General features: G+C 62.5%; 37 protein-coding genes and 2 pseudogenes. 4 read left to right on the top strand and 35 right to left on the bottom strand.

The window, feature by feature from the left end; all coding sequences use genetic code 11:
• Window positions 1-259: 259 nt before the first annotated feature.
• The 3 genes and pseudogenes from XI05_RS23185 to XI05_RS23175 all read right to left on the bottom strand — a co-directional run.
• On the bottom strand, window positions 260-3,913 hold the full coding sequence (locus tag XI05_RS23185) for a beta strand repeat-containing protein (RefSeq protein ID WP_271506006.1): 3,654 nt from the start codon (window positions 3,911-3,913) through the stop codon (window positions 260-262).
• A 311-nt stretch (window positions 3,914-4,224) separates the two neighbouring features.
• Window positions 4,225-4,752, bottom strand: a pseudogene (locus tag XI05_RS23180) (VCBS domain-containing protein); the annotation flags it as partial.
• A gap of 13 nt (window positions 4,753-4,765) precedes the next feature.
• Window positions 4,766-9,166, bottom strand: a pseudogene (locus XI05_RS23175) (beta strand repeat-containing protein); the annotation flags it as partial.
• A gap of 226 nt (window positions 9,167-9,392) precedes the next feature.
• Between XI05_RS23175 and XI05_RS23170 the strand changes: the two are divergent.
• Complete coding sequence (locus tag XI05_RS23170) at window positions 9,393-9,773, top strand: hypothetical protein (protein ID WP_271506004.1); 381 nt, start codon at window positions 9,393-9,395, stop codon at window positions 9,771-9,773.
• Window positions 9,774-13,314: 3,541 nt separating this feature from the next.
• Window positions 13,315-18,819, top strand: coding sequence for an ATP-binding sensor histidine kinase (locus XI05_RS23160; RefSeq protein ID WP_271505998.1), 5,505 nt, complete (start codon window positions 13,315-13,317; stop codon window positions 18,817-18,819).
• Window positions 18,820-18,891: 72 nt separating this feature from the next.
• On the opposite strand, the gene arfA is transcribed toward XI05_RS23160, so the two are convergent.
• The 12 genes from arfA to XI05_RS23100 all read right to left on the bottom strand — a co-directional run bounded on the left by arfA (window position 18,892) and on the right by XI05_RS23100 (window position 32,321).
• Window positions 18,892-20,439, bottom strand: a complete 1,548-nt coding sequence (gene arfA / locus XI05_RS23155) for an arabinosylfuranosidase ArfA (protein WP_271505995.1) — start codon at window positions 20,437-20,439, stop codon at window positions 18,892-18,894.
• Window positions 20,440-20,484: 45 nt separating this feature from the next.
• Window positions 20,485-21,297 carry an ABC transporter ATP-binding protein gene (locus tag XI05_RS23150; RefSeq protein ID WP_271505993.1) on the bottom strand — a complete coding sequence of 271 codons (813 nt, stop codon included), beginning with the start codon at window positions 21,295-21,297 and terminating at the stop codon, window positions 20,485-20,487.
• A complete protein-coding gene (locus XI05_RS23145) occupies window positions 21,294-22,310 on the bottom strand; it encodes an ABC transporter ATP-binding protein (protein ID WP_271506406.1) in 1,017 nt (338 codons plus the stop codon). Before XI05_RS23145 ends, XI05_RS23150 begins: the two co-directional genes overlap by 4 nt.
• 14 nt (window positions 22,311-22,324) lie before the next feature.
• Window positions 22,325-23,188 carry an ABC transporter permease gene (locus XI05_RS23140; protein ID WP_271505991.1) on the bottom strand — a complete coding sequence of 288 codons (864 nt, stop codon included), beginning with the start codon at window positions 23,186-23,188 and terminating at the stop codon, window positions 22,325-22,327.
• Complete coding sequence (locus tag XI05_RS23135; RefSeq protein WP_212255185.1) at window positions 23,188-24,192, bottom strand: ABC transporter permease; 1,005 nt, start codon at window positions 24,190-24,192, stop codon at window positions 23,188-23,190. The genes XI05_RS23140 and XI05_RS23135 overlap by 1 nt, the downstream gene beginning before the upstream one ends.
• A gap of 75 nt (window positions 24,193-24,267) precedes the next feature.
• Window positions 24,268-26,169 carry an ABC transporter substrate-binding protein gene (locus XI05_RS23130; protein ID WP_271505988.1) on the bottom strand — a complete coding sequence of 634 codons (1,902 nt, stop codon included), beginning with the start codon at window positions 26,167-26,169 and terminating at the stop codon, window positions 24,268-24,270.
• A gap of 589 nt (window positions 26,170-26,758) precedes the next feature.
• Window positions 26,759-27,511: a Crp/Fnr family transcriptional regulator gene (locus XI05_RS23125; RefSeq protein WP_271505985.1), complete on the bottom strand. Its 753-nt coding sequence runs from the start codon at window positions 27,509-27,511 to the stop codon at window positions 26,759-26,761.
• A 1,632-nt stretch (window positions 27,512-29,143) separates the two neighbouring features.
• Window positions 29,144-29,536, bottom strand: a complete 393-nt coding sequence (locus XI05_RS23120) for a putative quinol monooxygenase (protein ID WP_271505983.1) — start codon at window positions 29,534-29,536, stop codon at window positions 29,144-29,146.
• 112 nt (window positions 29,537-29,648) lie between these two features.
• The gene (locus XI05_RS23115) at window positions 29,649-29,795 is read right to left on the bottom strand and encodes an SDR family oxidoreductase (RefSeq protein WP_271505980.1); all 147 of its coding nucleotides are present in this window, start codon (window positions 29,793-29,795) and stop codon (window positions 29,649-29,651) included.
• Between the two features lie 30 nt (window positions 29,796-29,825).
• The gene (locus XI05_RS23110; RefSeq protein WP_271506403.1) at window positions 29,826-30,221 is read right to left on the bottom strand and encodes a (R)-mandelonitrile lyase; all 396 of its coding nucleotides are present in this window, start codon (window positions 30,219-30,221) and stop codon (window positions 29,826-29,828) included.
• A gap of 115 nt (window positions 30,222-30,336) precedes the next feature.
• Window positions 30,337-31,116, bottom strand: coding sequence for a carboxymuconolactone decarboxylase family protein (locus XI05_RS23105; RefSeq protein ID WP_271505977.1), 780 nt, complete (start codon window positions 31,114-31,116; stop codon window positions 30,337-30,339).
• On the bottom strand, window positions 31,113-32,321 hold the full coding sequence (locus XI05_RS23100) for an arabinose transporter (protein ID WP_271505976.1): 1,209 nt from the start codon (window positions 32,319-32,321) through the stop codon (window positions 31,113-31,115). Before XI05_RS23100 ends, XI05_RS23105 begins: the two co-directional genes overlap by 4 nt.
• Window positions 32,322-32,542: 221 nt before the next feature.
• On the opposite strand from XI05_RS23100, the gene XI05_RS23095 reads away from it, so the two are divergent.
• Window positions 32,543-33,442 carry a LysR family transcriptional regulator gene (locus XI05_RS23095; RefSeq protein ID WP_271505974.1) on the top strand — a complete coding sequence of 300 codons (900 nt, stop codon included), beginning with the start codon at window positions 32,543-32,545 and terminating at the stop codon, window positions 33,440-33,442.
• Between the two features lie 1,053 nt (window positions 33,443-34,495).
• Here the strand turns inward: XI05_RS23095 and XI05_RS23090 are convergent.
• The 15 genes from XI05_RS23090 to XI05_RS23020 form a co-directional block, all read right to left on the bottom strand.
• Window positions 34,496-35,440, bottom strand: coding sequence for a 2-hydroxyacid dehydrogenase (locus XI05_RS23090; protein WP_271506401.1), 945 nt, complete (start codon window positions 35,438-35,440; stop codon window positions 34,496-34,498).
• Window positions 35,441-35,505: 65 nt separating this feature from the next.
• Window positions 35,506-36,273: an SDR family oxidoreductase gene (locus XI05_RS23085; RefSeq protein ID WP_271505972.1), complete on the bottom strand. Its 768-nt coding sequence runs from the start codon at window positions 36,271-36,273 to the stop codon at window positions 35,506-35,508.
• 15 nt (window positions 36,274-36,288) lie between these two features.
• Complete coding sequence (locus tag XI05_RS23080; protein ID WP_271505970.1) at window positions 36,289-36,990, bottom strand: HpcH/HpaI aldolase family protein; 702 nt, start codon at window positions 36,988-36,990, stop codon at window positions 36,289-36,291.
• A 15-nt stretch (window positions 36,991-37,005) separates the two neighbouring features.
• Window positions 37,006-37,809, bottom strand: a complete 804-nt coding sequence (locus XI05_RS23075) for an SDR family NAD(P)-dependent oxidoreductase (RefSeq protein WP_271505967.1) — start codon at window positions 37,807-37,809, stop codon at window positions 37,006-37,008.
• Between the two features lie 7 nt (window positions 37,810-37,816).
• The gene (locus tag XI05_RS23070) at window positions 37,817-39,499 is read right to left on the bottom strand and encodes a hydantoinase B/oxoprolinase family protein (RefSeq protein WP_271505965.1); all 1,683 of its coding nucleotides are present in this window, start codon (window positions 39,497-39,499) and stop codon (window positions 37,817-37,819) included.
• Between the two features lie 13 nt (window positions 39,500-39,512).
• On the bottom strand, window positions 39,513-41,579 hold the full coding sequence (locus XI05_RS23065; RefSeq protein ID WP_271505962.1) for a hydantoinase/oxoprolinase family protein: 2,067 nt from the start codon (window positions 41,577-41,579) through the stop codon (window positions 39,513-39,515).
• A 163-nt stretch (window positions 41,580-41,742) separates the two neighbouring features.
• Window positions 41,743-42,684, bottom strand: coding sequence for a nitrogen assimilation transcriptional regulator NAC (gene nac / locus XI05_RS23060; protein ID WP_271505959.1), 942 nt, complete (start codon window positions 42,682-42,684; stop codon window positions 41,743-41,745).
• Between the two features lie 122 nt (window positions 42,685-42,806).
• Complete coding sequence (locus XI05_RS23055; protein ID WP_271505952.1) at window positions 42,807-44,015, bottom strand: aspartate transaminase; 1,209 nt, start codon at window positions 44,013-44,015, stop codon at window positions 42,807-42,809.
• Window positions 44,016-44,072: 57 nt separating this feature from the next.
• Window positions 44,073-44,813: a branched-chain amino acid ABC transporter ATP-binding protein gene (locus XI05_RS23050; RefSeq protein WP_271505949.1), complete on the bottom strand. Its 741-nt coding sequence runs from the start codon at window positions 44,811-44,813 to the stop codon at window positions 44,073-44,075.
• Window positions 44,806-45,576 (bottom strand): ABC transporter ATP-binding protein, encoded by a 771-nt coding sequence (locus XI05_RS23045; RefSeq protein WP_271505946.1) that lies wholly within the window; start codon window positions 45,574-45,576, stop codon window positions 44,806-44,808. Before XI05_RS23045 ends, XI05_RS23050 begins: the two co-directional genes overlap by 8 nt.
• A complete protein-coding gene (locus tag XI05_RS23040; RefSeq protein WP_271506397.1) occupies window positions 45,573-46,577 on the bottom strand; it encodes a branched-chain amino acid ABC transporter permease in 1,005 nt (334 codons plus the stop codon). Before XI05_RS23040 ends, XI05_RS23045 begins: the two co-directional genes overlap by 4 nt.
• 27 nt (window positions 46,578-46,604) lie before the next feature.
• Complete coding sequence (locus XI05_RS23035; RefSeq protein WP_212457035.1) at window positions 46,605-47,477, bottom strand: branched-chain amino acid ABC transporter permease; 873 nt, start codon at window positions 47,475-47,477, stop codon at window positions 46,605-46,607.
• A 10-nt stretch (window positions 47,478-47,487) separates the two neighbouring features.
• Window positions 47,488-48,675 carry an ABC transporter substrate-binding protein gene (locus tag XI05_RS23030; protein WP_271505944.1) on the bottom strand — a complete coding sequence of 396 codons (1,188 nt, stop codon included), beginning with the start codon at window positions 48,673-48,675 and terminating at the stop codon, window positions 47,488-47,490.
• Window positions 48,676-48,998: 323 nt separating this feature from the next.
• Window positions 48,999-49,676: a lactonase family protein gene (locus tag XI05_RS23025; RefSeq protein WP_271505942.1), complete on the bottom strand. Its 678-nt coding sequence runs from the start codon at window positions 49,674-49,676 to the stop codon at window positions 48,999-49,001.
• Between the two features lie 123 nt (window positions 49,677-49,799).
• Window positions 49,800-50,273 carry a phosphate-starvation-inducible PsiE family protein gene (locus tag XI05_RS23020; protein WP_271505940.1) on the bottom strand — a complete coding sequence of 158 codons (474 nt, stop codon included), beginning with the start codon at window positions 50,271-50,273 and terminating at the stop codon, window positions 49,800-49,802.
• Window positions 50,274-51,058: 785 nt separating this feature from the next.
• Here XI05_RS23020 and XI05_RS23015 point away from each other — a divergent pair.
• Complete coding sequence (locus XI05_RS23015) at window positions 51,059-51,625, top strand: HdeD family acid-resistance protein (RefSeq protein WP_271505937.1); 567 nt, start codon at window positions 51,059-51,061, stop codon at window positions 51,623-51,625.
• Between the two features lie 365 nt (window positions 51,626-51,990).
• Here the strand turns inward: XI05_RS23015 and XI05_RS23010 are convergent, their stop codons facing one another.
• The 5 genes from XI05_RS23010 to XI05_RS22990 form a co-directional block, all read right to left on the bottom strand.
• On the bottom strand, window positions 51,991-53,268 hold the full coding sequence (locus tag XI05_RS23010) for an HlyD family type I secretion periplasmic adaptor subunit (protein WP_442869312.1): 1,278 nt from the start codon (window positions 53,266-53,268) through the stop codon (window positions 51,991-51,993).
• Window positions 53,269-53,303: 35 nt separating this feature from the next.
• Window positions 53,304-53,507 (bottom strand): hypothetical protein, encoded by a 204-nt coding sequence (locus tag XI05_RS23005; RefSeq protein WP_271506430.1) that lies wholly within the window; start codon window positions 53,505-53,507, stop codon window positions 53,304-53,306.
• Window positions 53,504-55,324 carry a type I secretion system permease/ATPase gene (locus XI05_RS23000; RefSeq protein WP_271505936.1) on the bottom strand — a complete coding sequence of 607 codons (1,821 nt, stop codon included), beginning with the start codon at window positions 55,322-55,324 and terminating at the stop codon, window positions 53,504-53,506. Before XI05_RS23000 ends, XI05_RS23005 begins: the two co-directional genes overlap by 4 nt.
• Before the next feature lie 12 nt (window positions 55,325-55,336).
• Window positions 55,337-55,945 (bottom strand): hypothetical protein, encoded by a 609-nt coding sequence (locus XI05_RS22995; RefSeq protein WP_271505934.1) that lies wholly within the window; start codon window positions 55,943-55,945, stop codon window positions 55,337-55,339.
• Between the two features lie 358 nt (window positions 55,946-56,303).
• The coding region (locus XI05_RS22990) for a hypothetical protein (protein ID WP_271505932.1) at window positions 56,304-57,671 on the bottom strand (1,368 nt) is incomplete at its 5' end.

The raw sequence follows: 57,671 nt of genomic DNA, 5'->3' as shown, positions 1-57,671 counted from the left end.
GAGAAGAATCACCGGAATATTACGGGTGAGCATCGCTATAATAAAATTAATCGATGCTGCGCCCGGCCGGCACGCATGAAGCAAATTTTCGCGACGCGCGAAAAATCGCAACTGGAGCGGGATTCGCTCAAGCCCAACGAAATGCCGGCTACTCAGAACCGGCGGGATGCATCAGGGCAGTCAGCAAGGCGTTAGGATATCCAGGCGAACCAGGTACCGACTTTGCAGTCGGCACCCTTAGCCATTTCCCCGCAACGCGTCAGACCAGATCCGCGTGGTAGCTGATAAGCGTTCCCATGTTCTTATCTGCCTCAGCCTGGAAGCTCGCGGGATCGTACTGGCCCAGCAAGCTGATATTGGCGGTATGAACTCCGTCAGTCACCGAAAGGATTCCTCCAGTGCCGGCCTGATTTGCGACATAACTTGTGGTCGTGCCGTCCCCGAATGCGACGTCGAGCAGATCCAGGTGGTCATCTTCGTCGAACCCGGATACGACTCCGCTGAAGTCGAAGGAGTCATGGAGCACGATTGTCCCAGTGGCTGCGGCATCAAGCGCAACATGCGCAGATGAAGCCGCTCCGAATTCGATCGTAGCCACGCCATCCATCGGTGCGGTGCCGCTGCCGCTTACGATACCATTGAGAGTGATGTTGGCGCCATGCGCCCACAGCAGTCCCGAATTGTCCACGTTGCTGTCGATGACCAGACCGCCGCTGCCGCTGGCCGCAATCGTTCCGGAATTGACGATGATGTTGCTACCGGTGTCAATCTCGAGCGCGTTCGTGCCGGTCGCGTTGATTGTACCTTGGTTGACAAGGCGCAATGTCCCCTCCCCAAGCTGTCCGGCTCCCGAAATGGTGTTATCGATGTTGGTCAGCGTGACGTCGGAAACAGCTCCACTGATAGTATTCTCGCTATTGTCGGACAACAGCACCTGACCGCCACCTTCAAGCAGAATGCCGTGCCCGACAAGTTGGAGGTCGGTCTCCGCGCCGGTCGCGTTCAACGAGATCGTGCCGGTATTGTGGATGTTACCGGACAACGGCAACATTGCGCCGTTGCCGATCATCATTGTGGCGGCATTGTCGACTGTGGGCTCAAAGTCGAACACGAAGTCGTCCGCTGCGAGCGAGGCGGCATCGATGCCATTCAAGGTGATCGTTTGACCATCGGCCAGCGTAATGACGGCATCACCGTCATCGTCGCTAGACAGTTGCGTCTGGACGTCGGCGAACGTCTTGAAGCCGGCGTAGCCGATCAGGTCGATCTGATCATGCGCAATGTCGAAATTATAGATGACGTCGTGGCCGATCGGCCGTGAGAATACAAGCAGATCGCTGCCACCTGACGCCGTGAGATAGTCATTGCCGGAAATGGCGATGATGGGGGAGCCCGTTGCAAAAGCTTCAACATTGTCGGCGAATGTCTCGATGTCAGCCGAGCCGTCCGGCTGCATCCAAGTCACGGTCACGTCGAGGTGCAAAGCTCCGGCGAAACTGACTGGTGATGTCACCATTAGCGAGCTGACGTCGGTCGTCTCGATCGCCCACTGGCCATCGCCGAGCAGCGTCCCACCATTCAGCGTCCAGCCGGCGGGCATGCTGGCGACAGTGACCGTGGCGAGTTGCCCCTCGTTGGCCGGCGAGTTGGTCAGACCCAGATTGATGGGCTGCCCCGATACGCCCGCAGGAGCAAGCGCCGTTCCAAACGCAAAGTCCGCCGCGCTGAAGGTACCGGTTATGCTGGCCAGAGTGGTCAGATTGTCCAAATCCGCAACGAGTATCGCGCCGCCCGCCACGCTTGGATTGGGATCGTAGTAGACCTGCGCGTGGCCCACTGTCGAATTGTGGAATACGAACAGGGCCCCTGTCGTGATATTCGAGTAACCGTTGATCGTTGATTGAACTGTCGCTGTCGTCACGGATGCGTCTGTTTTGATGCCGACTTCCGTGTTGGCGAGATTTATCGCAGCGTTGTTGCCAGTTCTGACGTTTTCAACACTTGTATCGACATCACCAATGACGAAACGCCCGGCGGTTACCGTGAATTCCAGCTTGTCCCCTGAGGTGCTGAAGTCGGTGATGTGGTCACCGGCGTCGGTGACACGGAGATAGGCGAATGTATCGTTCCCACCACCACCCGTCAGCGCATCTGCGCCACCACCACCCACGATCCTGTCGTCGCCAGTACTTGCGCCACCGTTGATCGTGTCGTTACCTGAACCGCCCTTGAGGGTATCATCACCGCCGCTTCCCGAGCTGCCCATGATGACAAACGATCCAGACGTGACTGCGCTGGCATCTACGACCAGGTCGCCGTTACCTGCGATGCCAGATCCGTCGATCGTGAGCGTTCCTCCGTTTTGGAATGTCGAAAGGAATGTCAAGGTGTCAGTGTGATTTCCGTTGTTGCTGTCACTCAGACTTATTGTTTCGAAATTTTTCAGGCCAATGCTTCCTGCACCATCTCCGAAGGTGAATGGCCCCAAACCACCACCACTGACGACGAGAGTGTCCGTACCGCTTCCCCCGGTCAGCACGTCGCCGTTGTTTAGCGTTAGGGGAGATTGCGTGCCGGTCACGGTATTGGTGCCCGATGCAAAGAAGACCGTATCGGTGCCGGTCGTGAGAGCGAAGGGGCTGGGGCTCGTGACCGAAATTGTCACCGTATCGACATCGGTCAATGCACCACCCGCTCCGGTGTGGCCATTGTCGCTTGTTGTCATGGTCAGAGTGCTCGTTCCGGCAAAGTTCGGTGTTGGAACGTAGTTGACCGTCGAGGCCAGCGTAGAATTGATGGCGTTGACTGTTCCGGTCAGCGTCACCGTCGACGTTCCGCTGCCGCTGATCCCTGCGGTACCTCCTGAAACGGTCAAGGTGCCGTTGGTTACGGACAACGTGATCGTTTCGGTGGCGCCGTCCGAGTCGGCATCGAAGATGCTAAGTCCAGTGATCGCCTTTGTCGTGTTGACGTTTGTCGTCTGTGCTCCCGGAACCGTATTGACAGGCGCGTCGTTGACCGGGATGACGGTGACTGTCGAGGTCACGATATTGCTGGCGTGGCTGACCGTCTGGCCGTCGTCAACCTGGTAGCTGATGGTGCGGATCGCGCCCGACGGATTGTCACCCGAGTTCGAATACGTCACGGAGCGCAGAGCCGCCTGGTAGTTCGCCACACTCGACGAGCCCGTCAGGGTCAGCACCCCAGTGCTGGCATTATAGCTGCCGGTGATGCCGTTCTGATCGGTAAAACCGAGCACATCCTGGCCGGAGGCGAAGTTGCCCGTGATCGACACCGTCGCGCCGGTCAGATTCGTGCTGTCAACATCCGACACGATCAGCGCGGTATCGATCGCGGTCGCCGCCTGACCCTCGCTATAGGAGAGTGAACCGCCGTTGGCATTCAGCACCGGCGCATCGTTACTGCCGGTGATGGTCACCGTCACCGTGCCGCTCGCGGTGCCGTCCTGGCTGGTGACAGTGAACTGATCCTGCACCTGCTGGCCGGCGGTGAGCTCATCGTGGGCACCATTGCCGGTGTAGCTCCAGGCGCCGTTGGCATCGATCGTGAAGTCACCATAGGTGCCGTGGACGTTCGATTGCGCCACGACATGGGCCTCGCCCGTATCCGGATCGGTGATGCTGAGCTGGCCCGAGGTGTTGAGCGCAGCTGCGGTGTCGCCCTCGGTGACCGCCTTCGAATCCGAGCTGACGGTCGCGTTGTCGTTGGTGCCGGTGATCGTCACCGTGACGGTGCCGCTCGCGGTGCCGTCCTGGCTGGCCACCGTGAACTGGTCCTGCACCTGCTGGCCGGCGGTGAGCTCATTGTGGGCACCATTGCCGGTGTAGCTCCAGGCGCCGTTGGCATCGATCGTGAAGTCGCCATAGGTGCCGTGGACGTTCGATTGCGCCACGACATGGGCCTCGCCCGTATCCGGGTCGGTGATGCTGAGCTGGCCGGAGGTGTTGAGCGCGGAGGCGGTATCGCCCTCGGTGACGGACCCCCCCCCCCCCCCCCCCCCCCCCCCCCCCCCCCCCCCCCCCCCCCCCCCCCCCCCCCCCCCCCCCCCCCCCCCCCCCCCCCCCCCCCCCCCCCCCCCCCCCCCCCCCCCCCCCCCCCCCCCCCCCCCCCCCCCCCCCCCCCCCCCCCCCCCCCCCCCCCCTGCTGGCCGGCGGTGAGCTCATTGTGGGCGCCGTTGCCGGTGTAGCTCCAGGCGCCGTTGGCATCGATGCTGAAGTCGCCATAGGTGCCGTGGACGTTCGATTGCGCCACGACATAGGCCTGGCCCGTATCCGGATCGGTGATGCTGAGCTGGCCCGAGGTGTTGAGCGCGGAGGCGGTATCGCCCTCGGTGACGGACTTCGAGTCCGAGCTGACGGTCGCGGCGTCGTTGGCCCCCCCCCCCCCCCCCCCCCCCCCCCCCCCCCCCCCCCCCCCCCCCCCCCCCCCCCCCCCCCCCCCCCCCCCCCCCCCCCCCCCCCCCCCCCCCCCCCCCCCCCCCCCCCCCCCCCCCCCCCCCCCCCCCCCCCCCCCCCCCCCCCCCCCCCCCCCCCCCCCCCCCCCCCCCCCCCCCCCCCCCCCCCCCCCCCCCCCCCCCCCCCCCCCCCCCCCCCCCCCCCCCCCCCCCCCCCCCCCCCCCCCCCCCCCCCCCCCCCCCCCCCCCCCCCCCCCCCCCCCCCCCCCCCCCCCCCCCCCCCCCCCCCCCCCCCCCCCCCCCCCCCCCCCCCCCCCCCCCCCCCGCGGTGAGCTCATTGTGGGCGCCGTTGCCGGTGTAGCTCCAGGCGCCATTGGCATCGATCGTGAAGTCGCCATAGGTGCCGTGGACATTGGTCTGGGCCACGACATGGGCCTCGCCCGTATCCAGGTCGGTGATGCTGAGCTGGCCGCTGGTGTTGAGCGCGGAGGCGGTATCGCCCTCGGTGACGGACTTCGAGTCCGAGCTGACGGTCGCGTTGTCGTTGGTGCCGGTGATGGTCACCGTCACCGTGCCGCTCGCGGTGCCGTCCTGGCTGGTGACCGTGAACTGATCCTGGACCTGCTGGCCGGCGGTGAGCTCATTGTGGGCACCGTTGCCGGTGTAGCTCCAGGCACCATTGGCATCGACGGTGAAGTCGCCATAGGTCCCGTGGACGTTCGATTGCGCCACGACATGGGCCTCGCCCGTATCCGGATCGGTGATGGTGAGCTGGCCGCTGGTGTTGAGCGGAGCCGCGGTGTCGCCCTCGGTGACCGCCTTCGAATCCGAGCTCACGGTCGCGGTGTCGTTGCTGCCGGTGATGGTCACCGTCACGGTGCCGCTCGCGGTGCCGTCCTGGCTCACCACCGTGAACTGATCCTGCACCTGCTGGCCGGCGGTGAGCTCATTGTGGGCACCGTTGCCGGTGTAGCTCCAGGCGCCGTTGGCATCGATGGTGAAGTCGCCGTAGGTCCCGTGAACGTTGCTCTGCGCCACGACATGGGCCTCGCCCGTATCCGGGTCGGTGATGCTGAGCTGGCCGGAGGTGTTGAGTGCCGCCGCGGTATCGCCTTCGGTGACGGACTTCGAGTCCGAGCTCACGGTCGCGGTGTCGTTGCTGCCGGTGATGGTCACCGTCACGGTGCCGCTCGCGGTGCCGTCCTGGCTCACCACCGTGAACTGATCCTGCACCTGCTGGCCGGCGGTGAGCTCATTGTGGGCACCGTTGCCGGTGTAGCTCCAGGCGCCGTTGGCATCGATCGTGAAGTCGCCATAGGTGCCGTGGACGTTCGATTGCGCCACGACATGGGCCTCGCCCGTATCCGGATCGATGATGCTGAGCTGGCCCGAGGTGTTGAGCGCAGCTGCGGTGTCGCCCTCGGTGACCGCCTTCGAATCCGAGCTGACGGTCGCGTTGTCGTTGGTGCCGGTGATCGTCACCGTGACGGTGCCGCTCGCGGTGCCGTCCTGGCTGGCCACCGTGAACTGGTCCTGCACCTGCTGGCCGGCGGTGAGCTCATTGTGGGCGCCGTTGCCGGTGTAGCTCCAGGCACCATTGGCATCGATGGTGAAGTCGCCATAGGTCCCGTGGACGTTGCTCTGCGCCACGACATGGGCTTCGCCGGTGTCGGGGTCGGTGATGCTGAGCTGGCCGCTGGTGTTGAGCGCAGAGGCGGTATCGGCCTCGGTGACGGACTTCGAGTCCGAGCTCACGGTCGCCGCGTCGTTGGTCCCGGTGATGGTCACTGTCACCGTGCCGCTCGCAGTGCCGTCCTGGCTGGCCACCGTGAACTGATCCTGCACCTGCTGGCCGGCGGTGAGCTCATCGTGGGCACCGTTACCGGTGTAGCTCCAGGCGCCATTGGCATCGATGGTGAAGTCGCCATAGGTCCCGTGGACGTTGGTCTGGGCCACGACATGGGCTTCGCCCGTGTCGGGATCCACAATCGTCAGCTGGCCGGAGGCGTTCAATGCGGCGGCAGTGTCACCTTCCGTGACGGACTTCGAGTCCGACGAGACCGTGGCCGCATCGTTGCTACCGGTGATGGTGACGGTCACGGTGCCGCTCGCGGTGCCGTCCTGGCTGGTGACCGTGAACTGGTCCTGCACTTGCTGGCCGGCGGTGAGCTCATTGTGGGCGCCGTTGCCGGTGTAGCTCCAGGCGCCATTGGCATCGATGCTGAAGTCGCCGTAGGTGCCGTGGACGTTCGATTGCGCCACGACATGGGCCTCGCCGGTGTCGGGATCCACAATCGTCAGCTGGCCGGAGGCGTTCAATGCGGCGGCAGTGTCACCTTCCGTGACGGACTTCGAGTCCGAGCTCACGGTGGCCGCGTCGTTGGTGCCGGTGATGGTCACCGTGACGGTGCCACTCGCGGTGCCGTCCTGGCTGGTGACCGTGAACTGGTCCTGCACCTGCTGGCCGGCGGTGAGCTCATTGTGGGCATCGTTGCCGGTGTAGCTCCAGGTCCCGTTGGCATCGATGCTGAAGTCGCCATAGGTGCCGTGGACATTGGTCTGGGCCACGACATGGGCCTCGCCCGTGTCCGGGTCGGTGATGGTGAGCTGACCGCTGGTGTTGAGCGCGGAGGCGGTATCGCCCTCGGTGACCGTCTTCGAGTCCGAGCTGACGGTCGCGTTGTCGTTGGTGCCGGTGATCGTCACCGTCACCGTGCCGCTCGCGGTGCCGTCCTGGCTTGTGACCGTGAACTGGTCCTGCACCTGCTGGCCGGCGGTGAGCTCATCGTGGGCACCGTTACCGGTGTAACTCCAGGCGCCGTTGGCATCGATGCTGAAGTCGCCATAGGTCCCGTGGACGTTGGTCTGGGCCACGACATGGGCTTCGCCCGTGTCCGGGTCGGTGATGGTGAGCTGGCCGCTGGTGTTGAGCGCGGAGGCGGTATCGCCCTCGGTGACGGACTTCGAGTCCGACGAGACCGTGGCCGCGTCGTTGGTCCCGGTGATGGTCACCGTCACGGTGCCGCTCGCGGTGCCGTCCTGGCTGGCCACCGTGAACTGGTCCTGGACCTGCTGGCCGGCGGTGAGCTCATTGTGCGCACCGTTGCCGGTGTAGCTCCAGGCGCCGTTGGCGTCGATGGTGAAGTCGCCGTAGGTGCCGTGGACGTTGCTCTGCGCCACGACGTGGGCCTGGCCCGTGTCCGGGTCGGTGATGGTGAGCTGGCCGCTGCTGTTGAGCGCGGAGGCGGTATCGGCCTCGGTGACCGCCTTCGAGTCCGAGCTGACGGTCGCGGTGTCGTTGGTGCCGGTGATGGTCACCGTGACCGTGCCGGTCGCGGTGCCGTCCTGGCTGGTGACCGTGAACTGGTCCTGCACCTGCTGTCCGGCGGTGAGCTCATTGTGGGCACCGTTGCCGGTGTAGCTCCAGGCGCCGTTGGCATCGATCGTGAAGTCGCCATAGGTGCCGTGGACGTTCGATTGCGCCACGACATGGGCTTCGCCCGTATCCGGGTCGGTGATGGTGAGCTGGCCGGAGGTGTTCAGCGCAACCGCGGTATCGGCCTCGGTGACGGACTTCGAGTCCGAGCTCACGGTCGCGGCGTCGTTGGTGCCGGTGATGGTCACCGTGACGGTGCCGCTCGCGGTGCCGTCCTGGCTGGTGACCGTGAACTGGTCCTGCACTTGCTGGCCGGCGGTGAGCTCATTATGCGCACCGTTGCCGGTGTAGCTCCAGGCGCCGTTGGCGTCGATGGTGGAGTCGCCGTAGGTGCCGTGGACGTTGCTCTGCGCCACGACGTGGGCCTGGCCCGTGTCCGGGTCGGTGATGGTGAGCTGGCCGCTGGTGTTGAGCGCGGAGGCGGTATCGCCCTCGGTGACCGCCTTCGAGTCCGAGCTGACGGTCGCGGCATCGTTGGTGCCGGTGATCGTGACCGTCACCGTCTGGGTGGCTGTCGAGCCGTGGCCGTCCTTGATCGTCACCACGAAGCTCTCGGTGACGGTCTGGCCCGCAGCGAGGTATTGCGCAGCCGCGTCGTTCAAATTGTAGTGCCACTGCACCGCGCCGTTGGCGGCATTGGCCGCCTCGTTGACGGGATCGAGCGCGAAAGTGCCGAGCGAAGTCGTGTTGGAAGAGGCTGCCGCGAACGAGGCCGAATGCGTGTCGCTGAGATCGGCGTCGTTGAAGCTGATAGTGCCGGCCGCGCTCTGCGAATCCGAGAGATCCGGTGTGGCATTCGCGTCTTCTACCACCGAGCCGCTCTGTGGACTTGATGTGATGAAGACCGAATCGTTTGCGCCATTGAACTGGAGTGTCACCGTCGCCCAGCTGAGCGTGCCATTGCCCAGCTGGATCGCGTAGGTGAATGTGTCAGTCAGCGTTTGCCCGACCGCCAGCGCCTGAAGCTGAGCGTTGATGTCGCCCTTGTCGTAATGAACGGTGCCGTCCGACTCGATCCAGATGCGGGCACCGAGCGCGCTGCGGTCACGGGTTCCGGCCATGCCGGCGGCGTCACTGCTGTACGCCACATCCTTGACCAGCAGGTCAGCAGGTGCGTAGCTCTTGGTGGACGCGGAGGCGCTCGTGCCGTCGTCCAGCGAAAACAGCGTCTTGGCCGCGCCTCCGAGGTCATTTGCCAGCACGTTCAAGATGAGAATGTTGCTGGCCTCTTCCGTAAACGAGAAAATGTCCGAGTTGGCTTGCGGAGTATTGCCGAACGAAACCGTGCTGCCGCCGCCCGTTGTCTGCGTCGCCATAGCTCAAATCCTCTGGGTGATGCGCCGCCCGCATTCACGGACCGGCAGAAATTGCACAATGGCGCGGGGATGATCGCCCGTTGGCCTGCCTATGCTGTTGAAGAAAATTGCCCAGCTGCTCAGGATGCCTACCGTCCTGCTCAGCGCTTCGAAAATGTGCCAAGAGAACACGTGCCGCTCAACTCTGCTCGAGGTTAGAGTCGCTCCGAGCCCGCGAGCGGATGTCGTGCGCACGGTCGCGCACCTGACAGCCGCCATGCTTGCAAACCGCAAACTTGGCTGGATCGAAGGATTGCAAATCGACGAAGAAGAATTCGAAACTGCCCGAGCCCCGCCGGACATTGCTACAAAATGCGTGCACGTCATTCGCAACCCTCGTCTGCCAATGCCGAGCAGAGAGCGTCGCCGCGAAATCAATTCACGCAAAACCGATAGCGCTCGCTCGGAGGGTGTTACGTCCACCAGCGACAATCGATCAACTGCTGCCAAGTTACGTGAAAAGATCTGGAGCGGTATCCCCCTTGCCCATCGTGATCGGTGCTTGGCCGGCCACGCCTTGGCAATATTGATTCTGCAGTATTCGCGGCCTCAGAAGCGACGACCGTGACTAGGAAGCGCCACGATCATTCAACCTCGATTAAATCAAACGTATTTTAAATTAAAGCCCCTGTCCATTTATTTATTTATCTCTTGATTTTTTGATTAATGCATCAAATTAATGACAAGCGAGGCCGACACCGGAATTCTACGGCTTGTCTCCCAGATGCTTTCGGTTCGCGATCTCTGCTTCGCTGCGGCGCGTCGCCAACCAGCCAGACCGGGGTGATCACAACGCTTGAACTAACGCGGCGGCGAGACCGGCCGCCTATTCAGGATCGCGCGTTAGCTCCGACTTTCATTCGACGTTGCACTTCGGAACACCGCTACGAGTCGATCGCCTTCCCAAAGCTCAACGTCGTGCTCGTCACGCATTTGCTCGGCTCGGCGCCTCGCCGTCTGCTCGTCAATGCAGTCGAGCTTGGCAGCGCAGATCACTTGCCGGCTGCCGTCCACCACGAACACCTTGTACCGCATGATGCAGTCCGATCCAAAAAGGTGACCATCATCGTACCCGAATGTTCGGTTAAGGCAGTGCCAAACTAAGTGCGACGCAACGGAACCATTGTACGTGTGGCAGTTCGGCTATACCCATGCTTGGAGGCACGGCCATAGCGCAGTGAAGACATCGACGAGAATCTCGAGCGCGCGATGGCCGCGTCTAGTCGCGATGCGCTCCGAAGTGCCGCCAAATCGCATTCCAGGCCCGAAGGGCTGGAAGGACGAGGACGACCAGAAGAACTCTGATTGCAACCGGCGTCATCTCGCGCTTCAGGAGTGGTGGGTCGTGATCGTCCGAGCGACCGGCCGTCCTGTGGATCGTCACCGGAGCTGGAATTCCTGCGCGCCGAGTAGGTGCCGGTCTGCCCGTGGGCAGGACAACTACAACAAACAGAACGTTCACCAGCAGCCATATTCCTACAATGACAAGGAAAGTACGCACGAGAACGACCATCGTTGATCTAATCTGCCGAGCTTACTCCTGCCTCATACCCGGCACGCGGCCACTGCGTTCGCGGACGAAGCCGCTTCAGCGCAGCCGGCACATTTAGCATCCGCCGATGCCGTTGGGCCCTGAGCGCTTCGCGAGCGTCCAGGATTGCTCGCAGCCTAGTCGGGCGCAACACTCGCGTCTGTCCGCTTTCGAACATTCATGGCCCTTCAGGTATGCTACTTCTATGCATCATCGGGCGAGAGCCGGGCAGAGATGGCTCACCAGCCAGGACAGCCGTCCTCAGCCCGCAGTCCCTGAACAGGGGCCGGGTCATGGAAAATATCGCAGCGCGATGAGCGGCGAATTTGGCGGTCCGCATAGAACCAGTCTCGAGTTCGGCAGTTGCCTCCCGGTGGATCCGAGCAAGCAATCTGATGGCTCGGGCCCAGGATAATTTTAAAAGCTAAGCCGGCACACATGAAGGACCTCCGACGACGTTTGGAAAAGGTCCGCGCTGACGCCAGAGAGTTTACGCTGATGAGTCAGCGGGCGACGGACATAGAAAAGCGCGAGCTGTTTAGGCGCTTGGCGGATGAGCTCGCCTTCGAGGCTCTCGAGCTTGAGCTAATCGTGAAGAAGAATGAGCCACCTGATCCGTGTGACAAGCACGAGGTCGTGGAGTTTAAGTCACCCTCTCAGCGAAAGCGCGGCTGACGCGGAAGAGGTTAAGCCGGCTAGATCGTGCGTACACAATGAATCTTTGCGCCTGGTTCCGCCAGCGATCGCTGCCGCCTTCGCCGCATGGAATGCGCATTGCGGTTCGGAGGGCTATCCGGAAGCGGTGATGGCATTGTGCGCCGACCACCAGTTCATCCCATATGGCCGCTTAAGTCGATTTCGAGGAGCAGCGGGGCTTCAAGCAAGGCACCCCGGCTACGGATCTGATCGACGAACTTTCAGCGAACTTTGATGGCCGCCCACGCGAAAGCTGAAGGGACAGGACGTGCGTCGGTCAAAGGAGGAAGCCTTCCCCTGCGTCCGAGCTAGTCGAACTCAGCCGCCCCCTCTTCTGGCCAGCTGTCCCGCAACGCCAACTCGTGGCATCCACCTGACCTTCAGAAGGTTCGCCGCCCTCTCCCGCCTGAAACAATCGTTAGCGCTCGAACGCTAGCCAGCCGTAGGAGAGCGCTTCGGCGAGATAACTATCGCAAGCTCTTAGAGCCGTTCGGCGCGATGATCGAACTTGCCACTTCCGCATTCTAGGAAGCTCGGGCCAGATCGCTACCGATAACTGGTCCGGTACCCGCAGCACCGAGGCGTTGGAGCAACAGTCTCACAGCATTCTGGATCAGTGCACGATTGTTAATTTGCGTCGTGTGCGCGATTCAGGCCTGCTCTCTCGTAACGATCTGGACGCAATATGTGAGGGGCGGTGACAATGATCGTACGGGCGGGAGCCATCGTTGCGTTGCTGCTGATTCCGTTGGGGTCCGACGCCTTCGCTTCGCGTCACCACAGGCCTGCAGGGCGCATCTCGTGCAGCGAGGTCAAGTACTACGTCGCGAAATATTCGGCGGCAGTCGCCGAGATGTACGCCCGTAACCACGGCGCAACCGACGCCCAGATCGAGCGGGCGCGACGTTGCTTGGCCTCCAACGAAACTGCCGAAACCGAGAGACCGCGCGCTCATACCGATTGAAGTGGTAATCGGCTCCGAAACGCTATGATGCCGGGCGTTCACCCCGGAAGCTCGACCAAATGTGGACGGGGTTGTACTTCGCAGCTTCAGGGGCTGCTCCGGCCTTGCCGTTCGTATCCCGATCGGGTGGCACGAGCACAAGGAATCCATCGCGCCGCCGGATTTGAGCCGCATGGACGACGATTGAAAAACTTGGCAATCTGGGGAGTTGGAAGAGATTTCATTTCGAAAGATTCGAAGGACCGCTGTTTACCAAGAACAGCGCCACTTTCGGCCTTTGAAAGTTTGCCGCGCATGCCACGTTGTCCCGGGCGTTTCCTCTACGAGCGCATCGGGGAGGCCCAGCTCTCCGCTGGTTGCAACGGACCTCGGCCGGTGGCCGGCTTACGCGATCTCAGTCGCGAAGATGTGCTCGCGGTTGGTCAGTACCACGCGCCGCCCGATGGCGACTTGTCCATCTCGCGGATGATCTCACGGGTCACGGCGAAGCCGTCGTGGCCGACCTCCGGCCGCTCATTTGCTGCAGCGCAAATATGATTGCGGTCGACCTATCGCGCTCCGACAAGATCAAGACAGCGCCTGAATTCGCCCGGCTGACGGAACGGCTCGTCCAAGAGGAGCCGCACTGAGATCTTGACGGTTGTCGAACGCGCCTGACTAGCGGTGCTTGGCTTGCCAGGGCAAGTTGACGGACTTGAGCCTAGTGATACTTTTTGGCTGCGGTAGGCGGTAGCCAGTCGGGCCCCGGAATCAAGACGTGACAGATAGGCACGTAGTTTCACGAATTGCGCGCTCCTCGGGATCTCCTCGCCAGCACGCGCAAATAGAAATCTGCTGACGACGCCCCACTCTATGAGGCGACTTCAGGGGGAACGCAACGGCTCCTTCGGCTCGAGGGTGCGCGCATGGTTTACGGAGATGATCCTTCCTTCACTTTTGGGCGCAGGTTGGGCCCATGGTCTACAGGTCCTCTGTGAAGAGGATGGAATTCTGTTGTGCCGTGCAGTTCGGGAATGCACTGAGGGCGAGCGGAAGACCGTGCTGGCCGTTCTCCCGGCAGCTGAACATCCGAATCCGCAGAGCATTGATCGCCTCACGCATGAATTCGGATTGATGAACGAGCTGGATGGCGCGTGGGCCGCGAAGCCGCTAGAACTCCTGCGGGATCATGCCAAGCCCATTCTTCTGCTTGAAGATTTCGGAGGCGACCCACTCACCAGGCTGATGGAGGCGCCCATCGAGATGGGTGACTTCCTTTGTATAGCCGTTCAAATCGCAGCGGCCTTGGGCAGGGTCCACCAGCGCGGCCTCGTGCACAAGGACATCAAGCCGGCCAACATTCTGGTGAATCACACCAGGACAAGCGTGCGGCTCACCGGTTTCGGTTTTGCGTCGCGCCGACCGCGCGAACGACAATCTCCGGCGGCTCCCGAATCCATCGCCGGCACGCTCGCCTATATGGCGCCCGAGCAGACCGGGCGCATGAACCGATCGATCGACTCCCGCAGCGACCTGTACTCGCTCGGCGTCACGCTCTATCAGATGCTGACCGGCTCCCTCCCCTTCACCGCGGCCGATCCCATGGAGTTGGTGCACTGCCATATCGCGAGAAAGCCAACACTGCAAAGCGACAGATCGGAACATGTCCCACCTGCAGTGTTGCGGATCGTCATGAGGCTGCTCGCCAAGATGGCGGAGGAGCGTTATCAAACTGCGGCCGGCGCCGAATGGGACCTGCAGCGCTGTCTTGCGGAGTGGGAGCGCCAGGGCCGCGTCGACGATTTCCCGCTCGGGCAGCACGACGCACCTGATCGGCTGCTGATCCCCGAAAAGCTGTACGGAAGGTCGCACCAGGTTGAGACATTGCTCGCCTCCTTCGGCCGCGTCGTCGAGAGCGGCGTACCGGAATTGGTGCTGGTCTCGGGATACTCTGGCGTCGGCAAATCCTCGGTCGTCAATGAACTGCACAAGGTCCAGATCCCCTCAGGCGGGCTGTTCGCATCGGGCAAATTCGACCAGCACAAGCGCGACGTTCCCTATGCGACACTCGCGCAGGCGTTCCAGAGCCTCGTTCGACCCCTGCTTGGTAAGAACGACGCGGAGCTGAGCGGGTGGCACCGCGCCTTTCTGGAGGCGCTCGGCCCCAATGCACAGCTGATGGTCGAGCTGATCCCGGAGCTCGAGCTCATCATCGGCAAACAGTTGCCGCCTCCGGAGCTTCCGCCGCAGCGGGCGCAAGGCCGCTTCAAAGAGGTATTGAAGCGGTTCATCGGCGTGTTCGCCCGCGCCGAACATCCGCTGGTGCTGTTTCTCGACGATCTCCAATGGCTCGATGCGGCGACGCTCGAGCTGCTTGAGGACCTTTTGACGCGGTCAGATCTGAAGCACCTGATGTTGATCGCCGCCTATCGGGACAATGAGGTCGATGCCGATCATCCCCTGACGCGCATGCTCCACGGGGTCAAGCTCGCGGGCGGAACGGTCACCCAGATCACGCTTGCGCCGCTTGGCCGCGAGCACCTCGGGGAGTTGCTCGCGGACACGCTTCGCTGCGAGCCGGAGCAGGGGGCACCGCTCACCCAGATGGTGCTCGAGAAGACCGGAGGCAATCCGTTCTTTGCTATTCAATTCATCTTCTCGCTAGTCGAAGAAGCATTGCTCACCTTCGACCACGCCGCTGCACGCTGGTCTTGGGATCTCGATGGCATTCACGCCAAGCGATATACCGATAACGTCGTGGACCTCATGCTCGGAAAGCTTACTCGCCTTCCGGCTGCGACACAGGCGGCCCTGCAGCAGATGGCCTGCCTCGGCAACACCGCCGAGACGGCAATGCTTTCGATCGTGCTTGGAATTCCGGAGGAGCAGGTCCATGCCGCGCTATGGCCGTCCGTTCGTCAGGAATTGGTCGAGCCGCAGCCAGGCGCCTATCGGTTCCTCCACGACCGATTTCAGGAGGCGGCCTACGCGCTGATCCCCGAGCACGACCGGCCCGCAGTCCATCTGCGGATCGGCCGACTGCTCGCGGCACGGACGCCACCGGAAGCGATTGAGGAAAACGTCTTCGAAATTGTGAGCCAGCTCAATCGCGGAGCTGATTTGATCACCGATCCGGAGGAGCGGGAAAAATCGGCCGAGTTGAACCTTTTGGCCGGCCGGCGCGCGAAGGCCGCAACCGCGTTCGCCATGGCGCTCGCGCACTTCAGCACCGGTGAGGCGATGTTGTCGGAAGACCGTTGGGGGCGGACTTACACCCTCAGTTTTGCGCTCGCCTTGCAGCGCGCCGAGTGCGAATTCTTGACCGGCGACCACGCCGCCTCGAAAGCGCGCCTTGCCGAACTGGCGGGCCGTGCCACGACCCTCCCCGATTTGGCTGCCGTTACCCGGCTGCAGATGGAACCAAACGACCGTGACGTCGAAATCGGCCTCGCCTATCTCCGCCGCGTCGGCATCGCATGGCCCGAGCAGCCCACATTGCCGGAGGTCGCGCAGGAATATGAGCGGATGTGGCGGCAAATCGGCCCGCGCAAGATCGAGGCGCTGCTGGATTTGCCCCGGATGACCGATCCGGTTGCGCGTGGCACCATGGACGTCCTCACCGTCCTGGTGTCGCCCGCCTGGTTCATCGGCGAGAACCTGCGTCGCCTCATCATCGCGCGCATGGCGAATCTGAGCCTGGAATTCGGCAACTCGGATGCGTCGTGCCTGGCCTATATCCTGCTCGGTACCGTGCTTGGGCCTGACTTTCACGATTACGAGGCGGGTTACCAGTTCACGCAGCTCGGCCTTGACCTAGTCGAAAGAAACGGATTGGACCGCTTCAAATCACGCGTCTATCTCGGCTTCGGCAGCTGGACACGGCATGTCCGGACCGGGCGGCCGCTGCTGCGGCGGGCCTTCGACGCGGCGCAGCAGGATGGCGACTTCAACTATGCCAGCTTCAGCCGCCACCACCTCATCACGCACCTTCTCGCCTGTGGCGATCCCCTCACCGAGGTGCAGCGGGAAGCGGAGGCCGGAATTGCGTTCGCACGGAAGATGCGGGTTGACCTTGCGGTAGACAGAATCACTGGGCAGCTGCAGTTGATCCGGGCGCTCCGCGGCCTGACGACAAAATTCGGCAGCTTCGATGATGCTGATTTCAGCGAAGAGCAGTTCGAACGCCGTCTGAAGGCTGACCCGCAGCTGGTGCATGCCGGCTACTGGTACTGGGTCCGCAAGCTGCAGGTGCGCGTCCTTGCCGACGATTCGACCGCGGTCACGGCGGCGGAGAACGCGGAAGAGCTGTTGTGGACCTCCAAGGCCCTGTTCGATCGGGCGGAGCTGCACTTTTATGCCGCGCTGGCGCAGGCAGCTCACGGCGAGTCTGCATCCGCAGAGAAGCGCGCGCTGCGTCTTGAAGCGCTGGCACCCCACCGCAATCAGCTGCAGCAATGGGCGAGCATTTGCCCGGAGGATTTCGCGGACCGCGCCGCCCTCGTCGAGGCGGAGGTCGCGCGTATCGAGGGGCGCGAGTTCGATGCAATGCGCGCTTACGATCGGGCTATCGGCGCGGCGCGCGCAAGCGGCTTTGTCCATAACGAGGCTATCGCCAACGAGCTCGCCGGACGGTTCTATGCAGCGAGAGGGTTCGAGAAGATCGCTTATACCTATCTGCGCGACGCACATTATGGATATCTCCGTTGGGGTGCCGATGCCAAGGTGAGGCAGCTCGAGCGGCTTTACCCGCAATTGCACGTGATGGAAGACGATCGCACAGTCGCGAAGGCGAGCGGCTCGGTCCAGCAACTGGACGTCACCGCCGTCGTCAAGGCGTCGCAGGCTGTATCAAGTGAGATCGAGCTGCCGAAGCTCATCGAGTCGCTGATGAAGATCGCGCTGCAAAACGCCGGAGCAGATCGCGGCCTGCTGATTTTGCCGCGCCACGACGACTTCCGGATCGAGGCCGAGGCCCAGTCGAGCGCTGATCAGTTCACCGTGTCGATGCGTGAGGCCCGCGTCTCCGGTCCCGATTGTGCGGAGGCGCTGCTGCGATATGTCATTCGCACGCAAAAACCGGCCATCATCGATGACGCATCGCGGCCCGATCCACTCTGCGACGCCGAATACTTGAATAGCCGGCACCCCAGATCGATCCTCTGCCTGCCACTGATCAAGCAGGCCAAGCTAACCGGTTTGCTCTATTTCGAGAATAGCCTGACCACACACGCATTCACGCCGGATCGTGTCGCGGTGCTGGAAATGCTGGCAGCTCAGGCCGCTATTTCGCTCGAGAACACCCTTCTGTACCGCGACCTGCAGGAGCGCGAGGCCCGCATCCGACGACTCGTCGATTCCAGCATCATCGGAATTCTATTCTGGGATGCTACCGGTAAAATCAGCTACGCCAACAAGGCCTTCCTGAACATGACCGGCTATTCCAAAGAGGAACTGATGTCAGGAGCGGTGAGCTGGAGGGATATGACGCCGCCAGAATACGAAAATGACGATGCCGAGCGAATTGAGCAACTTCGCCGATCGGGAGAGGTCGCGCCCCGGGAGAAGGAGTACTTTAGAAAGGACGGCAGCCGGGTTCCGGTGCTGGTCGGCTCGGCCGCAGTGGCCGGATCCCCCGATCAGAGCATCTCTTTCGTACTTGATCTGACAGAACGCAGGCGGGCTGAAGCCGAAGCGCGCGAGAGCGAGCGGCGTTATCAGGAAATGCAGCTTGAGCTGGCGCACGCGAACCGAATCGCAACCATGGGACAGCTCACCTCATCGATCGCCCATGAGGTTAGCCAACCCATAAGCGCTGTTGCCATCAGCGCCGGCGCAGCCTTGAACTGGCTGCGCAGGAGCCCCCCTGCTCTCCAACAAGTGCAAGCTTCATTAGAGGCCATCGCCAATGACGCACAACGCGGCGGCGAAGTGATTAGCCAACTTCGTGCCCTCTACAGGAAGGCGCCGCCACGCAAGGAGCTCCTGAATTTTAATGAGGCGGTCGAAGAGGTGATTGTCCTGACCGGTAGCGAGGCGTTCAAAGATGGGATTTCGGTGAAGGCGCAACTCGCGGACCGTTTGCCTCTCATCAAGGGCGATCGAGTGCAGTTGCAGCAGGTTCTGCTCAACCTCTTTGTCAACGCGATCCAGGCCATGGCCACAACGGCCGATGAAGCACGAGACCTGCTCATTACAACCTGCTTGGCCGAACCTGGCTCCGTGCTCGTGAAGGTTGCCGATACCGGGCCAGGACTCGATCCACAAATGCTCGAAGCTGTTTTCGATGCATATTTCACCACGAAACCTCACGGAATGGGGATGGGTCTGGCAATCTGTCGTTCAATCATCAATGCGCACAATGGACACTTATGGGCGAGCGCCAACCAGCCGCGCGGCGTCGTCTTTCAGTTCACGTTGCCGGCGGGTCCGCAGGACGGAGTCTGACGGCGTCCGGGAAGCGTAAGCAGGCCTGCCGGAGGGGAACGGCGACTTTGCGTACCGCCATTCGAGACTTGTCTATCGGCCCGGGGACAAGTGAACGACATTCCAAGATGCCGGCTTCAGCGTTGCGCGCATCCGCGCGCCGTCGATGGTCACGCCCTGCAGCGGCTCCGGCTTCACGCGCTCGGTTGCGTCCCTGGTGTTGCTCGCCTGGAGATCATCGTGGCGCAACTCGAGCGCCTCGCTCACTGCGAGCGGGCCAAAGCTCCGCGCCTCGAGGCTCACCTCCATCTCCTGCATCAGGTCGCGGTTCAGCATGAACAGGGTAAGAGTGCCGGCTTCTCCTGCAACAGCCGCGATCTTGAGATACGGCACGTTCGGCACCGGAAAACTCAAGTCGTGCGCCCCACGGGGATCGTAATAGAAAGAATCGTAGGCATCCGACCCGACCTGGGTACGCAGCACCTTGCCACGTCCAAGACGGCTCATCTGGGCGAACGGAAAGAAAATGGTCTGGCGCCACGCGGCGCCGCCGGTCTCGGTCATGATCGGCGCAATCGCGTTGACGAGCTGCGCAAGGCAGGCCGCTCTCACCCGATCGGCGTGATTGAGCAGCGAGATGCAGGCGCCCCCGAAAGCGAGCGCGTCCTGCATGGTGTAGATTTCCTCCAGGATCGGCGGCGCCTCCGGCCACCCTTCCTTGACACGATCGGCCCGATTGCGGCGGGTTCGATACCAGACATTCCATTCGTCGAAGCTCAGCATCATGCGCTTGTGGGAGCGGCGTTTCGCCGCCACGGCGTCCGCGAGCGCGACAACCTCGTCGATGAAGCGATCCATCAAGTCGGGGCTGGCGAGAAACGATGCCGTATCCTGCCTGTAATTGTTCAGATAGGTGTGGAGCGAAATGTACTCGGCGTGATCGAACGTGTGGTCGATCACCGTGTCTTCCCACTGGCCGAATGTCGGCATGTTTCGTCCGGACGAGCCGCATGCCGCGAGCTCGATCGTCGGATCCACCCACCGCATCATCTTGGCGGCTTCGCGCGCGATCGCGCCATAGGCCTCGGCGCTCTTGTGCTCCATCTGCCAGGGACCGTCCATTTCGTTGCCCAGGCACCAGAACCTGACATTGTGCGGCTTCTCCCAGCCATGGGCGCGGCGCAGGTCCGACCACGTCGATCCACCCGGATGATTGCAGTATTCAACCAGGTTGCGCGCGGCGTCCCCGCCCCTGGTGCCGAGATTGACCGCCAACATCGGCTCGACCGCAGCAGCCTTGCACCAGTCCATGAACTCATTGGTGCCGAAGCTGTTCGGTTCGGTGCTGAACCAGGCGAGGTCGAGGCGTGCCGGGCGCTTCTCCACCGGGCCGACGCCGTCCTCCCAGTTATACCCGGAAACGAAATTGCCGCCGGGGTAGCGGATGATTGTCGGACCGAGCTCCTTGACCAGCGCCAGCACATCGCCACGAAAACCGTTCTTATCCGCGGTGGGATGGCCGGGTTCATAGATGCCGCCGTAGACGCAGCGTCCCAAGTGCTCGACGAAGGCGCCGAACAAACGCGGGTCCGTGTGACCGATGGCGAAATCGCGGTCCATCAGAACGTTTGCTTTTCTCATGTTCGCCTCTCAGGTGCCCTGGAGCTTGTGGTAGATCATGCCGACTTAAAGGCCCGCTGCGAAGTCAGGCAATAGCGCGGCCTCGCGCAACTGACGGGAATAGGGATGCTGCGGCGCATTCAAGACCGCTCTTGCGTCGCCGCTTTCGACGACGCTGCCTTGCTGCATGATGATGATGCGGTCGCTGACGTAATAGGCGGTCGCCAGATCATGAGTGACGTAGATGATGGAGATACCGAGATCATCGCGCAACGTCTTGAACAGGTTGACGATGGATATGCGCAAGGATGCATCGATCATGGAGACCGGCTCGTCGGCCACGATCAGCTTCGGATTGGCGAGCAGCGCGCGGGCGATCGCGACCCGCTGAAGCTGTCCGCCGGAGAGCTCGTGCGGGTACCTTCGGCTTACCTCTTTCAGCGACAATCCGACCTTGTGCAGCGCCTCGTCAACAGCCATCTCGGGCGCGAGCCTACCATCGGCCGCGATGAAGCGGCGGTGCGTCATGAACAAATAGCGATCGATCCGCTTCAGCGGGTTGAAGGATTCGAACGGGTTCTGGAAGATCGGCTGCACCTTGTGCATGAAGGCGAGGCGGTCGGCGGCGGTGCGGATCGTCGCAAGATCGACCCCGTCGAACCGCAATTTGCCGCTGGTGGGCGTGTCAATGTTGAGGATCATCCGAGAAAGCGTGGTCTTGCCGCTGCCGGATTCGCCGATGATCGCAAAGATCTCGGGTCGCCCTGCGGCGAGCCGGAAACTGACGTCCTTGACCGCCGCAACGCGTCGCCCCGTCAGCACCCCTCCGCGGATGAAGGTCTTGCTGACCTGGCAAACCTCGAGCAACAGGTTGCTCATGCCCCACCGCTCCGATTGACGGCAAAGCAGGCGACGCGATGCGCAGGCGCGCTTTCCCGCATGGCGGGGACCTCGTGCCTGCAAATCTCCATCGCCAGCGGGCATCGCGGATGGAAGCGGCACCCGGTCGGCGGATCGGCAAGATTTGGCGGAGTGCCGTCCAGTGCCTTCCGCGGGACGTCATCGCCGATGCGCGGCAAGCTGGAGATGAGGTGCCTGGCGTAAGGGTGCAGCGGATGGCGGAAGATCTCCAGCGTTGGGGCCTCTTCGATCAAGCGGCCGGCATACATGATGCCGAGACGATCGGTCACATGCGCATGAACGCCGAGATCATGGCTAACCAGCAGGACCGACGAGCCGATCTCGCGACGGATGGCACTGATCAAGGCGAGCACCTCCTTCTGCACCATGACGTCGAGCGCGGTTGTGGGTTCGTCGGCAAGAATGACATCGGGTCGGCAGATGGTGGCGAGTGCAATGGTGGCGCGTTGCCGCATGCCGCCTGACAGCTCATGCGGATAGGCCTCCAGCACCGAGGGGTCGAGCTTGAGCCGCGCCAGATGGGCGACCACCTCCTGCTCGAATTGCCTGCGGCTCTCGCCAATATGCGGATATGCGAAGTCGACGAAGGCTGACCGGAGCCGGCGCACCGGGTTCAACACGTTCATCGAACCCTGCATGATGTAGGACAAATGCCGCCAGCGGATCCGCGCCACCTCGGCCTCAGGCGCGCAGTGCAGTCCGCCATAGCCTGGCAGGAAGGCGAAATCCACGCGGCCGCCGACCACCTCCAGTGGCGGCCTGACCGCGCCTGCGATCGTCTTGACCAGCGTGGTCTTGCCGGAGGAGGATTCGCCTGCGAGCCCGTAGATCTCGCCGCGGCCGACCACGAAGCTGATGCCGTCGACCGCCTTGACGGCCCGCTTAACCCCGTGGCGCTCGGTCCGGAAGTGGGCCTGCAGGTCGTGCACCGACAGGATCGGCTCCGCCTCCTTGGACGGGTCGCCTTGCATTGTTGCGGCCGGAATCACGGCGCGCCTCCCAAGCTGCCGAGACGGCTGCGCGGATCGATGTAGTCGTTCATCGACACCGCCAGCAGAAACAGCCCGATGAAGGTCATGATGATCGCGATCGTCGGAAAGGCGATCCACCACCAGACTCCCGCAACCATCGCGGTATGCTGGTTGGCCCAATAGATCATGCCGCCGATCGTCGGCGTGTTGATGTCGGTGAAGCCGAGCACCGCCAGCGTCACCTCCAGCCCGATCGACCATACCATGTTGTTCATGGTCGTCGAGAACACGATTGGCAAGACATAGGGCAAGTGCTCTTGGACTAGGATCTCGCGCGTGCTCATGCCGGAGAACAGGCTGCTCTGGGTGAATTCACGGGCCCGCAGGCTCATCGCCGCCGAGCGGATCAGACGCGCGTCGTAGGCCCAGCCGAGGCAGGCCATGATCAGCGCCAGCAGCAGCCAGGACATGCGGTCGCGCATAACGAAATAGAACAGCACCAGGATCGGCAGCAACGGGATGACGATGAAGGTGTCGTTCACCGACATCAGCGCCCGATCGATCCAACCGCCCTTGTAGCCGCTGAGCAGCCCCACCATGAGCGCCAACAAGCGGCTGATCAATGCCACGGTGCATCCGAACAGCAGGGTATTGCGAAGGGCAAAGGTCAGCTGCCAGAACACGTCCTGGCCGCGCGATGTGGTGCCGAACCAATAGGTCAGCGCCGGCGGCACATCCGGCGGCACCACATAGACCTCCTGCGGCGAATAGGGCGAGAAGCTCGCCAGCAATGACAACAGCAGCACGATGGCGATGAGCGCGGTCCCGATCCGGAATTCGGCGTGGGAACGCAGGAGGTCACGCAGGATTGCAGTCATCAGCTGACCCTCACCCGGGGATCGAGCAGTGGATACAGCAGATCGATCACGAGCACGCCGGTCGAAACGCCGAGGATGGAGACAGTGGTCACGCCGAGCACGAGCCCGTAGTCCCCCGCATAGACGGCATCGACCAGTAGCGAGCCGACGCCTGGATAGCCGAATACCTTTTCGGTGATGACGGCACCGTTGAAGATTCCGCCAAGCGAGATGGCGAGCCCTGTGAGCTGGGGCGGCAGCGCGTTGCGCATCACGTAGGAAGACAGGATGCGCCCAGACCTGACACCCGCCAGCTCGGCATAGAGCACATAATCCTCGGTCACGACGTTGGACACCAGCGCGCGCATCCCGAGGAACCAGCTGCCCACGCCGATCAGGATCAGCGAGAGCGCGGGCAGGATGGCGTGCTGCAGCACGCTGACGACGAAATCGAATGTCAATGTCTGCGGCAGGTTCATCGCCGAACCGCCGGTGATCGGCAGTACCGGCCAGAGGAAGCCGAACCCGATCAGCAGCACGAGCGCCACGATATAATAAGGGATCGGATGCAGCCCCATCGCGACCAGCCCCATCAGCTTCAGCCCGCGGTTTTTCTGGTAGTAGCCGGCAAGTCCGCCGAGCAGGCTTCCGAGCCCCCAGGCGATGATTGTGGAGATCGCGAGCAGTCCGGCGGTCCAGGGTAGCGCACGGCCAATCAACGTTGAGACCGGCGTTGGAAACGCCGAGAGCGAAGGACCGAAATCGGCGCGCAGGATCCGCTTCCAGAACGCCAGATATTGCTGGGCAGGCGAGCCGCCAAGTCCGTAGAGCTCGCGCAGCGAAGTGCGCATCTGCTCGATTGCATCCGGAGCCGTGTTGCCAAAGGAGGTGACCGCCGAGATCGACTGCTCGACGGGATCGATCGGCGTGGCATGGGTAATCACATAAGCGAGGTTGACGCCGATGAAGACCACGAGCACGAACTGCGCCAGCCGTCGGCCGACATACGCAACATATCCGCTCATCGACACCCCCACCGCGGCGTTCGGACAGAGGCGACCCGCTGTCCGAGAGATGGCATCGGCGCCTCCTCATGACTCCTAGCCGGCAGGCTTGAGCTTGACGAGCATATAGCGCGAATTACCCCAGTTCGGCACCGGATTGGTGTAGGGATTTTCCGACGTGGGATATCCCGTCCAATAGGTCTGGTCCATCGCCGTGAAGACGTTGTACGCCATCAGCGGGATGGTCGGCATCTCCTTCACCGCGAGCTTGATGTAGTCCTTGCCGAGCTCGATCGATTTCGGATCATCGAAGCCCACCATCCGGACGCTCTCGATGATCTTGTCAAGCCCGGGGCTGGACCAGCGCTGCCAGTTGCGCAGCGGTTGCGATTTGCCCGGCTCCGCGACGAACTGCGAATGCCAGCTGTCGAGGAAGTAGGACAGGTCGGGGTGGCCGCCCCAGGTCTCGACACTCCAGCCGATGAATGTGTCGAAATCGCCGGCCGCCCGCCGGGTCGGCAGCGTCCCCTGCGCCACATCGATCCGGGCGTCGATGCCCGCCTGCTTCCATAGCTGCACGATCATGCTGCCGGCCCGCGTCATCACCGGGCGTAGGTCGCCTTCGACCATCACGCGAACGGTGAAGGGCTTGCCATCCGGCGTGATCCAGGCGCCGCCGCGCTTGGTGAAACCAGCCCTCTCGAGCAGTTCCTGCGAGGCCTGCGGATCGACCTTCCACCAGCCCATGCCAAAGGCACGGGCGATCTCCGCCGGATCGGATGGTATCTGCTCGCCCATCGAAGGCCGCAGCATTTCGGCGATCTGCTTGCCGATCGTGGGATCGTACGGCTTGATCTTGCGCTTGCCGGTGTCGATCTCAAAACCCTTGAGCCATTCCTCTATCGGCTGATGGTACGTTGCCGGATGGGCGCCGGTCGGCGGCACGCCGATGGCGGATATGGTGGCGGCGCCACGGTAGGCCGCCATCGACACCGCCTTGATGTCGATCAACAGCGCGAGCGCCCATCGCACGTCGGGGTTCTTGAACAGCTCGTTCTGCGTGTTGAAGATCACCGCCGGGAGCGTCGGATCGGGATGGGCATAAGGAAATCCCTTGAACCATGCCCGTGTCACCTTGCTTTGCTTGGCGAGGGCAAACATGCCCTCGGGCGCGATATCATGGACCACATCGAGCTCGTGGTTGAGCTGGGCAATGACCCGCTTGTCTGGCGGGCCGGGATCGATATACGCGAGATATTTCGGCCCGGGCTTGCCGTAGCGGGCGAGCGTGGTGCGCTGCCAGTCGTCGCGCAATTGCCAGATGTACCATTTGCCGTCGGGATCGTAGCTGTACAGCACATAGGCGCCGAGCGAAGCCGGCTTGTTGAAATCGAACTTGGCCGGATCATCCGCCTTCTCGAAAACATGCTTGGGCAATATCCATACCGCGCCCCAGCGCACAGTGAAATTGGCATGGAAGCGCGAGTTGGGTTTCTTGAGCTTGAACACCACCGTATACGGGTCTGTCGCCTCAACGGATGCCACGTTACTCGCGAGCACCGCGCTGAAGCGCATTCCCGGATGCTTGATCTGGATCGTCACCGTCGCGACGACATCATCCGCGGTGAACTCAACACCGTCGCTCCAGAAGATGCCCTTGCGGAGCTTCGCCGTCATCTCGGTAAAATCGGCATTGTATTGGGGCTTTTCGGCGGCCAGCGAGTTGTCCCAAACGCCGTCTACACCGCTTTCGGGATCGATGTACCAGAGGGTATCGAGGGCGACCTGTTGCAGCCCGTTCGACTGCGATCCGGCGTTGATGGCCCAGATGTTGAACCATCCGGCGTTCTTGACGGTCCCTTCCGGGTTTTCAAGGATCAGCAGTTGCTTCCTAGGGATGTTCTGTAAAGTGCCCTGCGCGTGGCCCGGCGCCGCCAACAGCAATGCCACCATCACGAGAGCGCACGCAAGCAGCAGAATTGCACGAAGGCAGCGCATCATCTTCCTCCCGGTGCAGCTTGGTTCGATACTTTTGCGACGAATGCTAAAGGTGGCAAAAACCAGTAACAACAGAAATCTTGCCCGGGCTGAAGGATCGGTTCCCTTTGTTGCACGCACACGTCTGGTCAGCACGGCAGGTCACCGCTCTGCACCAGCTGCCTACGGCCGTAGAGTGCGCAGCGGCCTCGCATCGCGGTTTCGTAAGCGCCACGAGGTGCTCTCTGCCTCCCGTCGAACGCCGGAGGACACGCGACCGCTGCCCGCGGCGTCGTCCTGCGCGCCCGGGTCAAAGGCTGCCTTGGCCCGCTTGAGGCGGCCTTACTCTTCCTTATGTTATTTCTGGCCGACGCAGGGGCCTAAAGTCGGGCAGGCATGCTATCGCTCGTTCCAGCTCTCTTGCGATTGCCTTGTAACGAGTGAGCGCCCGCGCATAGACCTCGCGCTTGAGCTGGCTCCTTGCTGCATGCTGAAGGCGCTCGCACTCGGCCATTTGCACGCGGAGCAGTTCCAGATGGGCCAGCATCTCTTTCATCGGCAGGTAATCTATCCCACATCAGCTTCGGTTCAATAGCGAATGACGTTCAATTCATCTGAACGGGGAATATTGCAGATGCGAAACATTCGGGGAGCTCAGCTCCTCCTCATCCATTCGTTTGATCCTCTCGCGCATCACGCCGTAACACTCGCAAGCGACGTTCTCGAGTTGCGCTCTATGGACCTCCAACGCGCCGCGCCGCTCCGATATGATGCAGCCGATTGCCCGAAGCTTACGCATGGTTAGAGTCACGGTCGTTCGCCGAACCCCAAGAAGTTGGGCCAGCGCTTCCTGGGTCAATCTGATCTCGCCGTTGGCAACGCGGTCGTGTATCTCAAGCAACCATCGAGCCATCCGGCATTCTACCGGGTGCACGGCGTTGCAGGCGGCCACATTCTGAAGCTGCAGCAATTGAGTGCGGAAATGGAGGCGCAGAACACGTTTGATGGCGCCGCTTTGCTCATAAGCTTGTTGCAATCGTGGGACAGGAATTTGGAGCGCAGCTCCGGCCACATAGGCGGTTGCTGTGACTGGCGAGTGCGAGGGACTTAGAATAGCGAGAGCGCCGACCGCTCCTTCCGAGCCCATGAGAGTGGAAGCGACAATGTGTCCATCCGACATCTCAACCAGGAACGCCAAGACCCCGCTAAGCGGAAAATAAACTTGTTTGAGCTCATCTCCGGTTCGCACGAGTACAGCGTCAGATTCGAACGCTATCTTCTGAACGTGAGGCTCAAGCAGGTTGAGATCCGCTGGGGACAAAGCCGCCAAAAGCCGATTCCCGGGGCCGGTCTGGAGCGCCATTGCGGACTCCCTTCGAGCACGCCGAAGCACCCGAAGCGTCAACCCAGCGTTCGGGGGGCTGTTCCAAATTTTCCCGATATACCCATGCGATATAATCGGTCACGGCTTCACATCCCTTGAGCCCCGGACTGGGCGCCTTCTAGATTTCGTACTCTCCGAACAGGCGAGCGGGAGAGGCGGACTAGCGCACCTTTAGATCTGTCTAGAGCCAAACGGCGCCGGCTTCAGGTCATCGCTTCTGGTTCATCTCGAACTTCCCGACCAGCAGCGAGCCTGGCGGGGGACCGCACGGTCCAATTTCGCACGGCCAAAGATGGCGCGCACCCGCGCGCCATGAGCAAGCACGCGCCGTGTCCCAGACTGGGTGTGGATCTTGACACGTATCCGTCCGGTAAAGACCACCTTGCCGAATGAGGCGTGTTGTCGAGAAGTGTCCTTATGGACAGTGATAGGCGCAGTGCTCCAATCGAACGGCTCGGTGTAGTGGACACAGGCCGACGGCGGCGCTGGTTCGAGGATGAGAAACTTAAGATCGTCCTTGAGAGCTTACAGGCGCCGCGCCAGGTCCGCGGCGACGGCGCGGCGATATGGCGTTTAGCGCCCATTGCTGCTCCGATGCGACGATCGTTTCGGCCGGGCCTGCGAAGCGATCACCCAGCCGCCGGCTCCCTCGCACCCGATTGCGCGCGGGCGTGGAGGCCAAGTTTGCTAGTCCACGCGGTCCAGTCCGCTGCGGGCCAGCACTCGGTCAAAGTCCTCTACCCTGTGGTCCGCGCCGGATGCTTACGATTCAGCTCGCGGAAGCCGCGGTGCTAAAGCTCCAAGCGGGAACAAAACGGCAAACGGTGGTGTAAACGGCGCTATTTTGCCGCTTGATCAAACCGCCAAGTGCTTAATTTAAATGGTGGGCGCACCAGGGCTCGAACCTGGGACCCGCTGATTAAGAGACACGATACGATCATTGATTCTAACAAGAGAATTTTTCCAACTGAGCCAACATCCGATCATTAGGGATCAATGGTTTACAATGAGAAATCCAACTGCAAAGTTCGTCGTGGTGGCAGATCGACATTTCGAAATATCGGGGGTTCGAGTCACTGGAGCGCTACCGCCTTTCCCCACACCAGCCTAACCTACGATATGTCATCCTTCGCCTGAGGCAGCTTGTCCGGCGATCATACCGCTGCTGCGGAACGCAATGAGAAAGTTCTGAAAGCAGCGTTGCGTGAGGCAAGATATGAAGCTCACGTGATTAGCCGGGCGTCGACAGGTCCGCGGATCTTGATTAGCCGGAACTCTCGGCCCAGCACGCCATCAAGGTGTTCGATGGCAGAGATTCATCGACCAGCTTCTTCGCCGTCTCTATGCCGGCCACGTTTGCTAAGCCAATGAAATGTTCGGCGCACCAGGGCTCAAACCTGGGGCTCGCCGATTAAGAGTTCAGTATCGCCGAGCCGCAGGTTATTGTTACTGGTCAGCCCCGAACAGGCAAGCGAGATATCGCGGATGCGCCCGCACCCGGACCCTGAGGCCAAGCTCCAGCCGTTCGTAAGGAGTTATGCGTTCCGATCCCCAGGAGCAAGGCAGCGGTCACTGCGAATAGGCTCTTCATAGTCAACTCCTCGCGAACGATCACCTCGCCTTAGTGCCAAGTGCAATAGCGTCGGTGCGGATCAGCTTGAGCGACCTGACCATGCTTTGTGTCGCGGCCTTGTATCGCTTGAAGTGCCCGGATTCGAGGTGTCGTCTATAGGCCTCGCCATCCCGATAAAACTCGAACACCTTCACCTTGGTGGGATCGTCCTTGTCAGAAACCGCATAAAGCGTCAGGACGCCGGGCTCGACCCGGATGGCCATTTCGATGTGTTCCTTGACCGCGGTCCTGTAGGCGTCGAGTTGCGAAGGATCGATTTCGATTTCCGCAACCTGGATATACTGCTCTTGCTTTTCTTGGCCAAGCGCGGGTCCTGCCGCTGCAGAAGCCAGCATTGAAACACCAATCATCAAGAGCTGCTTCGTGTCCATCCTGTTCTCCCTAGTGGACTTGGTGTTCTGCTCTCTGCTTCCCACAACAGCTGGTCAAACCCTTGGTCCGTAACAATTAGGCGGGAAACGACCAACGACGCGGTCCCCGTGCTCAGTGAGCGGTGAATCCGCCGTCCATCGGCAGATCAATACCGATCACCAAACTTGCGGCCGGGCTGCACAACCAGAGGGCGGCGCGGCAACTTCCTCCGGGCGGCCCCCGCCGCCCAATCGGCTGCTGCTTCGTGATCTCGGCCATGGGGAGCATGCGCGCGGTCGTCAAGCGCGATCACTTGCGATATTGCTCATCGCTGACCTTCTCCATCCAGTCGACGTTCCTGCCACCAACGGACTCCTGTATCGCGATGTGCGTCATCGCCGTCGTCGGCGATGCACCGTGCCAATGCTTCAGTCCCGGCGGAAACCAGACCACGTCCCCTGGGCGAATTTCTTCGACCGGTCCGCCCTCGCGTTGTACCCAGCCCAACCCAGCGGTTACGATCAGCGTCTGACCGAGCGGATGCGTGTGCCAGGCGGTGCGGGCGCCGGGTTCGAAGGTGACCTGGCCAGCTCCGACGCGGGCGGGGTCCGAGGCCTGAAACAGCGGATCGACACGCACATTCCCCGTAAACCAGTCTTCCGATCCTTTTTGGGAAGGACGGGACCCGTTTCTCTTGATTTCGATGTCCATTGGAATCTCCTTGTGCAGCTCGGGCGCAAGTGCCGATGCCGCGGTGGTTTTCATTGATACGGCGACGCCCGCGATCAGCACGACTCGGCGGGAGATCATGCGTCCTCCCTCAGTACCGGCGTTTCTCGATCACATCCTTGACGACAGGTGCCGCAGAGAACGCATTGGGCCAGCCGGCGTAGAAAGCGAGATGGCCGAGCACCTCGCCGGCGTCGTCCTTTGTCAGTCCGTTGTCCATCGCGCGATTCAGATGATAGGTGATCTGCGCGACCTGACCGGTCGCGATCAGCGCACTGACCGTGACGAGGCTGCGGTCGCGCGGCGCGAGCGCCGGCCTCAGCCAGAGATCGCGAAACAGCGCGTCTGTCGTGTATTGGACGAGGCTCGGGGTGATCTGGCCGAACTGCTCTCCGACCCGCGTGGCCCGCTGCTTCTCTGCCGCTTCGTCCAGGGGGAGCTGCGGCCCCGAGGAGGACGGGAGCTGATCGGCTCCGATGTTGCGGCTCTTGAACACCTCCCGCGCCGCGGGGATCGCATTTATCGCGTTCGCCCAGCCGGTGTAGAAGGCGAGGTGCGTGATGATCTCCGAGATCTCCGACGGCTTCACGCCGTTGTCGAGCGCGAGAGTCAGGTAGCCGGGCAGTTCAATCGTTTGGTCGCGCGCGATCAGCGCGGCAATTGTGACGATGCTGCGGTCTCGCGGAGAAAGGCCCGGCCGCTTCCAAAGATCGCCGATAACGAACTTCTGCGCGTATGCTTCGAGCGCCGGCGCGACGGCGCGGATGTCCTCCGGATTGGACATGGCATTTGCTCCTTTAATGGGCGTCTGAGCGACGGCTGCGCCGGCGAACAGACATAGGTAAAAGAAAGTCGCTGCGAACGTTCTCATTGCGGAGATCCTTCCATGACTGGGGGCTTTGCGATCAGCCGCCACGCGACGAGCGAAGCGCACAACACCGTCGCCGAACTGACCAGAAAAAGGGTGTTGAGCTTCGATCCGGCTGCGATCAATCCGAGGGTGGGGCTTGCGAGCCCCTGGGCGAGATCGAGAAAAGAGGTGTAGGCGCCCATGGCAAGACCGCGGCTCTGTGCGGGAACGCAGCGGACGGCTTCGACTCCGAAGCCGGGATAGACCAGCGAGAACCCGAAACCGGTGAGCGCGGCGCCCGCGAGCGCCATCTCAGGGCTCACCGCCAGCCAGATCAGCGCCTGGCCGCTGGCTTCGATGCCCGCGCAAACGACAGCAACCCTCGCGCCGCCGATCCTGTCAGGGAGATGGCTGAAGAACACTCGCGCCAGAATGAAGGCGAGCGCATAGGCGGTGTAGGCCATCCACCCGTTTGCCCACCCTTTGGTCGCAAATAGCAGGGCGACGAACGTCGTCACCGCGCCGAAACCAACGCTACCGAGCGCCGAGCCGAGACCCGGTACCCAGACGGCCCCGATCACTTCGACGAACGAAGCGCGCGCGTGCTTCACCGGGGCAATCGCCGGAAGCAGCGCGACGAGCGGCAGCACGGCGAGCGGCGCCAAGGCAGTCCCCAGCGAGATCGCCGTGAAACCGTAGGCCGAATAGAGTGCGGAGCCGGCGGGAGCGCCGAGCGCGAAGGCCGCGAACATAGCCGACCCGATCCAGGCGATCACCTTGCCGGTGTTGCTGGAAGGAACGAGCGCCAATCCCCAGCTCACGGCGGCCGTGATGATGAAGCTCTCCGCTCCGCCAAGCAGAGCGCGTCCCGCAAGCAGGATCACGACCGAAATCAGCGGAGATCCACTAAGGACGAACGAGAGCAGATAAAGCAATCCGGCCACGGTCGCCGCCGACAGGCCGATGACGACTCCGCGCTTTGCACCATGAGCGTCGGAGACGTGTCCGGCCCATTGACGCGAGATCAAGGATGCGGCGAACTGGCTGCCGGCGACCAAGCCCACCACGAACGTGCCGAGGCCCAGCCCGTCGTGCACATGGAGAGGAAGCACGGGCATGGCCATGCCGATGACCAGGAAGCCCACGAACACCACGCCCATGATGGGAAGCAAGGTGACGGTGATGCTCGCAGCCGGAACGGGCTCTTGCATGGTTGTGACCGACATGCCTCAGATCTCTTGCCAAGCCGGCAGCCCAACAGTGGGCTTGCGCCACCCGCTGCTTGTTCCCGTGACCGCGCCGGGCTTGTGCCTGATTCCGTCTCCCATGGGGTCCTTGGCCTTTTTCGCTGACGGGTTGACTGGCCGATTACTGTCCGAACCTAGACCTTTTCCCTTCGGCCGATTAGGTGATAGATTTCGAATGCAGTCAGTAGACAGGCTTATCAATGACCCGCGACGACGCCAGCGATCTCCTTGCCTTCCTTGCGGTGGCGAGGGAGCGCAGCTTCACGCGTGCCGCAGCCAAGCTCGGCATGACCCAATCGGGGCTCAGCCAGATCATACGGAATCTCGAGGAACGCCTCGGTGTCCGGCTGTTGAACCGGACGACGCGCAGCGTGACCCCAACTCAAGCCGGAGAACGGCTGTTCCAAAGCATCGGCCCTAAGTTCGTCGAGATGGACGCCGATCTCGCCGCCTTGAGCGAACTCCGCGAGAAGCCCGCCGGCACCGTCCGCCTGACCGCCACCGAATATGCCGCAAGCGCGATCTTGCTCCCGGCGCTTCACAACATCCTGCCGCAATACCCTGATATTCACGTCGAGATCATTGTCGACTACGGTCTCACCAACATCGTGGCCCAGCAGGTCGATGCCGGGATCCGTCCCGGCGAGCTTGTCGCGAAGGACATGATCGCTGTCCGGGTCAGTCCGGATCTTCGGATGGCTGTCGTTGGTTCGCCATCATACTTCGCGGGGCGCAAGCGACCTAAAAAGCCTCAGGATCTTACCCATCACAACTGTCTCAACCTCCGCCTGCCCACCCATGGAGGCAGTCTCTATGCCTGGGAGTTCGAGAAGGACGGACGCGAACTCAATGTGCGGGTTGAGGGGCAACTTGTGTTCAACAGCGCCGGGCTTCTTCTGGACGCGGCCCTGAAGGGGGTGGGCCTGGCGTACCTCACCGAGGGACACGTTCGGCCGTACGTCGCGGAGGGCCGGCTCGTTCGCGTGCTGGCGGACTGGTGCCCGCCATTCTCGGGCTACCACCTTTACTACCCGAGCCGTCGGCAACCCTCGCCCGCGTTCACCCTGCTGGTCGAGGCTCTCAGATATCGCAGCATGTAGAATATGACTGCTTCTGGCCCAGTGCGAAGTTACACCTTGGCTGTCGGAACTCCGCTCGTTGAGCCCGAGCGGATCAGATCTGCCAACCTGAGCTCTTCGCTTTTTGACCCGAAGCGGCCCACCAACATCTAGCCAGGGGCGGGTGCAGTTTATGCCATTTTGCGCGAGCGGCTTCCGCTGATCCGCCGCGCCGTATTTCGTCTTCTCTAAAACCCTTCCAATACCGGTAGGTGCAATATAGCCCGCACATCCAAAGGAAGACGAGAAGCAGAACAAGCGGACGAATGAAGCTTTTCACGAACTCGGTTGGATCTAGAATCGTCAGCAAGAAAATCAAGGCGAGGCATACAGCTGCAGCAATCGCAAAGCCTCGCACTCGAAGCCGCCAAACTCGGACTTCCTCTGAAACAGTCATCCCTCTTCCTTCAGGGTACGTAGGCTCTCGCGGCTAACTGGCTCTGCGGCTTTCGTCTTCGATCCGGGGACGACTGAGATGTCTCGTGAGCCGCCCTTCAGCGCCCCATCCGCGCCGCCTCGCGATCGGGGCCAACAGCAGGCAGGCCAGGTTCAACGCAATCAGCGCGATCAGTAGATTGAGGCCGTAAAACACGAAAATGCAGGACGCGCCCCCGACGATAAGGACGAGCAGAACGGTGGGTGTGATTCTGAAGCGAAACATGCGTCCCATGGTAACACAACGTTGCCTAGGTTCGCGCCTCTCATGAACAAGGTTTGCAGACCGTTTAAGTCTGCTGGTGGCCCATTGCTTCCCTTAGGGAGTTGCAGCGAAATGTCCGCAGTCGGGTATAAACCGGAAGCGTCCGGCCGTTGGTCAAAACGGCGCTTTTGACCCTCTGCAGAACTGGCGAGTCTGCAGGATATCCGCTTTGCGCCAAGAGGGGCCGGCTGCGCGGGTTTCGTATCCGAGTTGTCGCCGATCAGATAGTCAGCGAGTCAGTTCGTGTTGGTGGCCACACCAACAATACAGATCTTCCTGTTCGGCGTCGAACTAACAGAAGCGGTAGTTCGAGAAGCAGCGCACTACGGCAGCTTTCAGGTCACGGGTGTTATGAGGGCCGCACCTACGAAGTGGGCGGCAAGATTGTCGCGGACGAGCTTGCCCATGGCGCGTCGTGTCTCAGTCGTGCCCGAGGCGTGGTGCGGTTGAAGGACGACGCTATCGAGGGCCTTGAGTCGTTCATCGATATTCGGCTCGTTCCAGAACACGTCGAGGCCTGCGCCCTTGATCAGCTTGGCCTCGAGCGCACGAAGCAGAGCTGTTTCGTCCACCGTCGATCCCCGGGAGACATTGATTAGGATGCCGTCAGGTCCGAGTGCATCGAGCACGCGCGCGTCCACGATACCTTTCGTGCTCTCGCCGCCCGCGAGCGTCACGATCAGGAATTCAGCGCGCCGGGCCAATTCCATGAGGTCCGGCACGAATGTATAGGGTAGATCCGCTCGCTCGGAGACGTCAAAATAAGCGATCTCGCAATCGAATGCGGCGAGCCGCTTTGCGACCGCCGCGCCGACGCGGCCCATCCCGACCACGCCGGCGGTCTTGCCGCTGACCCGGGTCACCAGCGGCATGTTGCCGGTGGTCCAGCATCCCTCGCGCACGAACCGGTCGGCCTGCGGGATCTTCCGCGCGACAGCCAGCAACAGACCGATGGCCATGTCGGCGACATCGGCCGTCAACACGTCCGGCGTGTTGGTCACCCGGATTCCATTCGCCCTTGCATGGGACAGATCAATGGCATCGGTACCGACGCCATAACAGGTGACGATCTCGAGCGCGGGCAATCGCTTCATTAGATTGGCGGATGCGCCGAGCTCGCCCCGCGTTGCTATCGCGCGGATCGTGCTGCGGTGAGCCTCAATCAGGCGGTCGCGATCCGCCGCCTCCCAAAGTTTGTGCACGACATAACGCGCGTCGAGATCCTCCATATCCCAGGTGGGATAAGGCCCAATCATCAAGACTTCGGGTTTCGTCGACATGGTGCGGAATCCTATAGAACCCGGTGCATGGCCGTGGTGTTGCGGGAGGCGATGGAGCGCCGGAATCACAGGCAGGTCGTGATGCCGCCGTCGACATAGAGCGTATGGCCATTGACGAAGGATGACGCGTCGCCCGACAGAAATACGGCGGCGCCGATCAACTCGTCGACGTTGCCCCACCGCGAGGCAGGCGTACGCTTTTCAAGCCATGCCGAGAACTCGGGATTGTCCACCAGCGCCTGGTTCAAGGGAGTCTTAAAATAGCCCGGCGCGATCGCATTGACCTGGAGACCGTGCTTGGCCCAATCGGCGCACATGCCGCGCGTTAGGTTCTTGATTGCTCCTTTGGTCGCGGTGTACGGCGCAATCCCAGGCCGCGCCAATTCGCTCTGGACCGACGCGATGTTGATGATCTTGCCCTTCCCTCGCGGAATCATATGGCGTGCAGACGCCTGGCCGACGTAGAAGGCCCTGGAGACATTGGTCCTGAGCAATTCCTCCCACTTCTCCGCCGGAAAATCCTCCAATGGCGTACGGAACTGCATGCCGGCATTGTTGACGAGAATGTCGATCGGGCCGATCGCTTCTTCAATGCGCAAGATCCCGCCGCGAACGGCGTCGGCGCGGGTAACATCGAAGCTCGTCACGGCGACGTCGTGCCCGGCGGCTCTGACGTTCACCGCAGCGGCATCCAGCTTGTCGCGATCGCGTCCGTTGAGCACCACGGAAGCGCCGTGCTCGGCAAGCCCTCGCGCGATCGCAAGACCGATCCCCTGCGATGATCCCGTCACCAGCGCGCGACGTCCGGCGAGGTTGAATAGTTCGAATGTCATAGCGTTCTTCCGAGCTCAGCGGGCGAGCAGCTTCTTGATGCCGGCCAGACCGAGGCGCAGGAACGGATCGGAGTGGATGTAGAAGTACCGCACGCCTTGTTCGAGAAGGGAGGGCAGCTCGTCGGCGGTCACGAGCGTTCCGGCAACCTTGCCGGCCGCGCGGATCTTCTTCACGGCGTAAGCAACCCGCTCCATCACCGCTTGCGGCCGAGGCTGCCCGAACGGCGGCGCGGGCGGATAGCCCATGTTCTGCGAGAGGTCGCCGGGCCCGATAAAGAACACATCGATTCCGTCCACCGCGAGCAGTTCGTCGATGCCGTCGATCGCCTTGGGCGTCTCGATCATGGCGATGACCAGCCGCTTTTCGTGATCGGCCGGACATGCATAGCGCACCGCATCAACTATCGCGCGCGCCTGCTGCGCGGTATCCACCATCGGCACCATTAGGCCGTCGGCGCCGGCATTGAGATAGCGGATCAGGACCGGCCGCTCATGCGAGTGCGGGCGAACGATCGCGGCGCCTCCGGCACCGCGGATGGCTTGGGCCGTGACCCGCACGTCCTCGAAACTCCAGGTGCCGTGCTCGCAATCGACGAAGATGGCATCCGCACCGAGCTCCACCAGACGGACCGCCAGTCCCGATGAGGAATGATGGGGCGCGAACATGGTAACCGCCTCGCCTTTGACAAGGCGTTCGCGCAATTTGGCTCCGTTCATGGGAGATCCTCTTCTCTAGCTCTTCAGCTTGTCCGTGAGGCCCTCGGGTGCGCCGACCCAGCGGGCCGTCTCGATGTCCGCTGACGTATCGCGCATGAAAGTCGGGCAGATGTGCAGCTCGGGGATGATGGCGCCCTTTTGCAGGCTGGCGCAGAGCAACACCGCGCGCGCGACGTCATGCGGATTGAGCATCACGGCGCGTTCGCTCTCCAATGGCGGCCTTGCGCGACTGTCCATGATCGGCGTGTCGGTCTCGCCCGGCAGGATCGTTGTCGCACGGATGCCCTGGTTGCGGAATGTGTTGTGCAGGAAGGTCATGAAGTTCTTCACGCCAGCCTTGGCCGCCCCGTAAGCGGCGCCGCCAAGCAGGTTCGGATTGACGACCGCCAGCGAGGAGACGGTGATGATTGTGCCTTCCTTCCTGGCGAGCATGTCCTCCAGTACGGCCTGCGTCAGGTTGAACACGGCGGTGAGATTGACGTTGACCGTGGCGTTCCACTCCGCCTCGGTGATGAAGCGTGCGTTCAGTACCTTGCTGGCGCTGCCGGCGTTGTTGACGAGGATGTCGATGGCTCCAACATTGTCCTTAATCCAGGCAACCGCCTCCAGGATTGCGTCCCGCGACGCCACGTCGAGCGCACGGGCAACGGCTTCGCCGCCCGCCTTCTCGATCACGGACACGACCTCCTGCAGCGGCGCGATACGGCGTCCCGTCAGGACAACCGATGCACCTTCCTGGGCGAGCAGGATCGCGGTCTCGCGCCCGATACCTGTTCCCGCGCCCGTTACGAGCGCGATCTTTCCGTCGAGCAGGCCCATGGCTCTCCTATTCGGCAGCCGTCGCTGCCAAGCTTGAGCTGCGATAGCCGTAAATCTGCCTCGCAACCGCCGGCGTGATCAACCCTTCCGCGAGGTCGAGCTCGATCGAGGCTGCGCTGCGTTCGGACGTCTTGCCCCATCCGCCGCCGCCTGGCGTCTCCACCTCCAGGCGATCGTCCGTCTTCAAAACGACCTTCCCCTTGGGAAACTGAGGCTCGCCATTCTTGTGCACCTTGCCGGCACTGCCGGATTGGCCGCCGACCACACCGAAGCAGGGATGTCGCACGCGCTCGGACGCCAGATAAATGCTCATGGGATTGCTACCGAGGTTACGCAGCACCACGCGCTGGCCGAGACCGCCCCGGGTCTTGCCGGCCCCGCCGGAATCCGGGATCAGCTCCTTACACTCGGTGAGCGCAGGCACGGCAATCTCGAACATCTCGATCGCGGTGACCCGGCAGTTGGACGGAAAGCTCAGCGTGTCGAGGCCGTCGAACTCGGCGCGGGCGCCCTGCCCGCCGTGAAAATTCTGCACCGACCCATATTGCGTACCGTCGTCGCGCCGGCCGACGCAATTGGCCGCCCAGATCGGTGCGCCGCCACTATCGCCCATCACCTTGTCGGGCACCACGCCCTCCAGCGCCTTGAAGATCAGCGACGGGATGACGTGCCCGATCAGATTGCGCGAATTGCCTGCCGTCCATTGCTCGGGATTAAGGATTGAGCCCAGCGGCGCTTCGTCGGTGATCGGCGTGATGCAGCCTTCGTTATTCGGCGTATCCGGGTCGAGCAGGCATTTCAGTGCATAGACCGAATGGGCGTAGCGATAGTTGGTGCGGCAGTTGATCGAGTGAAGGATTTGCTCTGATGTTCCGGTGTAGTCGACATGGATAGAATCGTCACGGACAATCACGGAAGCCTTCAGCGTCACGTCGGTGTCGTAGCCATCGAGCAGGACCTCGGCGCTGTAGGTGCCGTTCGGCCATTGCCGGATCGCCCGCCGGGTCTGCGCTTCGGAGCGCGTATGGATCGCATCGGCGAGCTCGTCAATGCCGTCGAGATCATACTCGTCGAGGAACTTAACGAGTTCGCGGCCCATGACATTGTTGGCCGCAACCATGGATTCGAGATCGCCCATCACCTCGGTCGGCAGGCGCACGGAGGCGGCGATGATGTCGAGGACGTCCTGGTTGGGGACGCCGGCCTTGTGCAGCTTCACGATCGGGAAGCGGATGCCTTCCTCGAAGATGTCGCTGGCTTCGGAATGCAGGGGCGCGCCGCCGATGTCGGGCAGATGCGCGATCGAGCCGGCATAGGCGACGACTTTGCCATTCTTGAATATCGGCGTGATCATCGTGACGTCAGGCAGGTGGCCAGTGCCGATCTCGGGGTCGTTGGTGGCGAGCACGTCGCCCTCGACCAGGGTATCGGCCGGAAATTTGGGCAGAAAGTATTTTTGCGCGGCGACCGGCAGCGAGGTGATGAAGACCGGGATCGACCAGGTGCATTGCGCCAGCGCGCGGCCGCGGCTGTCGAGCAGCACGGTGACATAGTCGTGGTTCTCGCGCACGATCGGCGAGAATGCGGTGCGGCCGAGCACGATGTCGGCCTGGTCGGCGATGAAGATCAGGCGATTCCACATCACCTGAAGATTGATGGGATCGTTGAAATCGGCCGCGTTCACGGACATGGATGCGTCGTCCTCAGGCGATGGTGATCACGAGATTGCCATTGATGTCGACGTGAGCGGTGCCGCTCGGCCCGACCACGGCAGTCGACTCGCGCTGCTCGACGATGGCCGGCCCCTTGATCTCCTCGCCGACCGGCAGCTTGTAGTGATCGTAGACCGGCGTTTCGACGAAGCCGTTGCGCTCGCTGAAATAGACCGAACGGATGCCCTTTTTGGCCCCGGCGGCATGCCGCGTGTGCGGGCGGGTCACCTGATCCTTCTGCCCGCTGGAGCGCAGGCGCCAGGTGATCACCTCGACCGAGGAACCCGCGACAATGCGGCCGAACAGCTCGCGGTAGAGCTTGTAGAAATTGCCGAGCAGCTCTTCACGGAACTGCTTCGGCGGGAGCTTGCGATCCGGCAGCGCGACGGTGATTTCGTGGCCTTGGCCGACGTGACGCATGTCGACCGTGTAGGTGTTGGTGATCGTTTCCGGCGCGACGCCGGCGGCACGGACGACCTCGGCCCCCTGCGCTGCGAGATCGCCGAGCAGGCGATCCATTGCGGCAAAATTCCAATTGTCGACCTGCATCGGAAAACTCGCGGAGAGATCGACGGCCACCGGCGCGATCAAAAGGCCGATCGCCGAGGTGACGCCGGCACCGGTCGGACAGATGATGCGTTTGATGCCGAGTTTGCGCGCGATGCCGTAAGCGTGCACAGGGCCCGCGCCGCCGAAGGCGACCATCGGCAGGCTGCGCGGATCGACGCCGAGGTCGGTCGCATGCACCGCCGCCGCCTTGCTCATGGATTCATTGACGAGATCGTGGATGCCCCAGGCGCAGCGGGGCACGCTGACGTCGAGCGAACCAGCAAGCTTTGCCATCGCCGTCTGCGCGGCATCCTTCGACACCTTGAACGAGCCGCCGACGAAGGATTCGGTGCCCATGTAGCCGAGCAAAATATCGGCGTCGGTCACGGTCGGCTCGGTGCCGCCACGCTGGTACGCGGCTGGTCCCGGCATCGCGCCTGCCGATCGCGGCCCGACATCGAGCAGGCCGAGCGGGTTCTTCGCGGCGATCGAGCCGCCGCCGGCACCGATCTCGATCATGCGGATCGATTGGATCTTGAGCGGAAAGCCCGAGCCCTTGCGGAAGCGATGGTAGTGCGCGACTTCGAGATCGGTGCCGACGGTCGGCTCTCCATTCGGGATCAGGCACAGCTTTGCGGTGGTCCCGCCCATGTCGAAGGACAGCACGCTGCCTTCCCCGGCGATACGGCCGAACTCGGCGGCGGCGACTGCGCCTGCGGCCGGACCGGATTCGATCAGGCGCACCGGCAGCTCGGCGGCACGGCTGCTCGGCACAAGGCCGCCCGACGAGGTCATCCAGAGCACTTGGCGATTGATACCCTTGGCGACGAATTCGCGCTCGAGATGGGCAACATGGCCCGACATTTGGGGGCGCGTATAGGCGTTGACCACGGTAGTCGAGGCGCGATCGAACTCGCGGACCTCTGGACAGACGTCGGAGGACAGCGACACGAAGATGTCGGGGTTCTCGTCCCGAAGCAGCGCCGCGATGCGCTGCTCATGAGCGGGGTATTTGTAGGCGTGGAGCAGGCACACGGCGACGGACTTGATCCCTTCCGCGCGCAGCCGGCCGGCGATCTCGCGGACGGTCTCTTCGTTCAGCGCGGTGACGACCTCGCCATTCGCCGTGATGCGTTCGACCGCGCCAAAGCTGTTGGCGCGCGTGACCAGCGGAACCGGATACTTAAGATTTAGGTCGTAGAGATCATAGCGTCCCTCGTTGCGGATGCGCAGCATGTCCTGGAAGCCTGCGGTCGAAATGAAGCCGGTCTTGACGCCCTTGCGCTCCAGCACGGCGTTGGTGACGACGGTCGTGGCGCCGAGCACCTGAAGCCCGTCGAGAGCGACGAGGTCTCCGAATTGTTCGAGCAGCTCGGACACGCCGCGAACCACGGCTTCGGCCGGATTGGCCGGCGTGCTCAGCACCTTGTGCAGATGCAGCTCGCCCTTATCGTCGAGCAGCGCGAAATCGGTGAAAGTTCCTCCGGTATCGAATGCGAGCTTGGCCATCTGTTTCCTCGAAGCGATTGTCTTCGAGCGTAGGAAAACCGGTCGCACGCGACCACCACAACTCCCGTCTGCCGCCATAGGTTTTGTTTATGGCCTTGAGAAACCGGCCCGATACAGCCTCCGAGCACGGCTGCACTCGGCTTTTTGATCGAGGGCGTGTTGCTTAGACCGCGCGAATACCCTGCGGATGGCTGCGCATCAGCCTCTCGACCACGGTCAGAAGCACCGAGCGCGTGGCAAGTGCGGGCTCTGACAAGGGCAGATGATCGGAGACGCACAAGGAGACAGTCGCCTCGATGGCGGGGCGCACCAGCCGCCGTACCTCGACGCCCGCAAAACTCGACGCGCTGGCGGCGGCGACCGAGGCCGGCAGGATGGTCGAGCCCAGCCCTTCGGTCACGGCCGCGCCGAGCGCGGAAACAGATTCGATCTCGGAAGCGACGTTCGGCGTCACCCGCGCCCGCGCCAGCGATTGATCGATCAGGCGCCGCAGGAAATGGCCCTGGCTCGGCAGCAGCAGCTTGACATCGGCCAGCGCCGATAGCGGCAGCGGCTCGTTGGCTGGCTTGTCCGCCACCGTCTCGGCGCGCGAGACGAGATACAGTTCCTCGCGAAACAGCGGCTGCAGCTTGACGCCCTTGATCGGGCCGGAGCCGTAGATCATGGCCATGTCCATCTTGCCGGTCATGATCAGCTCGCTCAGCACATGGCCGAAGCTGTCGTTGATGTGGACGATGATCTGCGGATGCAGCGTGGACATCTCCTTCAGGATCGGCAGCGACAGCGTGCTCGACGCCGAATAGGTCGCTAGGCCAATTGACACCCTCCCCGCCAGCGCCTTGGTCGATTGGTCGATGTCGATCTGCGCCTGCTCGATCTGCTTTAGCAGCAATTGCGCATGGCGGTAGAGGATGAGGCCGGCCTCGGTCGGGACGATGCCGTGGTTGCTGCGCAAAAGCAGCTTGTGCTTGAAATGGCTCTCGAGCGCCGCAATCTGCTGGGAAAGCGCCGGCTGCGCCGTGCGCAACAGGCCTGCGGCGCGCGAAACGCTGCCAGCATCGACGACCTTGACGAAGCTCTTCAGCTTCCTGAAATCGACGCTCATGTATGTCGGATACCAGCTCTGTGACTATGTTCTCGAGCGGAACTATCCTTTATCTACCCCATTGATTTCAATGAGATTCTTTTCACGCAGCCAAGCTTTCCCGCCCTGCGTCCGGACTTCGCTCAGCGAAGCGCGCGACAGGCCTTCTCGATGCGGTCGCAGGCCTCCTTGATCGCCTCCATCGAGGTCGCAATCGACAGACGAAAATACGGCGACAGGCCATAGGCCGCGCCCTGCACGGTGGCGACGCCGACGCCGTCGAGCAGATAGAGCACGAAGTCGAGATCGTTCTCGATCACCTTGCCCTCCGGTGTGGTCTTGCCGATCACGCCGGCGCAGCCGGGATAGAGGTAGAAAGCACCATCAGGCACAAGGCACGACAGGCCCGGGATGGCGTTGAGCCGCGCACAGGCATAGTCGCGGCGTTCCTTGTAGAGCTTGACGCTGTCGCGCACGAAGGCCTGGTCGTTGGTCAGCGCATGGGCCGCCGCCGCCTGGCTGATCGACGACGGACAGGACGACATCTGCGATTGCAGCTTGTTTATCGCCGAGACCAGCGGCGCAGGGCCTGCGGCATAACCGATCCGCCATCCGGTCATGGCGTAGGTCTTGGACACGCCGTTGGTGAGCAGGATGCGGTCCTTCAAGGCGGGCACCGCCGCGGCGAGCGTCGTGGCAGGTTCGTCGCGATACCAGATCTGGTCGTAGATATCGTCCGACAGCACGAGGACGTTGGGATGGCGCAGCAGCACGGCGCCGAGCGCTTCGAGATCGCTGCGCGAATAGGCGGCGCCGGTCGGGTTCGACGGCGCGTTGAGGATCAGCCAGCGCGTCTTCGGCGTGATCGCGGCTTCCAGCGCCTCCGCCGTTAGCTTGAAGCCCTGGTTCTCCGAGCAGCGGACGATGACCGGCTTGCCGTCATTGGCGATCACCATGTCGGGATAGGACACCCAATAGGGCGCGGGAATGATCACCTCCGCCCCCTCCTCCACGCTGGCCATCAGCGCCAGGAACAGGATCTGCTTGGCGCCGCCGCCGACGCAGATCTCGTTGTCGGAATATTCGAGGCCAAGGCGCCGCTTGTAGTCGGCGATAATACCTTTCCGGAGCGCGACGGTGCCGTTGACGGCGGTGTATTTCGTCTCGCCGCGATCGATCGCCGCATGTGCCGCCGCCTTGATGTCATCGGGCGTGTCAAAATCAGGCTCGCCGATTGCCATGTCGACGATGTCGCGGCCGGCAGCCTTCAGTTCGCGCACGCGGGCGGAGGCCGCCGTGGTCGGAGATATCTTGATGCGCGAGACGCGCGCGGCCGGCACGAAGATCGTCACTGTGGTTGTCCTTTGCGTTGCAAATGATGGTCGCGCCCGCCGAGCGAGCGCTCCAGGTCAATGTTCGACGTCGGTCTCACCGCGCATGCGGCCGGTGAGGAAGAGCTCGCCGAGCTCGTCATGGGTGATATCGGCGGGACGGCCGTCCCAGATCACCTTGCCGAGTCGCAGGATGACGGCGCGATGCGCGACCTGCATGGCCTTCTTGGTGTTCTGCTCGACCAGCAGGATGGTTTGGCCAGCGGCGTTGATGCGCGCGAGCTCGTCGAACACGATGCCGATTGCGGTCGGTGACAGCCCGACGGAGGGCTCGTCGACCAACAGGATTTTTGGCCGCTGCAAGACCGCCATCGCGACCTCGAGCAGCTGCTGCTCGCCGCCGGACATATTGCCGGCAAGCGTGTTGCGCCGTGTCTTTAGGATCGGGAAGAGATCGTAGACATAGTCGCGTTCCGCCTTCACCCTGCTGTCGCGCAGCGTATAGGCGGCCATCTGCAAATTCTCGTCGACCGTCATGACTGGAAAATTGCAGCGGCCCTGCGGCACCCAGGAGATGCCCTCGGCCAGGATCGCGCGTGACTTGAGGGAGGAGATATCCTTACCCTGCCAGTTGATGCTGCCGCCCTTGACGGTGGTCATGCCGTAGAGCGTCTTGAGCAGTGTCGACTTGCCGGCGCCGTTCGGTCCCATGAGTGCGACGAACTGCCCCTGTGGTACGTCGAGATCGACGCCGTTGAGGATATCGAGCGAGCCGTAGCCGGCGCGCAGCCCCTTGATGGAGAGAGAGGTTTCAGCCACCGAGATAAGCCTCCCGTACCGCCTGGTTTTGCACGATCTCGTCGGGTGTTCCCTCCGCGAGCTTGCGTCCCTGGTCGAGCACCACCACCCGCTTGCACAGGCTCGTGACCACGTCGATGTTGTGCTCGATGATCAGGAAGCTGACGCCGAACGAGGTGTTGGCAAGACGAATGCTGTCCACCACTCTTTCGATCAGTTTCGGGTTGATGCCGGCCATGGGCTCGTCGAGCAGGATGAGCTTTGGCTCCGGCATTAGCATCGAGGCGAATTGGATCAGTTTCTGCTGGCCGCCGGAGAGTTTTCCGGCGGGCTGGAAACGCACGTCCCAGAGGCCCGCGATCTTAATCAGCCCGCGCGCCCGTTCCCTCAGCGCCGCCACGCGATTGCGGGCGGCCGCGCCGATCCCGAAGGTCGACCAGATCCCGGGAAACGTGAACATCTGGCCGGCGATGACGAGGTTCTCCTCGATGTCGAGCGCGGAGAACACCACCGTCTTCTGAAACGAGCGCAGCATGCGTCCTTCCCGGGCGATGTCATTCAGCGACCAGCCGGTAATGTCCTGCCCGTCGAGCTTCACCGCGCCCGCGCTCGGTTTCGCGAGCCCGGTCACGCAATCGAAGAAGGTGGACTTTCCGGAGCCGTTAGGGCCGATCAGGCCGCAGATCTCGCCCCGTTCGACATGCAGGTCGACACCATCGACCGCGCGCACTGCGCCATAGGATTTGCAGAGGCCGGAGATATCGAGGATCGGCAGCCCGCTCATTTGCACTTCTCCAGGAATGACCAGAGGCGGCCGATCAGCGGCGCGAACCCGCTCGGGAACCAGAACACCAGCCCGAGCAGGAAGAAGCCGTAGGCAATCATGCGCAGCTCCGGCGCGACCCGCAGCGCTTCGGTGAGGCCGACGAACAGCAGGCTTCCGAAGATGACGCCCGAGATGGTCCCCGCCCCGCCGCCGAGCACGATGATCAACATCGTCGTCGAGTAGTACATCTGGAAGGTCAGTGGGCTGACGACCGTTAAATAATGCGCATAGAGACTGCCGCCGAGCCCGGCGAAGGCGGCGCTGATCATGAAGACGACGAGCTTGTAGTGCCAGGTCGGGATGCCGACGGATTCGGCCAGCGTCTCGTTCTCGCGAATGGCGATCATGTTGCGGCCCGCAGGCGATCGCACGATCAGATAGACAGCGAGCGTTGCAAGCGCCGCGATGGCGAGCACCAGGTAGTAGAAGCCGACGGTGCCGGAGACCGTGAACGAAGCCGGCCCCAGCGCGAAGTAAGGCTTTGGGATCGCCGCCAGCCCCATGTCGCCGCGCGTCAGGCTGATCCAATTTTTGGCGATCGCCTGCCCGATGATCACGAAACCAAGTGTACACATCACGAACGACGTCGCGCGCAGCCGCAGGGCGGGAATTCCGAGCGGCAGCGCAATCGCGCCGGTCACGACGCCGGCGGCAAGGAAGTTCAGATAGAATGGCGTGCCGAAGTGCACGGCGAGCAGCGCCGAAACATAAGCACCGATGCCGAAGAACGCCGCCTGCGCCAGCGAGAGTAGACCGGTGTAGCCGAGCAGCAGATTGAGCCCATGGGCCGGCAACAGGAAGATCAGCGCGATGATGATCGCATGCAGCGGATAGTTGCCGAGGAACAGTGGTGCGATGCAAGCCAGCGCGATCAGCGCGAGACCGAAGGGAGCACGAAGATCCCTGCCCGTCGTCGCAGCTGGGCTCTTGGCTTGTGTCACGGTCTGGTCTCGAGCGATCTCGGTCAAGGTGTCACATCCCTGCGATCAGAAGCGCGCCTGCGCGGAGAACAGCCCATGCGGGCGCCACATCAAAACCAGCATCAACGTCGCAAAGCCCACGGTGTCGCGGAACTGCAGGCCGACATAGGTGGCAACCAGGCTCTCGGCGATGCCGAGGATCATCGCCGCGACGAAGGTGCCGCGGACGTTGCCGAGCCCGCCCATGATGATGATCGGCAACGTCTTGAAGGTGATGAGCTCTCCCATGCCGCCGTAGACGCTGACGTTCACCGGCGCGGTCAGCACGCCTGACAGCGCCGCAAGACCAGCGCCGAGGATGAAGGTCCAAAGCGCGATATGGCGAACGTCGATGCCGACCACGGCGCAGCACTCGATGTTCTGCGACACCGCGCGCATCGCCTTGCCCATCCGGCTGTAGGTGACCATCAGCTCGAGCCCGACGAACACGATGAGGCCGACGATGATGATCAGTATGCGCTGCTCGGCCAGCGTGAAGCCGAACAGCGTCACCGGCTCGATGTAGCCGCCAGAGAAGAACTTGTAGCTACCGCCGAACACGAGGATGACCGTATTCTGCAGGATCAACGCGACGCCAAGCGTTGCCAGCACGCCGGCTTCGGCCGGCGCCCCCACGATCCGCTGCATCACGAAATTGCCGACGACGACGGCAATGACCGCCGTCGCCACCACGCCGATCACGATCGCCACCGGATAGGGCAGGTCGAAATACTCGATGGCGAACCAGGCGCCGAAGGTGCCGAGCATATAGTATTCGCCATGGGCGAAGTTGATGGCGCGCAGCACGCCGAAAATCATCGTCATGCCGACGGCAACGATCGCATACACCGATCCGGATACGATGCCGTTAACGACCTGCTCGATGATCGTGTAGAACATGTGCTGCCGCCTATTTGGGATAGTCGATCTCGGCGGAATAGGCGCCCTTGATGGCAGGCTTGCCGTTCTCGATCTCGAGCAGAATCATCGGCAGCCGCGCCTGATTGTGATCGTCGAAGGTCACTTCGCCGACTGCACTTGCATAGTGGATCTTGGAGAGTGCGGCGCGGACCTTCTCACGATCGATGCTCTGAGCTTGCTCGATCGCCTTGGCAAGAAGATGCGTCGTCTCCCAGTGCACATAGGCGTGGTTGTTCGGCGCCTCTCGATACTCGGCAGTGAACTTCTCGACGAAGGCCTTGCTCTTCTCCGAGTCATAGGCCGGCAGCCAGGCCGCCGCCTCGATCGCGCCTTCCATTGCCTTCGGCGCCGCCTTGATGGTGCTCGCGGTATTGAACTCGGCATTGCCGATCAACGGGATCTTGCCGGCGATCCCGACCTCCATCATCTGACGTCCGACGATCGGCGAAGAATCGGCGTTGCCGTACATGATGATGGCCTGGGCGCCGGAGTCGCGAATCTTCGAGAGCACGCTGCGGAAGTCCACCTCGCCTTCCTTGTAATAGTCTTCCGTCAGGATCTGGCTCTTGAAGCGCGGCAGGTACTTCTTGGTAAACTCGATGGCCGCGCGCCCGTAGTCGCTGTCGACCGAGAGCACGGCGTATTTGGTAAAGCCCTTCTTCTCGGCGGCGTATTGCAGCACGATCAATGCGCGGTTCTCATCGGTCGGATAGTTGCGATAGGTCCATTTGAAGCCGCCGACACCCGCCTTGTAGGTGATCTTCGGGTTCGACGAGGCGGCATTGAGGAGCAGCACGCCGGCATCTTCGGCAACCGGCTGCATCGCCAGCGTCACCGAGCTCGAGACGTCGCCGATGATGAAATCGACCTGGTCCTGGTCGATCAGCCGCCGGGTCGCCGAGACGCCCTCGACCGGCGTCCCCTGGCTGTCACCGGCCAGAATGTTGATCTTGCGCCCACCGATACCGCCGGCGCCGTTGATCTCCTTCGCCGCCATTTGGGCACCGCGCAGCGAGAAGGCACCGTAGCGGGCATTCGGCCCGCTCATCGGCGCGACAAGACCGAGCCTGACCGTCCCGTCTTCGCTTCGCGCCGCGAAGGCGCTGGAGGAAACCGTCTGGAGTCCTATCAGGGCAGTTCCGATGCAAATTCCCCGTCGGCTCAACTCGATCGTCATTTGCCCGCTCCGTTGCTGCTACAAAATGCTGCGCCCGCGAACCTCGCCACTTCCGTGGTCTTGCCCTTGGAATTTTTTGCTGCGGCCGACGGTAAAAAAATGATTTACGTTTGATGACAGGGGAAGCACGACTGTCCTCTGCCGCCATAGCGAATTCTTATGGCGGGCGCGAGATGCGACTTCGCGACGGGACGGAGCTTAGCCCCGGCGATGGCTCACCGCTAATTGTCCACGCTCTATCGTCTGATGGTTCACAGCCGCCATGAAACGCGGCGATCCGACGCGGGATCGGTGGCGCCGCTCCGATTCACGGATCGGCGGCTTCACGCTATCCTGAACAGGATGCAGACCGGGCTTCCGACGCGCACGACCTCGCTGGTTGCGCTGAGGGCGCCATTGGCCGCATCCCGCCTGAAGGCGATCAGGGTGTCGCTGTCTTCATTGGCCGCGAACAGGAACGTATCAGACGGGCCGAGCGCGAAGAAGCGCGGGGTCTTGCCGCCGCTCGGCATCCAGCTCGCGGGAGACAGTCTGCCGGTCGTGGGATCCATTGCAAAGACGGCGATGCTGTCGTTGCCGCGGTTGGAGGCGTAGACGAATCGTCCGTCCGTCGAGACGGCGATCTCCGCCGCGCGGCTGTTGCCCGTGAATGCATCGGGAACAGCCGACAGCATCTGGAACGGCTGGAGAGCACCATCGGCCGGATCGAAGCGATAGGCCGTCACCGTAGAATCCAGCTCATCGACGACGTAGGCGAGCTGGCCTGCCGGATGGAACGCCACATGTCGCGGGCCGGCACCCTCGCGCGCCTGTGCTGGCTTGCCGGCCTGCACCAGCTTTCCCGTCTCGGCATCAGTTTTAAGATGACGGCATGTTCGATCTTCTTCCCTTTGGGATCCGCGAGCTTCGGATATCCTCTGTCCTGGACCTCTAACTTGTAAGGCCCCATAAAGGTGACTGCACGTTGGTTGCGGCCATGGCTCGCTCCTCAGATGATCCACTTAAAAGCAGTGGCGCTACTCTTTCGTTCACGAAGATGAGCGCCCCAGAGGAACGGCGCCTTGGCAAACGTCAATCTTGCGCGCGGTTCGTTTGGCCCCCTAGTGCCAACGTGGCTCTTTCCTCTAGGCTGCTTCTTCCTGTCGGCAATCGCTTGCGCGTATCAGCCAATACACCACACCCAGCGCGAGGATAACGGTCGCAAGTGCCAGCGTGTGAACGGCATCCGTTTCGTTCAGATCCAGAATGATGATCTTTCGACAGACGGCAAGCAGCGCGATCAGGACCACGGAGCGGATCTGCACCACTGCCTCTCGACGTTCGGCCACCACCAACAGGGACTTCTTGAACTCCAACGCAATGATCACGGTAAAGATCATGCCGAAAACCGCCTGGAACACCTCGAAATCAGACGGATCCAGACTGCCTGTCAGCACCAACCCGAACAGTATCTTCAGGCTCAGTGTCCAGACCGCCGCGACCACCACGATCGCAATCAGGAACGTCAGGAAGAGCACCACAGCGCGCTCAAACCACTGATAAAGCGAAGCCACCCTGACCTCGCTCTTTGTCTCCTGGAATTCATCCATACTCGACATAACGCCCTCTTCCTTTGGCCTGACGCGCGTTGTCAGCGGTCAGCCGAAATCTCACGGGACCATATAGGCGAGGATATTCTTCTGCCTTGACTGCTGTCAGCAAGGTCCGTCGCACGCGGCGCCGCGCTCTTCAATTTTACTGCGATCCAATTGAGAACTATCAATGCACCGCCCCTTGGCGTTTGCGATGATCCAAAGAGCGATGTGTCCCACCATCGCTGCCCTTCCCGGGCGTCCTCCCTTGACTTGGACCGTCAGCACACAACTGCGCGGTCCTTTCTTTTTCCACGCGAATGAGAAATCAGGGCATCGCCGGCGAGGACCCGCGAATGCTTGTGGTCAAAGATAGAAACCCTGCCAATAGTCCACGGCACGTGTTGCAAGAACTCGCTCGCCTCTATGAAGGGTGCCCCGGGTCCAAATTGTAGAGCGGCGTCTTCTTGGCGCGTTGCGGCGTCATCTTGGCGGGGTCTGGCGCTCCGGGAACGCCGCGCGGCCCCAACAGGTCGCGTTGCATGTCATCTTCGGACTTCTCGGGTTCAACCCCGTTGATGGGACGCTCTTTTGGCACGCTCTTCTCCTTGCCTTGGCACAAAGTGCTCGGCGCTCCCGGTTTATCATGCTGCTCGCGAAGCGCCGATTTTGCGATTTAGGGGGACTACCTAAGGCCTCCGCCTTTCGATTGTTTCGCAGCGAGCAAGCTTGATAGCTGTCAAGGCACGTCGCGGCGTCAGGTCGCTACTATGTCCGGACCCTGGAACCGACGGCTATTCTTGGAGCTAGACATGACCAGCACGACCGTCAACAGCAACGCTGACTTTAACATCGACTCTGCCTCCACGATGCTTGCCAAAAATTGGTGGCTGTTCCTCCTGCGGGGCATCTTCGGAATCATCTTCGGGCTGCTCGCTTTTCTCTTCCCAGGGCCCACCATGCTATCGCTGGTGTTGTTGTTCTCGGCCTACATGTTGGTCGACGGCGTAGCGGGAATCATTTCCGCCGTTCGTGCGATGCGACGGAAGGATGAATGGGGACTGTTGATATTTGAAGGCCTCCTGAATATCGCCGTCGGCGTTGCTGCCTTTATCTGGCCTGGCCTGACGGTACTTGCCTTTGTCTTTATGGTCGCCGCCTGGGCGATTATCTCAGGCGCGCTGATGATGGCTGCCGGATTTCGCCTCAAGCTTGATCATGGCCGCTGGATTTCGATGATGGACGGCAGATTCCGCTCTTTCGCATCATTGAGCTGCATCGAGAGGATTTGGTTCGAGCATTCTCTTGAAACCGCAACCGCACGCGCTGAAAGGGCCGTAGCTCCATCCCGCGGCCTAGCGCAGGAAATGGGCATGTGAGCGGCACTCAATTCCGAGGCAACCCTTCTCCTGCGCAGAACTGGTGAGCGGATGAAGGGCCGCTCCCAACGACAGCAAAAGCACAAGTGAGCTAGTCCGACGCATTCATTGGCCCCGCTGACCGGTCGTGGTAATGGGCTATTAGCCGATCGGCTGGTACCGCAAGAGTCACCTTGGTCCGTCCATTCGCAGAAGCGAAGCGCTTTCCGCTTTGGCTGGCCCAAGACGCCCTTGGACCTGGTCTCCTGCCGCCACGAAAGAGCGTGAGAAGGGCTGAGCCACGTAGCGCGGTCTTAGCAAGCCTTAGAGGCTTGAGCTCACCGTACTACGCGAGTGCTCAGGATTTGAGGTTCAGAATGCTCGCTTCAGGTTTCGCGGAACGCGCGGGAGAAGCTGTCGAGGATAGGCTTCATGATGTACTCGAAAAACGTACGCTCTCCGGTCTTGATGTAAACGTCCGCCGGCATCCCGGGCATGGGGATAAATTCAGGCATTCGCCTGAGAATTTCGTCCTGGTCCAGGCGCACCCGAACGACATAGAATTCCCGACGCGTGTCACCATCAAGGCGGGTTCCGGTCTTCCCCTGCACTTGCTCCGCCAAGGCGTCCGCTGACACGTAGATGACGCTCGCCGCGACCATGGGCGTAATTCGCTGGTTGAGTGCCGACAGCCGCACCAGCGCCTCCTGGCCTACGCTCACATGCGAAATGTCCTTGGGATTCACATGTGCCTCGATGATGCGCTCGTCGCCGATCGGCAGGAGCTCAAGGATAACCGCACCAGGAGAGACGACGCCGCCCGGTGTGTGGAAGTTGTTTTTCACCACAATACCCCGGACCGGTGAACGGACATCAACCCGATCGACCACATCCTGAGCGGCGCGAATCTGCTCCTCCCCGTCGTCCAGCTCCGCCTCGGTCTCTCGCAACTCCTTGATCGCGTCCCGAAGCGTCGTCGCGTGGAGCTGCACTATTCTTTCGTTCGCCTGAGCGATCCGCTCCTTAGAATCTGCGATGCGGCCGAGATACTCGCCGAGGTCGCCCCCAAGACCCGCCTCTGAGCGTCGCAACGCTAGTACATCCGACTTGCGTACCAATTGCTGGCCAAGAAGCGAATTCTTGTCCTTCAGCTCTTCTGCGAACAAGGAAATACGCTCTTTAGTCGACTGAACTTGCGCCTGATATCCGCGGATGCTTTCCTCGAGCCCGGCGATTTGCTTCAAGAGTACGGTTTCCTCGGTCACCCGACTAGCCCGGCGCGCCTGAAGCTCGGCACGTTGCCGCTCAAGAATCGCTCTGATTTCTGGATCACGAGCGTTCTCTCTGAATTCGGCCGGAATTTCGATTGAATCCGAAGAGCTGATTTCGGCTTCGAGACGCGCCTTCATGGCAAGCAGCCGATACTTCTTCAGTACGAGCCGTTTAAGCTTGGCGTTGGCAGGGGTATCGTCCATGCGAAGGAGGACCTGGTTGGCCTCGACGACATCGCCGTCCTTGACCGCAATCTCGCGGATGATGCCGCCCTCGAAGTGCTGGACCAACTTATTCTGCCCGGTAGCCACGAAGGTGCCCGAGGCGACAACCGCACTGTTAAGTGGGGCGACTGCGGCCCAAACGCCGAAACACCCGAGCCAAACAACCAGGATGGCGAGGCCGGTGAAGATGGGCCATTTGGCGCTCAGCGGAACACCGAGACCCCCCCCCCCCCCCCCCCCCCCCCCCCCCCCCCCCCCCCCCCCCCCCCCCCCCCCCCCCCCCCCCCCCCCCCCCCCCCCCCCCCCCCCCCCCCCCCCCCCCCCCCCCCCCCCCCCCCCCCCCCCCCCCCCCCCCCCCCCCCCCCCCCCCCCCCCCCCCCCCCCCCCCCCCCTCCCGCGCTGGTCACCCGCCCGAGGATTCGATGCGTTGCGGCTGCTCCGGCTCATCACCGCCGGCCCTGCCGGGCGACCGAACCAGGCGATGCAACACCTCGCTCGGAGAGCCGAATGCTTCCGCGCGTCCAGCCCGCAGTATGAGCACTTTGTCCACACTGTTCAGTAGCGCGGGGCGCAGGGTTACGACCACCGCCGTGACCCCCCGCCTCTTGGCGCGCTGCAGAGTCTCGGTCAGAGCCTGCTCGCCCGCCGCGTCGAGATTCGAGTTGGGCTCGTCGAGCACGACAAGCGACGGATTACCGAAGAAAGCCCGGGCGAGCGCGATGCGCTGCTTCTGTCCTCCCGAGAGCGGCCCGCCACTGCGGTCGAGCACGGTTTCGTACCCTTGCTTCAGCTGGCAGACCATGTCGTGAATTCCCGACAACTTCGCCGCCTCATAGATGCTTTCGTCGGGCAAATCGTCGCGCATGCGGCAGATGTTCTGCTTGATGGTACCGGGAAATAGCTCGACCTCCTGGGGCAAGTAGCCGGTATATTCCCCGAACTGGCGGCGATCCCAGTTGCGCAGCTCCGTTCCGTCCAGCCTGACCTTGCCGGCTGTCGGCACCAGACATCCCACCAGAATGCGCGCGAGAGTCGACTTGCCCGATCCGGAAGGTCCGACAATGGCCAAAGACTCTCCGGGCGCGAGTTCGAGCGACACACCATTGAGTACCGGCTCCTTCGAGCCGGGCGGAAGATACAAGACCCGATCAACGCTCAGGCGCCCTTGCGGTCTTGGCAAGCGCAGCTTGGGCGCCTCGCGCTGGAATGACTCGACCGCCTGCTTGACGCGGGCATAGGCCGATCGCGCCTGCACGCAGCTGCGCCATCCCTCAATCAAACCCTCGAGCGGCTGCAGGGCGCGGCCGACAATGATCGAAGCTGCGATCATCATGCCGCCCGTGATCTCGGCGTGGAGGGCAAGATAGGCCCCGGTGCCGAGGATCGCGATCTGGGCCACGAGCCGGACGAACTTCGACGCACCGCTGATCCAGAAGTTTCGGTCAAGGGCCTGGCTCTGTACCGTCAGCGCCGGCGCCTGCCGGCGCCCCCAGTGGAGAATGCTTTCGCTCAGCATTCCCATCGCATTGATCACCTGCGAATTTCGCGCCAGCGACTCGGCCGCCGCATCGGCCTCGGCGGCATGAAGGCCTGCCTCGCTCAGACGATCCGAGGTCGCTTTCTGGTTGATCAGCGCGATCAATGCTAGGACCAAGCCCGACACGACTGCGATCCAGCCCAGATGTGGGTGAACGAGGAATATGACTGCGAAGTAGAGGGGTGAGAGTGGCGCGTCCATCAGCAGAAGCATGATAGGGCTCGAGATGAAGCCCCGCACCTGGTGAAGGCTGCGGATCGCCTGGATGGTTCCGCCCTCGCCGGCCCTGGCGTTGTTGATGCTGCTCGCCAGCACTGCGCCGCCAAGCACCGCCTCCATCTTGGTCGCAAGACGCCCCAGCACCTGCCGACGCAGAATGTCCATGATCGAGAGGATACCGATGAACGTCAGCGCGAGAGCCGAGAGCATCAGCAACGTCTCGAGACTACGGCTCGTCAGCACGCGATCGGATATTTGAAAAAGGTAGATCGGCAACGTAAGCATCAGCAGATTCACAACGACCGAAAATGCTGCGACCGCTATCAGGTTGGTGCGGACGACCGAACGCCAGGCGGCCAGCGCGTTGACAGGTCCGACATAGTCACGGGCCTCGCCGCCGGGTGCGACGCGAATTTGGGCTCCGGAGTGCTTGCGCGGCGGATCGTCCAGTGTCTCGACAGCTGCCATGTTTGCCTCCTACTAGAGGATGGCATCATGAGTTCCAACGTGATCGATCGCAGTATTATCCACGATGTCGGGAGGCGGCGGCGCCGCTTTTTGGACATCGGCAGCCACCGGCGTGGAAATGTCTTGAGGCGATGCGGCGTCCGCCTGAGACACGGCAGTCTGGGGGGGCGCGATGTCGCTGCTGAGCGTGACACCATAGTCCGTATACTGCGTTCCGTTGAACAGCGGATCTGCCGGAGGCGGTGGCGCATCGTTCAATGCTATCACATCGCTCGCGACGGCGGTCGTCGCCGCGGCATTCGATGTGTCCGTCACGACGTTCTCCGGGGCAGTGGTGGCGGATCCCGAACTCTCGATCGGTGCGTCAGCGGTGGCCAGCGCAAGAAGCGTGTCGGCCGATGATCCAGGAGTTGGAGCGCTGCTGGTGTCCGGCACGGCCGGCCCTAACAGTTCGGTCGCAGGGTTGTTGAGCGAGTCTCCGGCGCTGGTGAGCACCGGCTGGCTCGTGTCAGCAACCGGCGCCGCACTCGCCACAGCATCGCCAGCCACACTGCCCGTGTCGGCCGGTTGCGACACATCGCCGGCCTGATCGGTCAGAGCCGCAGCTGTTGTGGTGAGCACGGGCTCGCTCGTGTCAGCGACCGGCGCCGGACTCGCCAGAGCGTTGCCAGCCACACTCGCAGTGTCGTCCGGTTGCGAGAGCTGGCCCGGCGGATCGGTCGGAGCGGCAGCTATTGTGGTGAGCGCCGGCGCGCTCGCTCGCTCGTGTCAGCGACCGGCGCCGGACTCGCCAGAGCGTTGCCAGCCACACTCGCAGTGTCGGCCGGTTGCGAGAGCTCGCCCGGCGGATCGGTCGGAGCGGCAGCTATTGTGGTGAGCACGGGCTCGCTCGTGTCAGCGACCGGCGCCGGACTCGCCAGAGCATCGCCAGCCACATTGCCCGTGTCGGCCGGTTGCGACACGTCGCCGGTTGGATCGGTCAGAGCCACAGTTGTTGTGGTGAGCACGGGCTCGCTCGTGTCAGCGACCGGCGCCGCACTCGCCAGAGCGTTGCCAGCCACACTCGCAGTGTCGGCCGGACCCCCCCCCCCCCCCCCCCCCCCCCCCCCCCCTGCGAGAGCTCGCCCGGCGGATCGGTCGGAGCGGCAGCTATTGTGGTGAGCACGGGCTCGCTCGTGTCAGCGACCGGCGCCGCACTCGCCAAAGCATCGCCAGCCACATCGGTGGGCTGTGATACGTCACCAGGCGCACGGTTAGCAGTGGTCAGTGCCGACTCTGCGATCTCAAGGAGTGGTGCTGAACTATCAAGGGTGTGAGTTCCCGTGCTGTCCGATGCAACCGTTTGCGACAAGGCAATCGACTGAGTGTCTGGACCTGTCGTCTGGCTAACCACTTCGTTGCTTACCGTGCTCACGATGTCAGTGGCCGTCGCGAGTATCGGCGGCATCGCCGCCGCGACCGGCGCAATTGTTCCAACCACGTCCTCGGGCAGCGTGCCCGCGGCGTCGGCCGAGGTCGTGAGCGTCGGCTGCGCCGCCTCGACCGGCCCAATTGCGCCAATCACGTCGTTAGGTAGCGTGCTTACGGTATCAGTCGCCGTGGCCGGTGCCGGCATCACCGCCGCCTCAACTGGCACAATCGTACCAACCACGTCGTTGGGCAGCGTGCCCGCAGTGTCGGCCAGACTCGGTAGTGTCGGCTGCGCCGCCGCCTCGACGGGCGCAATCGCGCCAATCACCTCGTTGGGTAACGTGCTGACGGTGTCGGCCGCCGTGGCCAGTGCCGGCATCACCGCCGCCTCGACCGGCGCGATCGCGCCAACCACCTCGTTGGGCAGCGTGTTGACGGTGTCGGTCGCCGTCGCGAGCGCCGGCATCACTGCCGCCTCGACCGGCGCGATCGCGCCAACCACGTCGTTGGGCAGCGCGCCGACGGTGTCGGTCGCCGTCGCGAGTGCCGGCATCACCGCCGCCTCGACCGGCGCGATCGCGCCAACCACCTCGTTGGGCAGCGCGCCGACGGTGTCGGTCGCCGTAGTGAGCGCCGGCATCACCGCCGCCTCGACCGGCGCGATTACGCCAATCACCTCGTTGGGCAGCGCGCCGACGGTGTCGGTCGCCGTAGTGAGCGCCGGCATCACCGCCGCCTCGACCGGCGCGATTACGCCAATCACCTCGTTGGGCAGCGCGCCGACGGTGTCGGTCGCCGTAGTGAGCGCCGGCATCACCGCCGCCTCGACCGGCGCGATCACGCCAATCACCTCGTTGGGCAGGGTGCTGACGGTGTCGGTCGCCGTAGTGAGCGCCGGCATCACCGCCGCCTCGACCGGCGCGATCGCGCCAACCAC

Source organism: Bradyrhizobium sp. CCBAU 11357 (assembly GCF_028128865.1).
Classification (GTDB): domain Bacteria; phylum Pseudomonadota; class Alphaproteobacteria; order Rhizobiales; family Xanthobacteraceae; genus Bradyrhizobium.
Note: the sequence above shows the minus strand (reverse complement) of the source record. Positions and strands in the feature narration are given on the sequence as shown.

Bases quoted from the DNA above. Each gene is read 5' to 3' on its own strand.
- XI05_RS23000 (WP_271505936.1), bottom strand. From the start codon at position 55,324: ATGGCAGCTGTCGAGACACTGGACGATCCGCCGCGCAAGCACTCCGGA.
- XI05_RS23080 (WP_271505970.1), bottom strand. From the start codon at position 36,990: ATGAACGGAGCCAAATTGCGCGAACGCCTTGTCAAAGGCGAGGCGGTT.
- XI05_RS23085 (WP_271505972.1), bottom strand. From the start codon at position 36,273: ATGACATTCGAACTATTCAACCTCGCCGGACGTCGCGCGCTGGTGACG.
- XI05_RS23095 (WP_271505974.1), top strand. From the start codon at position 32,543: ATGACCCGCGACGACGCCAGCGATCTCCTTGCCTTCCTTGCGGTGGCG.
- XI05_RS23075 (WP_271505967.1), bottom strand. From the start codon at position 37,809: ATGGGCCTGCTCGACGGAAAGATCGCGCTCGTAACGGGCGCGGGAACA.
- XI05_RS23015 (WP_271505937.1), top strand. From the start codon at position 51,059: ATGACCAGCACGACCGTCAACAGCAACGCTGACTTTAACATCGACTCT.
- XI05_RS23145 (WP_271506406.1), bottom strand. From the start codon at position 22,310: ATGCAAGGCGACCCGTCCAAGGAGGCGGAGCCGATCCTGTCGGTGCAC.
- XI05_RS23065 (WP_271505962.1), bottom strand. From the start codon at position 41,579: ATGGCCAAGCTCGCATTCGATACCGGAGGAACTTTCACCGATTTCGCG.
- XI05_RS23105 (WP_271505977.1), bottom strand. From the start codon at position 31,116: ATGAGAACGTTCGCAGCGACTTTCTTTTACCTATGTCTGTTCGCCGGC.
- XI05_RS23020 (WP_271505940.1), bottom strand. From the start codon at position 50,273: ATGTCGAGTATGGATGAATTCCAGGAGACAAAGAGCGAGGTCAGGGTG.
- XI05_RS23045 (WP_271505946.1), bottom strand. From the start codon at position 45,576: ATGAGCGGGCTGCCGATCCTCGATATCTCCGGCCTCTGCAAATCCTAT.
- XI05_RS23030 (WP_271505944.1), bottom strand. From the start codon at position 48,675: ATGACGATCGAGTTGAGCCGACGGGGAATTTGCATCGGAACTGCCCTG.
- XI05_RS23140 (WP_271505991.1), bottom strand. From the start codon at position 23,188: ATGACTGCAATCCTGCGTGACCTCCTGCGTTCCCACGCCGAATTCCGG.
- XI05_RS23035 (WP_212457035.1), bottom strand. From the start codon at position 47,477: ATGTTCTACACGATCATCGAGCAGGTCGTTAACGGCATCGTATCCGGA.
- XI05_RS23070 (WP_271505965.1), bottom strand. From the start codon at position 39,499: ATGTCCGTGAACGCGGCCGATTTCAACGATCCCATCAATCTTCAGGTG.
- XI05_RS23115 (WP_271505980.1), bottom strand. From the start codon at position 29,795: ATGGCCGAGATCACGAAGCAGCAGCCGATTGGGCGGCGGGGGCCGCCC.
- XI05_RS23090 (WP_271506401.1), bottom strand. From the start codon at position 35,440: ATGTCGACGAAACCCGAAGTCTTGATGATTGGGCCTTATCCCACCTGG.
- XI05_RS23160 (WP_271505998.1), top strand. From the start codon at position 13,315: ATGATCCTTCCTTCACTTTTGGGCGCAGGTTGGGCCCATGGTCTACAG.
- XI05_RS23100 (WP_271505976.1), bottom strand. From the start codon at position 32,321: ATGTCGGTCACAACCATGCAAGAGCCCGTTCCGGCTGCGAGCATCACC.
- nac (WP_271505959.1), bottom strand. From the start codon at position 42,684: ATGAGCGTCGATTTCAGGAAGCTGAAGAGCTTCGTCAAGGTCGTCGAT.
- XI05_RS23135 (WP_212255185.1), bottom strand. From the start codon at position 24,192: ATGAGCGGATATGTTGCGTATGTCGGCCGACGGCTGGCGCAGTTCGTG.
- XI05_RS23125 (WP_271505985.1), bottom strand. From the start codon at position 27,511: ATGGCGCTCCAGACCGGCCCCGGGAATCGGCTTTTGGCGGCTTTGTCC.
- XI05_RS23120 (WP_271505983.1), bottom strand. From the start codon at position 29,536: ATGGACACGAAGCAGCTCTTGATGATTGGTGTTTCAATGCTGGCTTCT.
- XI05_RS23130 (WP_271505988.1), bottom strand. From the start codon at position 26,169: ATGCGCTGCCTTCGTGCAATTCTGCTGCTTGCGTGCGCTCTCGTGATG.
- XI05_RS23150 (WP_271505993.1), bottom strand. From the start codon at position 21,297: ATGAGCAACCTGTTGCTCGAGGTTTGCCAGGTCAGCAAGACCTTCATC.
- arfA (WP_271505995.1), bottom strand. From the start codon at position 20,439: ATGAGAAAAGCAAACGTTCTGATGGACCGCGATTTCGCCATCGGTCAC.